This is a genomic window from Paraglaciecola hydrolytica (genome assembly GCF_001565895.1).
Classification (GTDB): Bacteria; Pseudomonadota; Gammaproteobacteria; order Enterobacterales; family Alteromonadaceae; genus Paraglaciecola; species Paraglaciecola hydrolytica.
Window position 1 is genome coordinate 788,380 of the sequence record NZ_LSNE01000003.1, and the last position, 57,671, is coordinate 846,050.

Annotated in this window: 46 protein-coding genes (1 of these 46 running past the window's edge); 20 read left to right on the plus strand and 26 right to left on the minus strand. The window is 43.1% G+C overall.

What is annotated here, in order from left to right; all coding sequences use genetic code 11:
• From AX660_RS05990 to tldD, 10 genes are all read left to right on the plus strand, one after another.
• Window positions 1-4,023 (plus strand): LamG domain-containing protein (locus tag AX660_RS05990; protein WP_068373923.1); only part of this gene is annotated, 4,023 nt, incomplete at its 5' end.
• A gap of 152 nt (window positions 4,024-4,175) precedes the next feature.
• The gene (locus tag AX660_RS05995) at window positions 4,176-6,044 is read left to right on the plus strand and encodes a formylglycine-generating enzyme family protein (RefSeq protein ID WP_068373927.1); all 1,869 of its coding nucleotides are present in this window, start codon (window positions 4,176-4,178) and stop codon (window positions 6,042-6,044) included.
• A gap of 234 nt (window positions 6,045-6,278) precedes the next feature.
• Entirely contained in the window at window positions 6,279-7,322 is a 1,044-nt protein-coding gene (locus AX660_RS06000; protein ID WP_068373934.1) for a rod shape-determining protein, read from the plus strand.
• A 59-nt stretch (window positions 7,323-7,381) separates the two neighbouring features.
• Window positions 7,382-8,236: a rod shape-determining protein MreC gene (gene mreC, locus AX660_RS06005; protein ID WP_068373937.1), complete on the plus strand. Its 855-nt coding sequence runs from the start codon at window positions 7,382-7,384 to the stop codon at window positions 8,234-8,236.
• Window positions 8,236-8,712, plus strand: coding sequence for a rod shape-determining protein MreD (gene mreD, locus AX660_RS06010; RefSeq protein ID WP_068373941.1), 477 nt, complete (start codon window positions 8,236-8,238; stop codon window positions 8,710-8,712). Before mreC ends, mreD begins: the two co-directional genes overlap by 1 nt.
• Before the next feature lie 7 nt (window positions 8,713-8,719).
• Complete coding sequence (locus AX660_RS06015; RefSeq protein WP_068373944.1) at window positions 8,720-9,283, plus strand: Maf family protein; 564 nt, start codon at window positions 8,720-8,722, stop codon at window positions 9,281-9,283.
• Window positions 9,280-10,743 carry a ribonuclease G gene (gene rng, locus AX660_RS06020; RefSeq protein ID WP_068373948.1) on the plus strand — a complete coding sequence of 488 codons (1,464 nt, stop codon included), beginning with the start codon at window positions 9,280-9,282 and terminating at the stop codon, window positions 10,741-10,743. Before AX660_RS06015 ends, rng begins: the two co-directional genes overlap by 4 nt.
• Before the next feature lie 15 nt (window positions 10,744-10,758).
• Window positions 10,759-14,649, plus strand: coding sequence for a YhdP family protein (locus AX660_RS06025; protein ID WP_068373951.1), 3,891 nt, complete (start codon window positions 10,759-10,761; stop codon window positions 14,647-14,649).
• Window positions 14,642-15,496, plus strand: coding sequence for a carbon-nitrogen hydrolase family protein (locus AX660_RS06030; protein ID WP_068373954.1), 855 nt, complete (start codon window positions 14,642-14,644; stop codon window positions 15,494-15,496). The genes AX660_RS06025 and AX660_RS06030 overlap by 8 nt, the downstream gene beginning before the upstream one ends.
• Window positions 15,489-16,931: a metalloprotease TldD gene (gene tldD, locus AX660_RS06035; protein ID WP_068373962.1), complete on the plus strand. Its 1,443-nt coding sequence runs from the start codon at window positions 15,489-15,491 to the stop codon at window positions 16,929-16,931. Before AX660_RS06030 ends, tldD begins: the two co-directional genes overlap by 8 nt.
• 78 nt (window positions 16,932-17,009) lie before the next feature.
• On the opposite strand, the gene AX660_RS06040 is transcribed toward tldD, so the two are convergent.
• Both AX660_RS06040 and yjgA read right to left on the minus strand, forming a co-directional pair.
• Window positions 17,010-19,442: an Ig-like domain-containing protein gene (locus AX660_RS06040; RefSeq protein ID WP_068373970.1), complete on the minus strand. Its 2,433-nt coding sequence runs from the start codon at window positions 19,440-19,442 to the stop codon at window positions 17,010-17,012.
• Between the two features lie 6 nt (window positions 19,443-19,448).
• A complete protein-coding gene (gene yjgA, locus AX660_RS06045; RefSeq protein WP_068373972.1) occupies window positions 19,449-19,988 on the minus strand; it encodes a ribosome biogenesis factor YjgA in 540 nt (179 codons plus the stop codon).
• 79 nt (window positions 19,989-20,067) lie between these two features.
• Between yjgA and pmbA the strand changes: the two genes are divergently transcribed.
• The gene (gene pmbA / locus AX660_RS06050) at window positions 20,068-21,393 is read left to right on the plus strand and encodes a metalloprotease PmbA (RefSeq protein WP_068373975.1); all 1,326 of its coding nucleotides are present in this window, start codon (window positions 20,068-20,070) and stop codon (window positions 21,391-21,393) included.
• Window positions 21,394-21,465: 72 nt separating this feature from the next.
• On the opposite strand, the gene AX660_RS06055 is transcribed toward pmbA, so the two are convergent.
• The 9 genes from AX660_RS06055 to AX660_RS06095 all read right to left on the minus strand — a co-directional run bounded on the left by AX660_RS06055 (window position 21,466) and on the right by AX660_RS06095 (window position 32,678).
• Window positions 21,466-22,578, minus strand: coding sequence for a hypothetical protein (locus AX660_RS06055; protein ID WP_068373978.1), 1,113 nt, complete (start codon window positions 22,576-22,578; stop codon window positions 21,466-21,468).
• 196 nt (window positions 22,579-22,774) lie between these two features.
• Window positions 22,775-23,227, minus strand: coding sequence for an NfeD family protein (locus tag AX660_RS06060; RefSeq protein WP_068373981.1), 453 nt, complete (start codon window positions 23,225-23,227; stop codon window positions 22,775-22,777).
• 3 nt (window positions 23,228-23,230) lie between these two features.
• The gene (locus AX660_RS06065) at window positions 23,231-24,169 is read right to left on the minus strand and encodes an SPFH domain-containing protein (protein WP_068373986.1); all 939 of its coding nucleotides are present in this window, start codon (window positions 24,167-24,169) and stop codon (window positions 23,231-23,233) included.
• A gap of 63 nt (window positions 24,170-24,232) precedes the next feature.
• Window positions 24,233-26,563 carry a carbohydrate binding family 9 domain-containing protein gene (locus AX660_RS06070; protein ID WP_068375261.1) on the minus strand — a complete coding sequence of 777 codons (2,331 nt, stop codon included), beginning with the start codon at window positions 26,561-26,563 and terminating at the stop codon, window positions 24,233-24,235.
• Between the two features lie 216 nt (window positions 26,564-26,779).
• The gene (locus AX660_RS06075) at window positions 26,780-27,796 is read right to left on the minus strand and encodes a GGDEF domain-containing protein (protein ID WP_201027408.1); all 1,017 of its coding nucleotides are present in this window, start codon (window positions 27,794-27,796) and stop codon (window positions 26,780-26,782) included.
• Between the two features lie 272 nt (window positions 27,797-28,068).
• On the minus strand, window positions 28,069-29,388 hold the full coding sequence (pepQ, locus tag AX660_RS06080; RefSeq protein WP_068373996.1) for a Xaa-Pro dipeptidase: 1,320 nt from the start codon (window positions 29,386-29,388) through the stop codon (window positions 28,069-28,071).
• 149 nt (window positions 29,389-29,537) lie between these two features.
• Complete coding sequence (locus AX660_RS06085) at window positions 29,538-30,299, minus strand: gluconate 2-dehydrogenase subunit 3 family protein (protein ID WP_068374001.1); 762 nt, start codon at window positions 30,297-30,299, stop codon at window positions 29,538-29,540.
• 1 nt (window position 30,300) lies between these two features.
• On the minus strand, window positions 30,301-31,980 hold the full coding sequence (locus AX660_RS06090) for a GMC family oxidoreductase (RefSeq protein ID WP_068374003.1): 1,680 nt from the start codon (window positions 31,978-31,980) through the stop codon (window positions 30,301-30,303).
• Window positions 31,980-32,678 carry a 3-keto-disaccharide hydrolase gene (locus AX660_RS06095; protein ID WP_082768755.1) on the minus strand — a complete coding sequence of 233 codons (699 nt, stop codon included), beginning with the start codon at window positions 32,676-32,678 and terminating at the stop codon, window positions 31,980-31,982. The genes AX660_RS06090 and AX660_RS06095 overlap by 1 nt, the downstream gene beginning before the upstream one ends.
• A 271-nt stretch (window positions 32,679-32,949) precedes the next feature.
• Between AX660_RS06095 and AX660_RS06100 the strand changes: the two genes are divergently transcribed.
• Window positions 32,950-33,843, plus strand: coding sequence for a type 2 periplasmic-binding domain-containing protein (locus tag AX660_RS06100; RefSeq protein WP_157884307.1), 894 nt, complete (start codon window positions 32,950-32,952; stop codon window positions 33,841-33,843).
• Window positions 33,844-33,875: 32 nt separating this feature from the next.
• On the opposite strand, the gene AX660_RS06105 is transcribed toward AX660_RS06100, so the two are convergent.
• The 6 genes from AX660_RS06105 to AX660_RS06130 all read right to left on the minus strand — a co-directional run bounded on the left by AX660_RS06105 (window position 33,876) and on the right by AX660_RS06130 (window position 42,505).
• Window positions 33,876-34,982 (minus strand): cupin domain-containing protein, encoded by a 1,107-nt coding sequence (locus AX660_RS06105; protein ID WP_235594664.1) that lies wholly within the window; start codon window positions 34,980-34,982, stop codon window positions 33,876-33,878.
• Between the two features lie 195 nt (window positions 34,983-35,177).
• Window positions 35,178-36,890, minus strand: a complete 1,713-nt coding sequence (locus AX660_RS06110) for a methyl-accepting chemotaxis protein (RefSeq protein ID WP_068374015.1) — start codon at window positions 36,888-36,890, stop codon at window positions 35,178-35,180.
• 199 nt (window positions 36,891-37,089) lie between these two features.
• Window positions 37,090-38,157: a peptidase M42 gene (locus AX660_RS06115; RefSeq protein WP_068375267.1), complete on the minus strand. Its 1,068-nt coding sequence runs from the start codon at window positions 38,155-38,157 to the stop codon at window positions 37,090-37,092.
• Window positions 38,158-38,196: 39 nt separating this feature from the next.
• Entirely contained in the window at window positions 38,197-40,086 is a 1,890-nt protein-coding gene (gss, locus tag AX660_RS06120; protein WP_068374016.1) for a bifunctional glutathionylspermidine amidase/synthase, read from the minus strand.
• 32 nt (window positions 40,087-40,118) lie between these two features.
• Entirely contained in the window at window positions 40,119-41,048 is a 930-nt protein-coding gene (locus AX660_RS06125; RefSeq protein ID WP_068374017.1) for an alpha-E domain-containing protein, read from the minus strand.
• A gap of 2 nt (window positions 41,049-41,050) precedes the next feature.
• A complete protein-coding gene (locus tag AX660_RS06130) occupies window positions 41,051-42,505 on the minus strand; it encodes a circularly permuted type 2 ATP-grasp protein (protein ID WP_068374018.1) in 1,455 nt (484 codons plus the stop codon).
• A gap of 197 nt (window positions 42,506-42,702) precedes the next feature.
• On the opposite strand from AX660_RS06130, the gene AX660_RS06135 reads away from it, so the two are divergent.
• Window positions 42,703-43,449, plus strand: coding sequence for a peptidase (locus tag AX660_RS06135; RefSeq protein WP_068374020.1), 747 nt, complete (start codon window positions 42,703-42,705; stop codon window positions 43,447-43,449).
• 30 nt (window positions 43,450-43,479) lie between these two features.
• Here AX660_RS06135 and AX660_RS06140 read toward each other — a convergent pair whose 3' ends face one another.
• Window positions 43,480-44,583: a zinc-binding metallopeptidase family protein gene (locus tag AX660_RS06140; protein WP_068374023.1), complete on the minus strand. Its 1,104-nt coding sequence runs from the start codon at window positions 44,581-44,583 to the stop codon at window positions 43,480-43,482.
• A gap of 228 nt (window positions 44,584-44,811) precedes the next feature.
• On the opposite strand from AX660_RS06140, the gene AX660_RS06145 reads away from it, so the two are divergent.
• Window positions 44,812-45,732, plus strand: coding sequence for a GGDEF domain-containing response regulator (locus tag AX660_RS06145; RefSeq protein ID WP_068374026.1), 921 nt, complete (start codon window positions 44,812-44,814; stop codon window positions 45,730-45,732).
• Between the two features lie 6 nt (window positions 45,733-45,738).
• Here the strand turns inward: AX660_RS06145 and yrfG are convergent, their stop codons facing one another.
• Window positions 45,739-46,422, minus strand: a complete 684-nt coding sequence (gene yrfG, locus AX660_RS06150; protein ID WP_068375271.1) for a GMP/IMP nucleotidase — start codon at window positions 46,420-46,422, stop codon at window positions 45,739-45,741.
• Window positions 46,423-46,531: 109 nt separating this feature from the next.
• Here yrfG and nudE point away from each other — a divergent pair, with 109 nt between their 5' ends.
• From nudE to AX660_RS06165, 3 genes are read left to right on the plus strand one after another with little or no spacing between them, the layout of a single operon-like run.
• Complete coding sequence (nudE, locus tag AX660_RS06155) at window positions 46,532-47,095, plus strand: ADP compounds hydrolase NudE (protein ID WP_068374028.1); 564 nt, start codon at window positions 46,532-46,534, stop codon at window positions 47,093-47,095.
• Window positions 47,095-47,931 carry a 3'(2'),5'-bisphosphate nucleotidase CysQ gene (cysQ, locus tag AX660_RS06160; protein WP_068374030.1) on the plus strand — a complete coding sequence of 279 codons (837 nt, stop codon included), beginning with the start codon at window positions 47,095-47,097 and terminating at the stop codon, window positions 47,929-47,931. Before nudE ends, cysQ begins: the two co-directional genes overlap by 1 nt.
• Complete coding sequence (locus AX660_RS06165) at window positions 47,928-48,515, plus strand: YceI family protein (protein WP_068374034.1); 588 nt, start codon at window positions 47,928-47,930, stop codon at window positions 48,513-48,515. The genes cysQ and AX660_RS06165 overlap by 4 nt, the downstream gene beginning before the upstream one ends.
• Here the strand turns inward: AX660_RS06165 and AX660_RS06170 are convergent.
• From AX660_RS06170 to AX660_RS06180, 3 genes are read right to left on the minus strand one after another with little or no spacing between them, the layout of a single operon-like run.
• A complete protein-coding gene (locus AX660_RS06170) occupies window positions 48,512-48,745 on the minus strand; it encodes a YheU family protein (protein ID WP_068374041.1) in 234 nt (77 codons plus the stop codon). The genes AX660_RS06165 and AX660_RS06170 overlap by 4 nt on opposite strands.
• The gene (locus AX660_RS06175; RefSeq protein ID WP_068375274.1) at window positions 48,742-49,779 is read right to left on the minus strand and encodes a hydrolase; all 1,038 of its coding nucleotides are present in this window, start codon (window positions 49,777-49,779) and stop codon (window positions 48,742-48,744) included. Before AX660_RS06175 ends, AX660_RS06170 begins: the two co-directional genes overlap by 4 nt.
• A gap of 16 nt (window positions 49,780-49,795) precedes the next feature.
• The gene (locus AX660_RS06180) at window positions 49,796-51,703 is read right to left on the minus strand and encodes an ATP-binding cassette domain-containing protein (protein WP_068374042.1); all 1,908 of its coding nucleotides are present in this window, start codon (window positions 51,701-51,703) and stop codon (window positions 49,796-49,798) included.
• Between the two features lie 79 nt (window positions 51,704-51,782).
• Between AX660_RS06180 and AX660_RS06185 the strand changes: the two genes are divergently transcribed.
• Window positions 51,783-51,989 carry a YheV family putative zinc ribbon protein gene (locus tag AX660_RS06185; protein ID WP_068374045.1) on the plus strand — a complete coding sequence of 69 codons (207 nt, stop codon included), beginning with the start codon at window positions 51,783-51,785 and terminating at the stop codon, window positions 51,987-51,989.
• A gap of 14 nt (window positions 51,990-52,003) precedes the next feature.
• Here the strand turns inward: AX660_RS06185 and AX660_RS06190 are convergent, their stop codons facing one another.
• From AX660_RS06190 to AX660_RS06200, 3 genes are all read right to left on the minus strand, one after another.
• A complete protein-coding gene (locus tag AX660_RS06190; protein WP_068374046.1) occupies window positions 52,004-52,942 on the minus strand; it encodes an AEC family transporter in 939 nt (312 codons plus the stop codon).
• Window positions 52,943-53,006: 64 nt separating this feature from the next.
• Complete coding sequence (locus tag AX660_RS06195) at window positions 53,007-53,219, minus strand: SlyX family protein (RefSeq protein ID WP_068374047.1); 213 nt, start codon at window positions 53,217-53,219, stop codon at window positions 53,007-53,009.
• 1 nt (window position 53,220) lies between these two features.
• Window positions 53,221-54,210, minus strand: coding sequence for a WD40 repeat domain-containing protein (locus AX660_RS06200; RefSeq protein WP_068374048.1), 990 nt, complete (start codon window positions 54,208-54,210; stop codon window positions 53,221-53,223).
• 104 nt (window positions 54,211-54,314) lie between these two features.
• Here AX660_RS06200 and AX660_RS06205 point away from each other — a divergent pair, with 104 nt between their 5' ends.
• Window positions 54,315-55,058 (plus strand): FKBP-type peptidyl-prolyl cis-trans isomerase, encoded by a 744-nt coding sequence (locus tag AX660_RS06205; protein WP_068374049.1) that lies wholly within the window; start codon window positions 54,315-54,317, stop codon window positions 55,056-55,058.
• 436 nt (window positions 55,059-55,494) lie between these two features.
• Here the strand turns inward: AX660_RS06205 and greB are convergent, their stop codons facing one another.
• The gene (gene greB / locus AX660_RS06210) at window positions 55,495-55,983 is read right to left on the minus strand and encodes a transcription elongation factor GreB (RefSeq protein ID WP_068374050.1); all 489 of its coding nucleotides are present in this window, start codon (window positions 55,981-55,983) and stop codon (window positions 55,495-55,497) included.
• A gap of 116 nt (window positions 55,984-56,099) precedes the next feature.
• On the opposite strand from greB, the gene AX660_RS06215 reads away from it, so the two are divergent.
• Window positions 56,100-57,671 carry the 5' portion of a Tex family protein gene (locus AX660_RS06215; protein WP_068374055.1) on the plus strand. It continues 759 nt past the right edge of the window, so only the first 1,572 of its 2,331 coding nucleotides appear in the window; the start codon lies at window positions 56,100-56,102; its stop codon lies beyond the right edge, outside the window.

Below are 57,671 nucleotides of genomic sequence, written 5' to 3' on the forward strand. Positions count from 1 at the left end.
ACCTATTTAGGCTCGGGTAATGATTGGAGTACCACGTATTCAGCTACATTAAATTTGGCAGCAGGCCAGAATTATTATTTGCATATTCGTGGACGAGATACTGGCGGCATTGCTGGTTTTATTGGTGATTTCACGCTAACCGGCATTGATCACCTCTTCCCTAATAATGGACAAACCATTTCAACTAATACGACCCATTGGAAAGTCAGTAAAACGGGTTGGAATAATTATGTCAATGCTTCAATGGTAAATGGTAATAATGGTGTAGCACCTTGGGGACGTCGTCCTAACATATCAGCGGGAGCAACGTGGATCTGGTCTGCCGATGCAGAAAACGACAATCAAGTGTATTTCTCACTAGCCATAACCAGCCAGACAAGTACCCCGCCGGATGACGGCCAGTGTAGTCTTGTTTATCCTTCGGTATTACAAAGCCATTCAACAACAGGGCGTTTGGGCGTGGACAGTGGCGCCAGAGTGATTAACTCCCCCTCGACAATTTTACCTTTTGTGACAGGTAATATTAACGCCAATCAAGGTAATAGCTGCGGCAGCGCGGATTGTAGTGTATCGGGGCAGTCTGCAGAGGCTCTTGAATTACCGACCTTCCCAACTTTTTCTAGCAACAATAATTATAACCTTAGTAATGTCACCTTAGGCCAAGGCAGTTATAGCAGCAATACCTTTGGTTATCTGACTGTTGAAAATGGTACAACCCGTTTTTCGGCTAACCATTCTACTTATTATATTAAAGGTTTAACCATTCAAAATAGTGGCAAATTGACCTTACGTCCTGGCACTTATTGGGTTGAGCAAATTAATCTTAACTCGGGTAATTTTCCGGGAGACGTGCAGATAAACGTTGAGGGCACAGGCACCGTTTATCTCTATGTAAAATCTGGTTTGAATACCGGCAGTAATTCACAAATCAATGGTTTAACTGCCACTGCCGCCCTTAATCTGAGCGTGTACCAAGACTTTAATGTGAATGCCAAATCGACGGTTTCAGGCTTGATTTATACCCAAGGAAATATGCACATCAACAGTGACTCAAAAGTGACGGGGGCAGTGTCAGCTGGAAATTTACAACTTAATGCCAACTCAACCGTAGAATATGTCAGTGGGTTGTTCACAACGTATGATTTTAGCCAGATTTGTGGTTCACCAGTCCCAGAACCAACGCCAGTTTTGGCCTTTTATCAATTTGACGAACAGAGCTGGAGCGGCAGTAACTCGGTAATTGATTCGTCGGATAACGGACATCATGGTAATCCTCGTGGCTCGATTACCCCCCTATTACCAAGCGATCAACAAAAATCTTGTAAGGTAATGGATGTGCCTTATAACTCCAGTTTTTTTTATACCAGTGCTTTAGATACCAAACTCGACGTTGATGATGATATTGGTGTGGCAGGTACCGTGTCGTTTTGGTATCGCAGTAAATTGTCATGGGCCTCATCATCTTCCCGGCAGTTACTGGATGCTTCAAATGGTTTTTTATTTCTATTTGGTAAGTCTTTTTATCTGACGCTGTATTCGGGTAAGCTGGAATTTGGTATGGAAGATTCAGCCGATAAAGATGCAGTCATCAAAGCCAGCGGCCTTAATTTTGCTGCGAATGAATGGGTGCATGTGGCGGTTACTTGGGATCTCCATGCAGATAAAATGGCTATTTTTGTCAATGGTGTAGCTGTAGCGTCAAACAATAATGTTGGCCTGAATGGTCAGATGGGAAATTTAAATACCTTGTATGTGGGTGACAGTCGCGACCTGTATTTTACTGGGAATAGCTCAGACAATTCTGCTTATGGTCAATTTGATGATCTGAGAATTTACCAAAGCGCGCAGGATGCCAATGCAATAGCCACAGACGCCAATACCCTCAATCCTTGTGTAACTAATGCTGTGGATCATTTTCGCCTAGAGCACGACACTCAGGGTTTTACTTGTGAGACAGAGTCTGTGGTGCTAAAAGCCTGTAAAGATGCAAATTGCACCCTGCTTTATGATCAACCCACTAGTGTCAGCCTAACACCGGGCCGTTGGGGCGGCGGTAATACGGTGAACTTTACCGGTTCAATTAATACTAGTTTGAACATAACCACGGCAGGTAATTATACTGTAAGCAAAACGGCTTCCTCTGAAAATGCCAGTTTACGCTGCTTTTTTGGCTCCAATGAGACCTGTGATATTGCCTTTGTTGATGCTGGTTTTGAATTTATCGGCGCTACAATCAACGATAAAACCTTACCTGATCAGTTAGCCCAAACTCAGTTCAATAATGTGCAATTGCGCTCCGTACAGGATGAAAATGGCGTATGTCAGGCCGCGATAACGGGTAATCAAGATATTACCTTTGGTTATAATTGTGATTCGCCAAACACTTGCCTTACCCCGCTAGCTGGTATCGCCATCAGTAATGCAAATGGTGAAAATACAGGCAACATTAGGCTAAATTTTGCGGCCAATGGTATCGCCTCTTTGGCGGCCTTAAACTATGCCGATGTAGGCCGATTGGCATTGAGCGCACAGGCCACAATAGATGGTGCTCAATTACTCAAAGGTATGGCTTTAGTTGATATTTACCCAGCAAGTTTACAACTAAGTGTTACTCCGGCCTCGCTTGTATATAGCGGTCCTGCAGATTCTGATAAATATACTGCCGGCAAACCCTTCGAATTTAAAATTGGCGCTTACGGTGCGACTGGAAGTTTGCTGCCTAATTACCAGCCTGGACAAATGCAACTTAGGGTGCAACGTATTTATCCCATCGCAACTGGCGCAGTTGACGGGAACTTTAGATATGCCAGTGCTGGTGAATTAGGCAGCTCTACTGATTCAGATTTATTCATCAATGTCGCTAATCTGAATTTTTCTGGCGGCCAATATCAATATACCGCGGCATATTATGACGAAGTTGGGCGTATCACTATTGACGCACAAGACTTAAACTATTTGGGCAATCAAATTAGCTCTCAGGCTGTGTTAACTCTGGGGCATTTTATCCCTGCCTATTATACGGTTGAAGCCGAACCGACAGCGCCGGCCTTGCAAAATGTGCACTCTAGTTTCAGTTATGTGGGACAAACTATCTCGTTTGGCACTTTTCCTGCGCTGAAAGTCACCGCCAAAAATGCGCTAGATCAAATTACTTATAATCATGATTCCCTTGACTGGAACTTTCGCCCCACGCTCAATGACGTCAACAATGCACTGAAACTGAGTTATCTAGATAAAAGCGGCTATCCTGGTGATGCAACGGTATTTAAAGGTAATGCTCCGCTAATAAGCGGCGATAACAACTACGATGGTTCTGTAGTAATAACGCTGCCTGACGCTACTATTGTTTATAATAAAACTGATGCGAATTATACCATGTTCGGTCCAGTCAGCCCTTTTGTTGCCCTACTTGATATTGTCTTGCATGCAGCGTTTTTAAGTGATCAAAGTGGCATTTGTTTCCGCGATAATTATCTCGATGCAAGTTGCAATGATTTTACCTTTAGTGACGTAGGTGGAGCGGATTTACGTTTTGGTCGCTTTGCCTTTAAGAGCACCTATGGACCAGAGGACGAAGCACTGCGCCCTGGTTTTGCAGTGGAATATTATGACCAGAAGCAATGGCTAGTGAATACCTTAGACAACGAGACGCTTATCGATTTTTCACAGGCCGCCAATCACCTGCTACTGGTGAAAAAAGGTGAGGGTAATGATTTAACTAATTCAATTACTGCAGTAACCAGCGATGGTCATCTATTACTCGGTGTACCCGATGATAATCAGGATTTTAATCTCAGTGCCCCTGAGGAAGTAGGTGAAGTATATTTACGCTTAAATCCGGCCGCCGACCCTAGTGGTTGGTCACAATACTTAAACTATGATTGGAGTGATGATGGCAAAATTTGTAATCAAGCAGGACTATGTGCCACTGGAAATGGCCTTGATTATCCTCAGGCAACCATTAGTTTTGGCTTGTTCAGAGGCAATGATCGGGTTATACAATGGCGTGAGGTGTTTAATTAAATCAGTATTGGGTCTGCAACACTCTTGCGCTTTTCGTTGTAACTCAATAGCATAGGCCATTAAGGTTGCTAGAATATGGGCTTAAATCCCATTGAACTGTAACTAAGCCGGAAAAATAGCTTACCTTTTGGTAATCAGTTTGGAACCACATAATGAATCGAATAGCACAACTGACCTGTATTGTTGCCCTGTCTTTTTGTAATTTTGTATTTGCTGCCGACTTAAGTGTTGCTGACATCGAACAGAAAATTACTGCAAAGCAGGCTGAGTACAACAATTATAATAAAAATTTAGAGTCAGAGATTGGCGCTGCCAGCAAACTCGAAAAAGACTTGGAAGCCGTTCGTCAGAATGTCACTTTGGCTGATGCTGATAGGCAATCTGCTTTGATCGAGATGAATCTGCAATATGAAAAAATGGTAGATAATCCTGAATTAGACATTTCATCGACAAAGGCAAATTATGCCAAAGCGGTTAGAACCCACAAAGCCATTAAAGATTCCATCACCGCTAAATACAATGAGTGGCAGACTAAATTACAAGATGTAGAAAGAATGCAAGTGTCTAAACATAGCTTGCTAAATACTATTGAAGGTTTGAAAGAACAGCTTAACGGCGCACGTATTGATCGTTTATACAAAGAATTTAACCGCCAAGAGGCGGTAGTGGTTAGCCATAATATTGCCTGTGATAAAGATGAAACTATCAGCAAGTGTACTGAGCGCGGAAAATCACTGGCCAAGCAAAAAGCATCAAAACGTTTCTTAGACAGTTTGTATGATGGTTTAAGCGAATCGATTCAAGCCAGTGCGCGTCGTGAATCTTCCGATGTATTTGTACAAGTGGTACGCAGTGAAGTGGCCGAAAGCAACTTCAGTGGTCAAGGTAATTTCAACGTTAAAATGAACCTGCAATTACAAGGCAACTTAAAACGGGCTGAAGGTTGTGCTTTGTTAGGTTTAGATCGTCGTTACTGTGTGGGTAATGACAGTAAAGTTGCGCCGGTTCTCGCTGAAAAACCCAAAGTCAGTTCACCTGATGGTTCAGTCATGTATGAACTTACCGTCAGATCTAACGTATTTGATGACGAAGTGTTTATTGATGGTGTTAGTTATGGCTCCACTAAGTTACAAATTATGGTGCCGGCCGGTGAACATGATGTTGAAGTGGTAAAACGAGGTTATGAACCAAATCGTCAGCGCATTACTATTAAAGAGCCCACGACCTTAAAATTAGATCTGCAACGTACTAAATATGCTTTCAGCAAAGGCGAAAAAATTCAGGATATCTTAGCTGGTGACATTCCAGGCCCTGAATTAGTGGTGGTGCCAGCTGGTAGCTTTCGTATGGGCGACATCACTGGTACAGGCTTAGACAATGAGCGTCCGGTGAAAACCCGTGATTTAAAACAATCTTTTGGCATGAGTGAAACAGAAATTACGGTTAAAGCTTTTGAGCAATTTGTTAAAGCCACTAGTTATGTCACTGATGCCGAAAAAGATAAAGGTTGCGCCTCGTATTCTGAAGGTCAGGCGGTATGGGAAAGTAACCGCAACTGGCGTTCCCCTGGTTTTGCCCAAAGCGACAAAAGCCCAGTAGTTTGTGTGAGTTTGGGTGATGCTCAAGCCTTTGTATCTTGGATGTCTAAAGCCAGTAATCAGGCTTACAAACTGCCTTCTGAAGCCCAGTGGGAATATGCCGCGCGTGGTGGCAAAGAAACAGATTTTTGGTGGGGTGAAGGTGTTGGCACTGACAACGCAAACTGTGGTTGGTGTGGTAGCCAATGGTCAAATGTTGGAACTTCTCCAGTAGCATCTTTTGAGCGTAATCATTTTGGTTTATATGACACAGTGGGTAATGTATGGGAATGGACCACCAGTAGCTCAGACATTAATAGTGGTACCGTTAGAGGTGGTGCGTGGAATTTTGCTCCGCGTCTGGCCAGAGTTTCAACCAGAATGGAACTAGAACCAAGTTTTCGTGCTAACTACATCGGCTTTCGAGTAGTTCGTGAGCAATAAGTTAGTTTGCTCTAAAAACCAACCCGACTTTAGGTCGGGTTTTTTGTTTCTGTGTTATTGCTGAATAAATGTTCGATATTTGGGCTTAAATAGCGGAATAATTATCACGAAAGTAATTAATCTCTCTAAACAGCGCTTTTTATGTTTTTGTTTTACCTGTTTGCTTGCCCATTACAAGGGCTATTGGTAAAGTTGCCGCATATATCTATCATCAACTAGGATGCGGCTTCTTCCATGTTCAAAAAGCTACGGGGAATGTTTTCCAACGATTTATCTATCGACCTCGGCACAGCCAATACGCTTATCTATATCAAAGACAAAGGTATAGTTTTAAATGAGCCGTCAGTTGTGGCAATTCGTCAAGAAAGAGCAGGTGGGCCTAAGAGTGTTGCTGCTGTAGGTACTGAAGCTAAGCGCATGTTAGGCAGAACGCCTGGTAACATAAAAGCAATTCGCCCGATGAAAGACGGTGTAATTGCAGATTTTTATGTGACCGAAAAAATGCTCCAGCATTTTATCAAACAAGTTCACGACAATAACTTTTTACGCCCGAGTCCTCGTGTATTGGTTTGTGTGCCCTGTGGTTCTACTCAGGTTGAGCGTCGCGCCATTCGTGAGTCTGCCTTAGGTGCTGGTGCCCGTGAAGTATTTTTGATTGATGAACCTATGGCCGCCGCAATAGGCGCAGGTTTGCCTGTTTCAGAAGCAACCGGCTCTATGGTAGTTGATATCGGTGGTGGTACCACAGAAGTGGCGATTATTTCACTTAACGGTATTGTGTATTCGTCATCAGTGCGTATCGGTGGTGATAAGTTTGATGAAGCAATTATCTCTTACATCCGCCGTAATTTTGGTTCCTTGATTGGTGAAGCCACCGCAGAGCGAATCAAACACGAAATCGGTGCGGCTTACCCTGCTGAAGAAGTCAAAGAAATTGAAGTCCGTGGCCGTAACTTGGCCGAGGGTGTGCCTCGTAGTTTTACCCTCAATAGCAATGAAATACTTGAAGCCCTACAAGAACCTCTGACCGGTATAGTCTCGGCCGTGATGGTGGCGCTGGAACAATCTCCACCAGAATTAGCGTCGGATATTTCTGAACGTGGTATGGTGTTAACCGGTGGTGGCGCTTTATTAAAAGACTTAGATCGTTTATTGATGGAAGAAACCGGTATTCCGGTGGTTATCGCTGATGATCCTTTGACCTGTGTTGCCAGAGGTGGCGGTAAAGCCTTTGAAATGATTGATTTGCACGGGGGCGATTTATTTAGCTACGAATAATTTATTGAAAGGGTGGCTTGCAAGCCCATGAGTGTAAGTCACCTAATTGGCATTACTGTATGAATCTAAATTTTTCTGTTGGTCCCTCCTTACAACACAGACTTGCTTTGGGCTTGTTATTGTCTGTTTCGCTTATTATTTTTGATCACAAATTTAATGGTTTTGGTACTACGAGGGTTTACCTCAACTCTCTGGTTAGTCCTTTACAATATTTGGCTAATTTACCCGGCGAACTACTCAGTGCCAGTGCGACCCAGTTGGCCTCTCATCAGCAGCTATTAGATGAAAACGCTCAACTTACCCTGCAAGCCACCTTGATGAGTGAAGAACTGCAACGTATGACCTTCCTCAAAGAAGAAAATAATCGCTTACGCCGCCTGCTCAATTCTCCTACTAATGTGAACATCCGCAAACTCGTGGCCGAGTTGATGGCGGTAGATAACAATCCATATAGTCATCAGATTGTGGTCAACAAGGGAACCATTAACGGCGTATTTGAAGGCCAGCCGGTATTGGATGAAAGTGGTGTAGTGGGGCAAATTATGCAGGTTAGTTCGACCAATAGTCGTGTTTTGCTGATTGCTGATATCACCCACGCGATACCGGTGCGAGTGGCACGTAATAATGTGCGTTTAGTGGCAACAGGCTCAGGTAGCCTTGATGAATTACATATTCAGCATGTACCCCATAGTGCCGATCTTCAGGTGGGTGATTTACTCTTGTCATCAGGTTTAGGTAAGGTATTTCCCGAAGGTTATCCAGTCGCCGAAATCACTTCGATAGTGCGTGACGAAAGCAGACCCTTCGCGGTGGTCAGAGCTAAACCTATAGCCCAGCTCGATAGGCTGAAATACCTGTTGCTGTTGTGGACAGATGAGCAAGAATTACCTGAACCCGAGGAAATAGAACAATAATGTCATTCCGAAGTTATGCTATTGCTCTGAGTTTAATTTGTGCTTTAGTGCTGCAAATCATGCCCTTACCGGCCTTTGTAGACCTCTACCGCCCAGATTGGGTGTTGTTGGTACTATGTTATTGGACGTTGGCCCTGCCACATCGTGTCAACGTTGGGGTTGCTTTTATTAATGGCTTAATACTTGATGTATTACTTGGCTCCAGTTTAGGGGTTCATAGTTTTGCCATGTGTGTGAGTATTTATGTGCTGGCCGCCAATTATAAACGTTTACGCAATTATTCATTGTGGCAACAAGCCTTCGTAATCGGTGTCATTTCAGCTTTTTACAATCTTATCGTATTCTGGTTACAGCACTTATTGACCGATGTGTATTTTCTTTTCACTTATATGTGGCCTGTGGTCAGCTCCATGATTTTATGGCCTTGGTTATTTTGGTTGTTACGTAAACTACGCCGCCAACTGCGTATTAGCTGAGGTTATTATGTTATATCTCGCCTCTCAATCTGCCCGTCGTGCTGAGTTATTAACTCAGATAGGGCTGGTATTTCAAACGATTAAGATTGATCTGGATGAAAGCCAACTCCCCAACGAAATAGCAACTGACTATGTATTACGTCTAGCCTGTGCAAAATCAGCACTTGGTTGGCAGCAATCTAACCAGAGTTATCCGGTACTGGGGGCTGATACCATAGTGGTTATTGATCAGCTGATCCTCGGTAAACCTTGTGATTTAGCCGATGCACAAAGAATGTTAGGTTTATTGTCTGGTCATACGCATCAAGTGTATACCGCAGTTGCTTTAACTACGGCTCAAGGGCAAGTGCATACTGTAGTGCAAACGGCTGTCAGTTTTGGCCAACTCACTCATCAGCAAATCGACGATTACTGGGCCAGTGGTGAACCACAGGATAAAGCGGGCAGTTATGGTATTCAGGGTTTAGGTGGGCAGTTTGTGCAACATATTAATGGCAGCTACAGTGCCGTCGTTGGCTTGCCACTCTTCGAAACTCGGCAACTATTAAATCAAATAGGACATCAGCAATGAGCGCGGAATTATTGATTAACGTTACTCCCTCAGAGTCACGAGTGGCGTTGATAGAAAATGGAATTTTGCAAGAAATCCACATTGAGCGACATACCAAACGTGGCCTAGTTGGCAATATTTACCGCGGTAAAGTCAGCCGAGTATTGCCGGGAATGCAAGCCGCCTTTGTGGATATTGGTTTGGATAAAGCGGCATTTTTACATGCTTCAGACATTGCCATTCATAGTGAAGTTGAAGAAGAGGTGTCCACTAGTCATCTCACCAAACGTGATATCCGTGAATTAGTTAAAGATGGTCAGAACATAGTTGTGCAGGTCGTTAAAGATCAGATTGGTACCAAGGGCGCTAGGCTTACTACCGACATCACAATTCCTTCTCGTTATTTGGTTTTTATGCCCAGCGTAACCCACGTGGGTGTATCTCAACGTATCGAAGATGAAAAAGAACGAGAACGTTTGAAATCCCTGGTGCAGTGTTTTTGCAGTGAACACGGTGGTTTTATTTTGCGCACCGCTGCCGAAGGGGTAAAAGAGCAAGAACTAGTACAAGATGCCGATTTTTTAAGGCGCTTGTGGGACAAAATACGTTCTAGAATGAAAAACAAGTCCCATATCCTATACGAAGATTTACCTTTGGCGCGCCGGGTATTGCGTGACTTTGTAGGCACCACCTTAGATAGGATCAGGATTGATTCAAAATTATCATTACAAGAATTGCAATTGTTCACAAAAGAATATGTGCCGGAGTTACATCGTTTACTGGAATATTATCCCGGTGACCGGCCTATTTTTGACCTTTACGATGTTGAAAATGAATGTCAACGTTCACTAGACAGACGAGTCGATTTAAAATCTGGTGGGTATTTGATCATTGATCAAACTGAAGCCATGACGACGATTGATATTAATACTGGTGCCTTTGTGGGCCATCGTAATCTCGAAGAAACCATTTTTAATACTAATATCGAAGCGACTCAGGCCATAGCGCGCCAGTTACGATTACGTAATTTAGGCGGTATGATTTTAATCGACTTTATTGATATGACCGACCAAGATCACCAGCGCCGAGTCATGCACAGTCTAGAAGTTGCCACCAGTAAAGATCGGGCCAAAATCAACATTCATGGTTTTACAGCCTTGGGTTTAATTGAAATGACTCGCAAAAGAACCCGCGAAAGTTTGGAACATATCCTGTGTGGTGAGTGTCCAGTATGTAAGGGGCGTGGTTCAATTAAAACCGTTGAAACCGTGTGTTTTGAGATTATGCGGGAAATTGTGCGGGTTAATCGCGCTTATGACGCCGACAAATTTGTGGTCTACGCCTCTCCTGCGGTGGCAGAAGCTTTGTTAGGTGAAGAATCACATATGCTGGCGGAACTCGAAGTCTTTGTGACTAAACAAATTAAGGTGCACACTGAATTGTTATATAACCAAGATCAATATGACGTTGTCATGATGTAAACCTCGATAGAAATAATGCGAACAGCGTCTTTTTATGTGGCTTACATCGTCAGAAAATTATGGGCACTACTTGCGGTAAGCTTAGTAGTAATCGCTGTTGCCCTCAGTTTATTGCGTTTTTCTCTACCTTATCTCAATGAACAAAAACAAGTATTAGAAGATTATTTAGGCCAGCAATTTGGCGCTGAATTACGTATTGGCAGTATTACCGCTCAGTGGAAAGGCTTGGGCCCAGCCATTGTGCTGCAAGACATTCAACTGGTGCAAAATAAGCAATCTCCTATACATTTAGAAATCGCAGAAACTATCATCGAGCTGGACTTTTGGGATTCGGTATTACAAGGCCAAATTCAATCTAATAAGTTTGCATTGCAAGATATGCGAGTCACTATTGATCTGGCGTCATTGCAACAAGAAGATAGTGATTATCCTATAGTATCGGCCCTCGAAAAGTTGTTTCTTCAACAACTACAATCTTTTTCGATCAGCGATAGTCGCATACTCTTACTTACCCCTGATGATCAACAAACCGTGTTAATTGATCAGGTTTCTTGGGTTAATAAAGGTGATAGGCATCAAGGCCGAGGGCAGTTACAAATTGCTGAAATCGCGAAAAACTCCGCCTCTTTTATTCTCGATCTCTATGGTCATGACACTGATATTTCAGGTACTTTTTTTGCTAAAGGTGAAGAACTCGACTTATCGCCTTGGGTAAGCCAGTGGCTGCAAACATCGCATAAATTAGTAGAAAGTCGTGGCAGTTTTGTGATGTGGGCGAGCATCACTCAACAATCACTTAGCTCAGTGCAATTAGATATTTCCAATAGCCGTTTTAGTTGGGACACAGGGGCAAGCAAAATCCGTGCGGCAGTATCTGGCGGGCAAATAAATGCTGCTCCAGTTAACACCAGCGACAATTCCAGTTGGGTGATTAATCTGGATAATTTTTCGCTGATGTTAAATGATCAACTATCGATTTCTACCTGGTTAGCCAAGTTAGATAGTAAGGGACATTTTACCCTCAACAATGCAGAGCCGTTAGAGCTACAGCCTTTTGTAGCATTATTGCCTTTGTTAATTGATGAGTCAGCCGTGGCCTTGCTTGATGAATTACAGCCGCAGGCCGTTTTAGATAAGCTACAACTGGCAGTGAATTTAAGTGGGGAGCTGAATCTGGCCACTAAAATTAGTCAGCTAGCTTGGCAACAAACCCCCGCAATACCAGGTTTGTCCCACGCAGACGCAGAGTTATTATGGTCAAACTCTAGAGGTAAACTCAGTCTGCAAAGCACGAATAAAAGCTTACTGGTTTCACAAATATTGCCACAAGATATTGATTTTACCGATCTGAGCGCGACCTTATTTATTACCCTAGGGCCAGATGGTTTAGAGCTTAGAGGTGAAGACATCGCCCTGCATAGCCCTCAATTAAGTGTTTATCCTGAATTTTATTATAATTCTGCGCAGCGGTTTTTAGCGGCCAGCGCCAATATCTCCACCCTGGACGTGGCCGATGTAGCCCATTTTTATCCGGCTAAGTTGATGGGAGAAGAAACTAAGGACTATTTAAGCGGATCTTTACAAACAGGCACGGTAAACGCGGCACAAGTATTATGGCACGGTAGTTTTAGTGAGTTTCCCTTCAAACAACAACAAGGCATATTTCAAGCCGCGGTAGAGATTGAAGAGGGCGTATTAGAATTTGACCCGCAGTGGCCAGCATTAACAGATTTGCATATCAATTTGTTGTTTGAAAATGAAGGGCTGTGGATGCGCAGCCAGCAAGGTAAGTTGCTTGATGTAAAACTAGCAGATTTAAGTGCAGCGATCCCATCTTTAGCTAAGGGAGCCATACTCAGCATAGACGCCAAAGGCTTGGCTAGTGGCACACAAGTACGTGAACTTATGTTGCAAAGTAGCTTGGCTGACTCTTTGGGTAAAGTATTACAACAGGTGCAGATTGACGACCAACTAAGCACGGAGCTGCATCTGCATATTCCGCTCAGTGGCAAAGATGTAGTCGCCAGCGGCAAGGTCACCTTAACCGACAGTAGTGTATTGATATCCAGTTTAGATCTACAACTTGAACATGCCAAAGGTCTGGTTAGTTTTGTGAACGACAAGGTAAGTTTTAAAAACTTGTCGGCTAATTTACTCAACCAAGCGGTTAAAGTCAGTTTTAATGGTTTACAGAAAAATCAACACTATGAAGCTGATATTAATATTAAGGGCGACTGGCAGACCACAAAGCTACTGAATAAATATCACCCCGCCTTAGCATCTTACCTATCTGGTAGCAGCCTTTGGCAGGCTGATGTCAATCTTCAGTTGCCACAAGATGGTTACGAATACACAGCAACTGTGCAGTCAGATTTAGTGAGACTACAATCCGAATTACCTTTCCCCTTTGATAAGCCTGCATCTCAAGCCCGAGCATTGCTAGTTGAAGTGAAAGGTAATAAACAGGCCTCAGTGGTTAAAGTACAGTTAGGCAATGATGTGGAATTTAATGGTAATTTGCTTCATGACAGCATGAGGTTTTCCCGCGCGCATCTGTCGGTTGGTGAATCAGATTTAGTAGGCATGGGACTGGGTTTTAGTGTTTCGGCTAATCTTAGGACACTGAATATCGATGACTGGTATCAGGCGATAAATCATCTCATTAGCAATACCGACAGCAGCAATGACAAGCCTGGGCAACAGGCTATTTTAGAGGCGCCAAAACGGGTTTTTATCAGTGCTGATAATGCCATCTTAGCGTCGCAAAAACTGAGTAACCTTGAATTAGTGGTAAAAAATACCAACGACAGTTGGCTGCTGGATGTCAACGCCAAAGAAACGCGAATGGAAGTCGCTCTGTACAAAGACTGGCTGAACCAAGGTGTGAATATTAATGCCGATTTTATCGATTTACTCAATTGGCAATCTCTCAGTAAGGAGACCACAGAGAGTGAGGAGCCTAGATTTGATCTTGATCCTAGTAGGTTTCCGCCGATTAAGTTCTCCTGCCAACGTTGCCGTATATTAAATAATGACCTAGGCAAGGTTGATCTCGCGCTGTCGCGTACATCCGGTGGCATGCGCATTGATAACTTTAGAATGAATAACAGTCATGGTTTACTTTATGCGCAGGGTGATTGGTTTGTTAATCAAGGCAAAAGTAGCACCCGTGTTACTGGTGAATTTAGCAGTTCTGACTTTGGCGCCTTATTAAAAGGCTTTCAATTTAACTCCGGTATTAAAGACTCATCGGCCAGTGCAAAGTTTGATTTAAGCTGGCAACAAGCACCCCATGAATTTAATCTGGCGAGTTTAACGGGCGATATGGAATGGCGTTTAAGTGATGGCTATTTGACAGAAATCACCGATAAAGGCTCAAGGATATTCAGTATTTTGAGTTTGGATTCCTTGGTACGTAAACTTAAACTGGATTTTAGGGATGTATTTGCCAAAGGCTTTTTCTACGACAAGATGAATGGCTCTTTTCAGATCCAAAACGGCATAGTGGATACTCGTGATACTGTGGTTGATGGTGGTGCGGGTGAAATCACTATGTTAGGTTATGCGGATTTAAATGCGCAAAAATTAAATTATCAAATCTCCTTTGCACCTAAGGTAACATCTAGCCTGCCGGTAATTGTGGCTTGGATGGTAAATCCTGCCACAGCGCTGGCGGCCTTAGCTATCGATCAGGTGCTGACCTCTGCCAAGGTCATTTCAAATATCCAATTTTCACTGACCGGCACTTTTGACGAACCAATTATTGAAGAGCTACAGCGGGACAGTAAAGAAATAAGCCTACCGGCCAAACTCCCCACTGAAAACATACCGCAAAAATTAGATGGCAGCATTATTGATCAGCCGGTTGATTTAGAACTACAGCCAGAGGGACCAATCAGTGGCTAGGTTAATTGCCTTACAAATGACATCCAGTCCAAATGTAAACGACAATCTGGACTTTGTTGAACAGCAACTCAAACAGTTACAGGTAATTGAAAGCACTCTTGTGGTATTGCCTGAGTGTTTTGCCTGTTTTGGCGGCGGTGATAAAACGGTACTGCAAATCGCCGAAAAACGCGATGAGGGCCCAGTACAACAGCGTTTAAGTGCACTGGCTAAAACTTACAATATCTGGCTGGCCGCAGGCAGTTTTCCACTCCTATGCAGCCCTGAGCCGAGAGGCCATGAAGATGGGCAGGAAAACAAATACACTGCTTCCTGTTTATTGTTTGATGATCAGGGCATTTTACAAGCTGAGTATCAAAAAATTCATTTGTTTGATGTACAGGTGGCCGACAATACCGGTAGCTATTTAGAATCCCGCAGCACACAAGCTGGCAATAAATTAGTGGTTATCGATAGCCCTTTTGGCAAGTTAGGTTTGGCGATCTGTTACGATATCCGTTTTGCTGGCCTGTTTCAGGCAATGAGCCAGTTGGCGCAGCTTGATGTACTGGTATTGCCTGCCGCTTTTACTCAACTTACCGGCAGCGCCCATTGGCAGGCCTTATTAACCGCCAGAGCTATCGAAAACCAATGTTATTTGGTGGCAGCTAATCAAACTGGCGTGCACGCGAATAACAGACAAACGTACGGCCACTCCTGTATCATATCGCCATGGGGCGAAACCCTGGCTGAGCTACCGACCGAAACCGGAATCATTGCCGCCACTATCGATTTTAATGCACTGAGTAATATTCGAACGAATATGCCAGTTGCCCAACATAATAAATTCAGGAGTTACCTTGTCTGACTTGGTAGAAGCAAATTTACTCGACGCCTCACAACTTACCCGAGACTCATTGACGTCGGCACTTGATATTATTTATCAACACGACAATGATTTTGCCGATCTGTATTTTCAGTCTAGTCAGCACGAGACGTGGGCCTTAGAAGACGGCATCATCAAAGAAGGTAGCTATAACATTGAACGAGGCGTAGGTGTACGTGCCGTCAGTGGCGAAAAAACTGGTTTTGCCTATTCCGATGATATCTCGCCCGATGCCTTGATGAAGGCTGCTACCGCCGCGCGCAGTATTTCAGGCCATGGTGGTCAGCACAAAGTCGCACCCTTGCGTGAAGCCAAATTTGATCCCCGTTATTACCAACAAAATCCTTTATTGGGCATGCAAGAGCAAGAAAAAATTGCCTTATTGCGTGCGGTAGATGAATACACGCGTAAACAAGAACCTGCCTTAAGTCAGGTGAATGTCAGTATTAGTGGAGTATATGAAGAAGTACTCATCGCAGCCACTGACGGGACCTTTTGTACCGATATCCGTCCTTTGATCCGCTTAAATTGCTCGGTATTAATGGAAAAAGACGGGCGTCGTGAAAAAGGTAGCTCTGGTATGGGCGGCCGTTATGCCTACGAATATTTTTTACAACAAGAAGATGGTCGCCCACGTTACGAAGTCTTAGCCGATGAAGCCATTCACATGGCACGTATCAACATGCAAGCGATTGCAGCTCCCGCGGGACAAATGCCAGTAGTACTTGGCAGTGGTTGGCCCGGAGTATTGCTACATGAAGCCGTAGGGCATGGCTTAGAAGGCGACTTTAACCGTAAAGGTGCCTCGACTTTTAGTGGCCGTATTGGTCAGCAGGTCGCTGCACGTGGTTGTACTATTGTGGATGATGGTACCTTGGCTAATCGCCGCGGCTCAATCAGTGTTGACGATGAAGGTACGCCTGGTCAGTACAATGTTTTGATCGAAGATGGCATTCTCAAAGGTTACATGCAGGATAAACTTAATGCCCGTTTGATGGGGGTTAAACCCACGGGTAACGGTCGTCGTGAGTCTTATGCTCATTTACCCATGCCACGTATGACCAATACCTATATGTTAGGTGGCAAACATAGCCCAGAAGAAATAATTGCCTCTATCGATAAAGGCATTTATGCACCTAACTTTGGTGGTGGGCAGGTGGATATCACTTCAGGCAAGTTTGTATTTTCCACCTCTGAAGCCTATCTCATCGAAAAAGGTAAAATTACCAAACCCATTAAAGGGGCAACCTTAATCGGCAATGGCCCTGAAGCCATGCAAAAAGTGTCGATGATTGGTAATGACTTAGCACTAGATAAAGGTGTAGGTGTTTGTGGTAAAGATGGCCAGTCATTACCTGTGGGGGTTGGCCAGCCAACCTTAAAAGTGGATGAACTCACCGTAGGTGGCACGGCTTAATAAAAGTTTGTACAAGCTCTGTAGCTAGACGATATAAAAAATAGTCTAGCGACAGAAGCAAAAATACCTTTGGCACTGCTAAGGTAAAGTCACCACAAAACTCACCGTAGATTCCACTCCACTTGGCGTTGTTACAAGTACACTAACGGTAGCGGTTGTGGCATTTCCTGTGTCATCACTGCGGCTATTGGTCAGGGTAAACTTGGCTTGTTGAGCCCCTGTTTTATTAGTTGAGCGGGCCAATATATTAATCTCTCCTCCCAATAATCCAGCGGTACTGCTTATTATAATTGTTGAACCAGATGGTATAGGTTGAGCGGCAGTGTCTGAATAAATAAGGTCGAAACTCAGGCTTTCACTGCGTGCAATACTTAAGGCTGGCTGTGTAATGTTTGGATGATTGCTCGCAATAGCCATACCGTTCGACACGACATCAAGCAGGCTTTCTGAGCTTGACATAACCAGCTCTAAAGCTTGTCTGATATGCACAGTGGCCGCACTACCTTGGCCGCAGGCACTATCACTGATACATTGGGGGCCATTGAATAATCCATCTGGCCCGTCAAATTGGCCATTGCTGTTGTAGTCCAAAAATATTTCAGATGCATCTTTTAGATTGTTTGCGTTATCGTCGCGCCAGGCTTCGCTGTAATCAACAAATCCTGTTAAACCGTAAGCACTGGATTCTAAGCCACTATCGGTATTATCGATAAGAGCCGGGCCATCTGCATTGTCATAACTGTTGTTACCATTGGCATCAAATAAGGTTTCATGACCAATCGCTGTGGCTAGAATGGTAATTCTGTGGTCAGGAGTGCGTGGGTTGGCACTTGTCCATATAACCGAGCAACTACCCGCTACAGTAGTACAACTGGGTTCGATTATGCCACCTTCGGTAGTAAAGCTTACAGCAGTGCCATCTGGAGCCGGATTATTAAAGGTATCAGCAAGACGTGCGACTATATCAACGGTTTGACCACTAATGTTATTTGTCTCAGGATTAAGATTGCTGGCTGACAAGGTAAAACTGTTTTGATCAGGCAGGCCGGTGTTTATCGACAATAAGTCAGATTGGGTGCGCAGTATTTCACCTGAGCTTGCAGTAACGTGTGCGGTTACCCTGACCGAAGTCGGCACATTACCCGAGGTTACACGAGTGCTAATCTGACCTTGGGAATTGGTAAAGCCTTTGTCAGGAGATAAGCTTAAACCTCCCGTACTGGTATTGAGAGAAAATGTCACCTCTTGTTGCGCCAATGCATTACCTAACGACCCCTTAACTTCAAACACCAAGGTTGAAATGGTGTTGCCGCCAGTACCTTGTAACACGATCTGGTTTGGGTCGGCCGACACAAAGGTGATTGAGCCAACCGAGTCAGGCAAAATGCTTATGGTTCTGGATACTGACATCAGTGAGTTATTAACTAGTACCGAAGCCGTCACCACATCCTGATTACCACCACAATTTAAATCTTCAAATGTAGATTGGGCAATGCCATTGATAGTATTGACCTGTTGGTCGATAGCTGCCAAACCATTACTAACACAGCTTGAACTAAAACTAACTGGGGTTTGACTTAAAATACGCTGGTCATTTTGATCCACCAGCGCCAAAGTAAAACCTAGGGTGGCACCTGCACTTAGCTCAACATTGGCATCTGCCGTTTCACCAATAATACCTAAAGCATTTTCAATAAATACATCACCCGCAAAATACCCTAAGCGTATAGTGTCTTGGGTATTGGAATTAGCGGATTGAATTTCGTAATTAACACTGGCAACTAGGCTGATATCCCCAAGTTGAATTTGCGCACTGGCGGTGCCCGCACCTAAATCAGCTGTACTGCCCGCTAAAGTAACTTGAGCTACCCCATTAGCATTGGTTAATGCAGAAGTAATGGCTAGGTCACCACGCTGAGCCATGAAAGTGACGATGGTATTGGCCATCGCTTGAGCTTGGGCATCTAATAGGGTGACCTGTAATATGGCGCTTTCATCTGCCCTAAAACGGTTAATATTTTGGCCGTTTTGCAATAGGGCGAGTGTAACGCTGGGCTGTGTGACAACTACAGTGCCAGCACTGAGAAATTCATAGTTAGCATTGGCACTTAGCTCAGCATATTGCGCCACTATGGTAGCGGCAGCGACATCAGCGGCACTGCTTGTAAGGGTAACTTGTGCAATACCAGCAGCATCGGTTAATTTACTGGCAGTAGATAAGCTACCTAATTCTGCAGTAAAACTCACCACCTGCCCTACGACCACACTGCCATTATTGGTTAATTTGGCTCTGACACATAAGCTGTCACCAGCAGTAAAGCTGTGGTCAGTAACGCTCTGACAACTAACATCCAATATCTGTAACGTTAAGCTGTAGTTGTTAGTGTTGCCACCGCCACCAAAAGGGTCATCGCCATTGGCTCCCGAAACGCCTTTTTTGCAAGAGTTTAAAAAAACCAACATAAAAGCTAAAAAGATAATGTGTACGAGTTTTCCCTTTCTATGTGCCATATTTTTTTATCCGTTAATGACTTCTTGTAGATACTTAAATAATTCTCTAGCAGCTTTGGGCGGTTTATTTTCTGCTTGTTGCTTTTGTGCCTGACGCGCAAATTGGCGCAACTTTTGGCGGTCGAGCAAGGGATGCTGAGATATTGCTTTTTCAATTTTTTCCTCATTGCCATTGATCACGTTGTTTCTAAGCACTTCAATTTTGTGAAACGCGGCAGAAGAGGTTTGATGAGCAGACCTAATTACACCTATGGCTTGTTCAATGGCAACAGTATCGCGCTGACGCATCATTTTACCAATCAATTGTAACTGACGACGAAAACCTTCTTTTTTGCGGGTAATACGTCTTGCAAGCATTACTGCATCAAGCAAGGCTTCATCCATAGGGATTTTAGCTAATTCAGAAGGGCTAAGTTCGATTAAGGATTCACCTAACTTTTGCAAGTCCAACATCTGGTTTTTTAACTGAGTTTTACTGAGGATTTCGCTCTCGTTTTCGATATCAAAATCACTTTCTACATCTTTGTTTTTTTTAGGGGCGGCCATGGCTTGATCTTTAGTGTTACACTAGGCCTAGATTGTAACCTTGATAACACTATTAATATAGTTCGATAACGCGGGTCGTATGCAGCAGCAATTAGCAGAAATTCAAAACATAGTCGAAGATGCCCTCAAACTAGCCAAAACAATGGGGGCTACCCAAGCTGAAGCCAGCATGTCAAAGGTGCAAGGTATTGCGGTTTCCTCCCGTTTGAAAGAAGTTGAAACCGTTGAGTTTACCAACGATGGCGGTTTGGGTATCACGGTTTATCATGGCAAGAAAAAAGGCAGTGCATCTACAGCTGATTTATCTCCCCAAGCCCTTAAACTGACAGTCGAAAAAGCCATCGAAATCGCTAAACATACCAGCGAAGATCCTTTTTCTGGTTTGGCCGACAAAGAGTTAATGGCCTTTGAGTATCCTGATCTAGACCTGTTTCACCCCCAAGAACTCGATACCGAATTTGCCATCAAACAAGTTATTGCTGCTGAAGAGGCTGCATTGAATGTTGATAAACGCATTACTAACTCTGATGGCGCCTCTTATAACGCTAATTTAGGCACTAAGGTTTATGGCAACAGTCACGGCTTAAATGCCGGTTATCACAGCAGTCGTTACAGTTTGAGTTGTGTGGTAATTGGTGAACAAAATGGTGATATGCAACGTGATTATGCCTACACGGTAAATCGTGAAGCCAATTTATTGTTATCACCAGCCCAAGTAGGTCTTGAAGCTGCACAGTTGACTTTAGCCCGTCTAGGCGCCAGAAAAGTTAAAACCTGTAAAGTGCCGGTATTATTTCATCGTGAAATAGCCTCGGGTCTGTTTGGCCATTTTGTGAGCGCCATCAGCGGTGGTAACCTCTATCGTAAATCTTCTTTTTTACTCGATAAACTGGGTCAACAAGTCCTGCCTTCGTGGTTAAATATTGTTGAAAAACCTCATGTATTACGCGGCTTAGCCAGCTCTCCTTTTGATCATGAAGGTGTGATCACCAAGGATATGGAAATCGTCACCGACGGCCATCTTAATCATTATCTGATGACCAGCTACTCAGCGCGTAAAATGAACATGACAACCACAGGTCATGCGGGGGGGATTCATAACTGGTTTATCAAACACAGTGGTCAATCTGATCAAGAGATGTTGGCTAAATTAGGTACTGGCCTTTTGGTTACCGAACTCATGGGTCAAGGTGTGAATATCGTCACCGGTGATTATTCTCGTGGAGCCGCTGGTTTTTGGGTTGAAAATGGCGTGATCCAATACCCAGTTCACGAAATCACCATAGCCGGTAACTTGGCTGATATGTTGTTGAATATCGTTGCCATAGGCGCGCAGGCTGAAACCCGTGGAGCAATTCAAACCGGCTCGATATTGATTGATAATATGCAGGTTGCTGGTGATTAAGCTGACAAGCTAGATTGCAAAACGGAGGCTTATGCCTCCGTTTTTGTTACTAGTGCGTTTAATAAATAATGCTTACGCAATCAAATCGTGAATTTCATTCAGCGAAGGTAGTATGTGTGATTCTTGATAAAACAAACGATTAAGCCGTCCCAGCAAATTAACCGAACGTGAAGGATCGTGAGCTTTACGTCGATGTGAACTGCTGGTTTGCAAAAATTCCCAGGGTTTGAGGTTCCATTCCAGAATTTCTTCCAGCGAAATATCCTGCTGACTGACGGTACTTAAGATACGTTCGGTTTTACTTTCATTGGTGGCTAAAGCCGTTTGCTCATAAAGGCTATCCACATTTTGGCCAATTATTTCAATGGTGTGGTAGATCGCCTGCCAAATCTCATCATGACTATGATGTTTACCTTTAGGTGCATAATAACCCATCACTTCCCATTCCAGTTCAGCATTACCTACTGCAATCGAACTGCCGGCTCTGGGCGAATAAGATAAGTCGGGGCGGGCACCAATATTATAGGCATCAACAGACAAACCTATATTGATGGCAATATCCCCCATCTGATTTGTATTTATATAAATGGCTTCAAAAGCGGCTCGTTTTACGCCCATCCAGCCATATACAACAGGGGGGAGCGCAGCAAAATCACGCACATCATCGGGTAAGTCTTCACCGTATTTATCGATAAACAAGGGCGAGGGATCTTGGGTGACGTTTTCGTTAGGAACCCAAATTTCATACTCCTGGCGATTGTCAGCCTTACCGCGGCTTTTGATGCCATAAGATAAGTTGATAGGCCGACATATTTTTCGGTCTTCGCCTTCCTTATGGAAAAATTCCGAACGAAAACGTTTGATAAAAGGCGCCTCTAATCCGGCAATAGCCGCAGTAGGATAACGAAAACCGATGTCACTGTGACTGACCACTTTAAAACCGTCAATATGCTTTTCGAGCAGGGATTTAACCCCGCGTAAGGTTTTGAAATTAGGCACCACTATACTGCGCTCGGGTTCAATACTAAGGCGTTTGCCCTCGGCCGTCACAAACTTAGGCGTTTTATGATAGCCATGTTTATCGAGCCCCAAACTTTGCGCGAAGTGATTTCTCGTCATGGCGAGTTCGCTAAAAAGCGCATCGTGATTACGAATATGTTTGAATAATGGTCGGTGGGTGGCCATCGTCTTTTGCTCTCCATTGCGCTTTAATTGTATTGCCTCTTTTTATATGGGGAACATAGGCAAAGTACAAGCAAATCTTCGATGTGTTTGTGCAGATAGTTGGGATATAAAAAGCACTCTAAAGAGTGCTTTTGCATACTATTTTGTTGTTATGCGGCTTTAAGTCAAAAACGTCATAGTCTTTATTTGCCCACGTTTATTGAGCTTTAATATAAAACACACCCACTGCTGCTTCACTTACTTCTACTTTAGTACCCGCAACTAGAGTTTCAGAACTGATAAGTTTCCACTCGATCCCTGAGTAACGGTATTTAGCTTGATGCTCGGGTGACACGGTTTCTGTTAGTACAAAACTGTGCCCCACCAAATCGCCTTTAGCCTTGGTTTTGTCCACTTTAGATTGGAGTTTTTTGAGCGGCTTCCACAATATAATTGCAGCCAAGGCGGTTAATATTGCCACTGACATAGCTGCATTTGTGATGGTTTCTGGAAATAGTCCAACATACAACAATACGCCTGTTATGGCCGCTGCTAGGCCCACAAAAAATAGTACAAAGGTTGAAAAACCTAACACGGCTATTTCAATGGCCAGCAGGGCTAAACCGAGTATCAATAAGCTTTCAGCCAAATTATTGCTTACCCATTCCATACATTAGGCCTTTTTGTTTAAGGTATTTATGATGGTCATTGCCTGGGCAACCATACTGGCTGCATCGGTTCCGCCATCGGGTAATAACACTACAGAAGATTCTTTGGCGATGGCACGTTTAGCTTCAATAGCTTTGGTGGCCAGATCAAGTTGAATCGCTTTTTGCCCTTGTTCGGTGGCAGCGGCTTCACCTACTTGGCGTAGTGCCTCGGCTTGTGCACTGGCTACTGCGACTATGGCCTTAGCCTCACCTTCGGCACGTAATACGGCTTCAGCCTTGTCAGCTTCAGCTGCCAATACCACAGAGGCTTTTTGTCCTTCAGCGCGGTTGATGGCAGCTTGTCTGTCGCCTTCAGATTCAAGAATTTGTGCACGTTTCACCCGCTCAGCCTTCATTTGTGCTTCCATGGCTTCCATTACGGATTGTGGGGGCACTATGTCTTTAATTTCGTAACGTAGTACCTGAATACCCCATGGGCCAGATGCTTCGTTGATCGCGGCGACTATGTTGGTATTGAGTACGTCACGCTCTTCAAAGGTTTTATCCAGTTCCATTTTACCTAGCTCAGAACGCATGGTGGTTTGCGCAAGTTGGGTTACCGCAAATACATAATCGTCAATGCCATAAGTGGCTTTGTAGGGATCTAAAACTCGAAAATACAGCACGCCATCTACTGATAGGGAAATATTGTCTTTGGTGATGGCACTTTGTTCAGGCACATCAACCGCTTTTTCTTTTAAAGAACGATCAGCTGAAATTCGATCAATAAAGGGCACAATAAAATTCAAGCCCGCTTCTTTAGTGGACTGATATTTACCAAAACGTTCAATGACATAAGCGCGGTTTTGCGGCACAAACTTGATTGAGGTTTTGAGCAGGACAATGACAAAAACCAGCACCAGAGTTTGCACGTTAAGAATATAATCGAGTAGATTTTCCATGTATTGCTTCCTTACTACAGGTGGCGAGATTTGCCACCTGTCTAATATCTGTTCTTTTGGCTACTAATTCAACCAAGCATAGCTAAATTTCATGAAAACAGAATGTTCGGTGTTAGTAAGTGAGTTGATTACATCGTTTTGTTGCGCCGCATTTGAATAACCCACAAAAAACTTAGTGAGAGGGTTCACTTTGTAAGAATAAAGTAACTGAGCACTTAGATCACGACTGCGCTTATCCACGCTAAAAGCATACAAATCAGGATTTCGTTCAATGTCTGAATAAATCGCGATAAAACGCAAAAACTGACGTTGATCAAACTGATAAGTAATACGCAAATCACTTAGGTTAGCGCTAAACAGAGGCTGCTCTTGTACCTCTAGTTTTTTGTAAACGTGAGTCAGATTAATTTGTAAATGCTGGCCTATATTCCAACCTATGCTAGGCACAAGTTGAGTTTGGCGACCTAAACGATTGTTATCAAAATCTATTTCATCGCCAAGGCGCACAAACAGTTCGAGGTAAAGTGGGCTAATAGGCCGAAATTCGCCATACAAAGTGACAAAACGTTCATTAAATAAGGTGGTATTGTTGCTGATGGCTAGTTTGCTCGGATCATGTCGTAAACCAACCCGTTTACGTTCGAGATAACCTAGTTCAAAATAAGACTGTAATTGGCCTTGCATGCCCAGGTAAATCTCACTTTCTTGCTCCAATAATTCACCAGCATCATTGTGTGAAATGTCCCAGTCACCACTGATTCGAATTTTATTCCACCAGGTTTTTTCGTTATACCAATTATAACCACCACCAATGACTTTTTGTTGGTGGTCGGCCAAGGGGCCAAAACCCAAATCGGTGCGGAAATCCGCACCGCGGGATTGCAACATGGCTCGTGCGTCCCAGTTTCGTTCATCATGGTTATAGTTAATGCGATAGCCTGTATCACTAAAATTTTGGTATTTTTGTAGACGCAGTGCCGCCTCTGAAAAGTCATTATCGTTTTCACAGTTGTTAGCACAAAATTCTTTATATAAATCTTCGGGGTAAGCGGTATCGGATTTGAGTAATTGCACTTTTAGGGTGTCTTGCGCGCTGATTTGATACTTGCTATCAAAGCCATACACATAATTGTGGTAAGGCCCGGCTTCACGTACCGTATTGGTCCAGCCTATGGCGAGGTCATCCGATACATCATAACGATAACGCAAAGCCATATTGGTGGACTTTTCGTCAATTTGCGCAATGCTCGAACCCAGATTGCCCGGCACTAAAAACGTAGCTTGTTCGTCATTTGCCACAAACAAACCAAAAGTATGCTCATCCATGCGTCCCGTCACCTTGGTTCCATAATCAGGCGCATTGATGTTACGGGTGTAAACCAAATCAAAATTGCTTGAAAAATAATCGGCGTTTTCGAGAAAAAACGGACGTTTTTCATTAAAAAATAACGCAAAGGTATTGTTGATACTAAGTTGAGCAGAGTCAGCCTCTACTTGTGAAAAATCGGGGTTCAAGGTGGCTTGTAGTGATACTTCCGGAGTAATACCCCACTTAAGATCCAAACCAACTTCAGTATTGTCTGCATCTTGCCACTTAAGATCGTCAGTTGGGTTGCGACTGCGGCTTTTACCAGTAACCAGTGAAGGTACAATCGCTAGGTTTTTGCCTTGTTTTGCCTCTTTAAATCCGTTTATCTCGCCAATCTGACACAGGTAACAGGCGTTATTACGATCCTGAGGTAAATTGGAGATACGTAATCTGTCTTGGCGTGGGTAAAAACGCAAAAATTCGGCGGCCCACGTTTTTTGCTCGGTGCTTTCTACAAAGTTCATGATGCGCAGTGGAATAGCAATTTCAACCTGATAACCTTGCTCATCGATGGTGCCAGCCGATTGCCAGATAGCATCCCAACTATCGTTTTCTTCCCCGATCATTTCATTTTGAATCGCATCAATCTGAATGCCATGAGCATTAACAAAAAACTCATAAGCCAAACGTCTGTCGTTAAATGTGTCCAGCACTATGCCGACAATGTCATCATTCCATACACTATCGCGATCACGATAATGAGCACGGATATCCTCAGGCTTAGGATCACTAGCTTTAAATGCGACATACAGGGTCTCGCCATCTTCAAAAATCAATACTTCGGTTTTGATAGGAGGAGCGGTGTTTTCTGAAGGCCGAGTGACAAAATTGAGCTCAATACGCTGTGCCTGTTGCCACTGACTTTCGCTTAATATTCCGTCAATTTCGATTTGTCCGTTGAGGTTGGGAATAGCATGTTGCTTGTCTACTAATTGCAGGTTTTGCGCAAAAAGTGGGGCACTCAATAGCAGCAACATAAGGGTAAAAAGGCGTTTGCCCGGCAGGCACAAAAAGAGGTAAGACATGAGATCGGGTTCCGGTTTTTTATTATTCACTTAACTGTGAGGCGTAAATTGACGGGCGTTACCTTAATAAAATGCACCACAAAATACAGTGTTATGCGCTTAATCATCTAGTTACTCAGATTAAAGGCTCGTATATAAGTCGAAGTAAAAGAGAATTAAGTTTAAAGCAGGGGAAATTTTTTAAAAAATAGGTATTTGTCGTGATCAATAAAAGTGTCAGGCTGCGGCCACTACCTGATTACGCCCAGCGTTTTTGGCTTGATATAGAGCTTTATCCGCTTCAGCAAAGGTTTGACTCAAGGGTTTATCAGGCTTGAATTGAGACACACCTATACTGACCGTCACTTTTCCTACGGTAGAAAAAGAATGGCTTTCGACTGCTGTGCGTAGCCGCTCTGCTAAGGTTAAGGCGCTGTCAAATTTAGCACCATTAGCAATCACTAAAAACTCTTCACCGCCCCAACGACCAAGCATATCCTGAGGACGTAAATTAGCATTCATGCATTGGGTTATTTCGCGCAGAGTATCATCCCCGACTAAATGGCCATGCACATCATTAATTGATTTAAAAAAGTCGATATCAATTAATAACAAGGAAAACGGCGTATGTTTGGCTACACGTGAATCCAACTCTGCTTCGAGTAAACGACGGTTACCTATGCCTAACAAACCATCATTATTGGCTGCTTGCTCCATTTGCAAAGCCTTTAATTGGGATTCTTTTTGCGTTTGTTTGAGCTTGATCACACCAAACATACAAAAGATATACACAGCGTGGGATAGGGTAATGTTGATGGATAAAGCCTTAAGCGCCGCCGACTCAACGTGTAACAATCCCAAGTAAGGTAAAATCAATAAACTCACCAACAAGGCATAAATCGCGATGGTACTAATGACTGCTTGTTTAACTGACAAAAACAAAAAAGCCACCAGATAAAGAATCGGCAGCCATTGTAAGGTAGAGGAAAACGTATAAATGTCACCAGAATTGGCTGAATTGATAAAACTTAAAATGGTTAAACTTATCAGATATAGCGACATATAAAAAAACAGTAAAATCTTGGCTGTATTAGCACGTCGTAAAAAGTGCGCAAGAAGCAAACAAAAAGCCGCCACAATGATGGTGATAAAATATCCATAGCGGTCATAAGGTAAGATCACATCAAAGTATTCTTCTAAGCCCCAAATCAACGCCACCACTGCAATGCCAATTAGCATCAAGGTGACAAACAATCTGTCACTTGGCGTCCTGTTGCCTAGCTTATGGTGAGTGGTCATGGCTTATTTAAATCTCTACAAATGTTAAATCCGTCATGCTGAGATGGCATGACTAAAGCTCGCAGTGTGCCTTAGTTGAAGCGAATATGGCAATAAATTTGTGTGTTTTTTAAACAGCAGGATGTTCGATAAAGATATAAAAAGCGAGGGTTTGAATTGGGTAATAGTGCCGGCAGACGGGAATAAAGCTTTAGCACTTGAAAGTGCTAAAGCTTATAAAGAGGGTTTTAGTTTAAGCCTAGTTCGCGGGTCATATTTTCGTTACGTTCGCGGTGCACAATTATGTTGTCTTCAATGCGAATGCCACCAAAAGGTTTGAGTTCTGCCACGCTATCCCAGTTAATGTATTTAGATTGCTCACTGGCTTTTAAATCGGCCAACAAACTATCGATAAAATACAGACCTGGTTCAATGGTGAATACCTGACGGGCTTCGATAATTCGTGTTGTGCGTAAAAATGGATGTTCTGCTGGTGGAGGATTAGGTGTGCCCCAATCATCTGCCACATGTCCTGCAACGTCATGCACTTGTAAACCCAAAAAGTGGCCAATACCATGAGGGAAAAAGATACTAACAATTTTTTGCGCGACTATGTCATCTGGTGCCAGATTAACGACACCAAATTGCGATAACAAACCAGCGATTTGGCGATAAGCCTCAATATGGATTTGGCTATAAACTACACCGGGCTTAAGCATATCAACCAAGTTCAATGTGACCTGATGCATAGCTTGAACTAACTCGGCAAACTGACCTGACTTTGCACTATATGTACGGGTAATATCGGCGGCATACCCCTTACAACTCGCTCCAGCATCAATCAAAAATGAACGGCTATCAGCAGGAGCTTGTTTATCAACTTGCATATTGTGCAAAATAGCCGCGTTTTCGTTGAGGGCAATAATATTGTTATAGGGCACTTCGTTTTCGCCCTGACCCACTGCACACAGATAAGCTAAATTAATTTCAAACTCACTCAAGCCTTGTTCAAACGCAATTTTTGCCGCTCGGTGACCGTCAACCGCTAGGCGATTAGCTTCACGCATGCAGTGCAATTCGTAATCGGTTTTATAGGCGCGTTGATAATGTAAATAGTGCATGACACGATCAGGATTAACCAGTTCAAAACCTAAGGCTTTTGCTACCTCAATAAATTCACCAATATAAGCATATTTGCTTTTATCAAAAGGTAAGTGTTTTTCAACGGCATCAGCTTGCGTAAGAAATACGATATCAAATTGCTCAGCCCAAAAATCGCTTGGTTCGGCTGGCACTTTGTGCCAAAAATCTTTGGGTCGATAAAATACTAATTTGGGTTTATCCGTGCCATTAACTATCAACCAGCAATTGGGGTTATCCACCACCGGCAGCCAAGCTTTAAACTGCGGATTGACATGAAAAGGATAGTTATTGTCGTCCAGAAACATTCGTTTGCCTTGGCCAGAATGAATGATCAGGCCATCAATACCTTCACGTTCTAGGGCATGACGGGTACGGTTTTGTAATTCTTGAATATGCTGAGGATAAGTTTGGGCAAATACGGACATTGACGAGTCTCTTATAAATCTAAATTACCCTTAGCCTAACATAAGCGCTAAATGGGATACATCTGTGGTGTAAATAAGGGTTTCATCCGCTGAATTGTCAAACCAAAAGGTAGCCGTTTAATGCTACCTTCCAGCCACAATGTGACTGTTTAGCTTTGCTCAGTATAGACATAATCACTTAAGCCAAGTTTATTCAATATTTCATCCAAGTGGGCTAAGGCCTCGTCACTGGGGCCGGGATAATCACCGGCGATTGGCACGTTACCTAAATAACCAATCTCTTTAGTGCCTTGCGGCGAACAGAAAAACGCGGCTAAAACCAGTTGGCGGAAAACGCTAAAAGCACCCGCTATACGGCTAAATTCACTAGGTGTTTGCTCAGTCTGATAGGCAATATCATCCATAATGGCAAACTGTTGCTCGGTTTTTAAGGCGACAAATTTTTGCCCAAAACGCAAAGCCGCTTCGTCATCTATCCAGGCTAGGGTATTGAGTATATTGGGCCTGTCGTTCTGTTGTCTTTCATACGGAGCACTGACCCACTCGTCAATAACATCAGGCACATTAACTTCACTGGCCGAGGGAATATCACCATCCCGAGGTACCAAAATATCAGAGAGCATGGCCACTAAAGTCAGTTGTTCTGCGTTTAAGGTGCGTGGCCAGGCAGAGCGGGGTGGAATGATTAAATTGGGATCTTTGCCATAACCAACACTACTAATTGGCGTAAGCTTTAAATCTGGCCAATGGCCTACAACAGATGAGGTAATAGAAGTTGAATTGGGAGTGCAAGCCACCACGCCCGGTAATACTGCGCTGGCCGCCAAAACACTTAACCACTTAAGTGAGTCGCGGCGACTCATGGTAGGCAAGTAGTGATAAGCTTTACTATTGGGTTGATTATCACTCATCTTAGAGCACTCCTTGTTGAATTTGCCCAGCTAACCAGTTGGCATTACGCATGGCTAAGGTCATGATGGTTAAGGTGCAGTTTTTGTGGGGGTTAGAGGCAAATACGCCGGCGTCCATGACAAACAAATTGGCGCAATCCCAAGTCTGGCCCCATTGATTGGTCACCGAATCTTGTGGTGATTCGCCCATACGAGTGGTACCTACTTCATGGATAATTTGCCCACCTTTGAGAATGGCTTTTTCAGGCTCTGGCAGTTCACCTACTTCAGCACCCATAGTGGTTAATATGTCTTTAGCGGTTTGTAATCCATGAGCAACCTGATTGATTTCATGTTGTGACCAACGCCAATGAAACTTAGCTACTGGAATGCCCCATTTATCGCTGACTTGGTCGTCGATTTCCATGTAACAATCATCGTTTGGTAACATTTCACCCCGTAAGGCAAAACTGACTGAAGCACCATAATTGGCTTTTGCTTCGTCTTTTAATGCTTTGCCATAACCTTGAAAATTGCCTGAAACCCAAGAGCCTGGTGCGCTAAAACCACTGCCAATTTCAAAGTGATAACCTCGGGGAAAATTCAATTCACCACGTGCTTGTGCCTCATGCCCCCACCACGGCACAAACAAATGGTTGGCGGTATGGCCATCTTCGTTATAGCGCGGTCTATTGCGTAATAATGGAATTTGCGCTCCGATACCTGCGCCGGTTGAATCCATCAAATTACGCCCAACTTGTTTGCTTGAATTGGCTAAACCTTGGGGATGTTTAGGGCTTTTTGAATTGAGCAACAAACGCGCAGACTCACAAGCACTGGCCGCAAGGATCACTACACGGGCACTGAGTTTATGTTCAGTAGCGGTAGTTTTATCGATATAACTTAGGCCTGTCACCTTGCCTTCTGCATTAGTATCTATCGCTCTCACCATGGCATTGGTGATCACTTCAAGTTTACCGGTGGCTTTAGCCATGGGCAGTAATGATGTAGTAGTTTGAAAAGCAGCACCTATGGAACAACCACGACCACAAGGGCTGGCATAAAAACATTTAGCACGATTATCTAAAGGCTGCGTTAAAACGGCACGGTGCATGGGTGCCAGAGGTATGCCGAGCTTTTTCGCCGCCGCCGCCACCAACAATTCGGGGATTCTGGGTTTGGGGGGTGGCTGTAATACTCCTGGAGCAGAGTCCGGCATATCATCTAAACCTGTATTGGTGCCACACACACCAACAAGTGCTTCGGTTTTATCATACCAAGGGGCAATATCCTTATACTCAAAGGGCCAATCTGCACCTAAACCATCGCGGCTTTTACCTTTAAAGTCATGTTCACTAAAACGCAGTGAATAACGACCCCAGTGATTAGTGCGGCCACCCAACATACGCGAGCGCCACCACATAAAATCACTTCCTTCGGCACTGGTATAGGGTTCGTCTGGCACAGTCCAGCCACCGTCAACGGTGGCATCATAAAAACCAAAGTCTTTATCAACATTACCTGAGCCCAACAGAGGCGCATCGGCATTACGATGAAACATCGGGGTTTCAGTTAAAGGGTCGTAATCACGGCCGGCCTCCAGTAAAAGAACCTGAATACCCGCTTTGGTTAGCTCATAAGCCGCCATAGCGCCACCTGCTCCGGAGCCAACAATGATGACATCGTGCTTAAGTAAGGCCATTAGTTTAGCTCCTTGATTTTGATATTTTTAAACCACACAACATCACCATGATCTTGCAAACCGATATGGCCTTGTTTGCCTGTACCAAAACCCTCCCAAGTGGCAAATTTACTGTTGGCAATCAGTTTGTCCCAAGTGCTACTGCCAATAACTATGCTGGTGGTAATGACCTCATTTTGCCAAATCTGCAAATGATTATCTTGTAAACGAATACGCACCTGATTCCACTCTCCAGCGGGTTTAAAGCTCGAAGAAGGGGAGGCGACCATGTCATATAAAGAACCAGAACTATGAGAATCAATTTTATTATCAGAGTGGCGCTCATTGTCTAAAATTTGAATTTCTGGCGCGTGAGAATAAACGTATTTACCACTTTCGTCTGCCATGATTAGAATGCCACTATTGCCACCTTCAGCGATTTTCCACTCTAATTTTAAATCAAAATTGCTGTAGCTGGTCTTAGTGAGAATATCCCCCGCACCCGGCGCACTTAACTTGAGTGTGCCACTGTCAGTTGTCCAGCCAGGGTGTAAACTTTGTTGTTTAAAATTGCGCCATTGCGAAAGATCGCTGCCATCAAATAACAACTGCCAGCCTTCGTTTTGTTCTTGTTTAGTCAGTTGGTTGTCAGCGGCTAAACCAGTACAACTGTACATTGCCATTAATAAGCCAAACGAAAAACCGGTAAGTACTTTCATATTTTTCCTTTAATTTTTGTGGCAACCCTATAGAGGAGTGCTGTTTGAGTGTATTTTCTCAGATTAACACAGCAATCAGCACAAGCAATGCTGAGCGAATATTGGTCTATTTAAAATGACTTACGTACACTGTGGCCTAGTAAAGCTCTGTGGAATGGTGTATAAAAATTTGACTCAGTTTTGTGAAACTCTTTTGAACAATAACGATACAGCTGCGATGATCCGGTCATTTAAAAATGTGAAAGTACTTATATTTTCCAGTTTACTCTGGATGTCTTGGCCTATAAAAGCAGCTGACTTATCTAATGCGGTAACTCTGGTCAATATTCCATTAATGGAAAGGCCAAGTGACCATCGGCTTTATGCTGATGAGTTATTAAACTTAGCCCTTACGCTATCGGCAGAAAAATTTGGCCCCTTTAAAATAGTGCAACATAAGTATCAAACCGTTGTTGGACGCCAATTATTAGAATTAGAAAAAGGGGAGTGGTTGTCTGTTGCAGTATCAATGCCTTTGCCAGCATGGTTAGAAAAAGCCGATGTTGTGCACTTTCCCATCATGAAAGGTTTAGCAAGCTACCGCATGTTTTTTGCTCATCAAGCCCAACAAAACAAACTAGCTGACATTAATTCATTGACTGATCTGCGGAGCCAAGTAATAGGCCAGGGGCGAGGTTGGTCAACCGCTAAAATATTAGAAGACAATGGGTTTAGCGTTATGTATGGCTCAACCTATGAGACACTTTTTCCGATGTTAGAAGCTGATCGATTCCAGTTATTAATGCGTGGAGTTTACGAAATTGAAGCCGAGCACAAGGTCTATCGTCAGACTATGCCTGAACTTAGCATTGCAGATAACATTGCGGTGTATACATATTTGCCGAGCTATTTTTTTGTAAGTAAAAAGCAACCTGCTTTAACTGAGCGTTTAATGTTTGGGTTAAAAAAAGCCAGTGACAGTGGGCAATTTGACAAACTGTTTCAGCGCTATTTTAATAGGGCTCTAAGCATGATGCAAACCAAACAACGTAAAATATTTTATCTCAATAATACTAATATTAATGCCGCAGATTTTGCCGAAGATAACCCCTACTTACTTGATTACATTCGTAAACTGGAAGCGCAAAAACCGAGGCTTGAGCTAGCTAGGCGGATAACAGGATAGTGTTACATTCAGCTTGCTGGCCTGTGTGGCATTTATTTAGCCTGCAGAAAGCCGCTGGTAATTAAACGACTTACCAGTGCAATACGCACATCATCACCCAGCTCCCCAGGGATATCCATCACCTTAAATTCAACATTGGCTGCAATAAAACGTAAGGCTTGTTCTGCCCCAGGGTGGATCAAAATTTTCTCTGCAGGTTGGCACCAGTCTAGGATATCGGCAGTGCCGATCAACTGTGAAATAGAAAGCGGATTGTGTTTAATCTTGCTATTAACATGAATGGTTGACGTTGTTTTGTCCGATTTTAATTTAGGTAAATCGTAAACCATACGTGAACGCCGTTTGGCCATTGCTTGCAAAATAAACTCGTCTGTTTGGCATTGCTCACTTAACTTTTTAAGTCCAGCCCTAATTTGCTCAAAAATGGCATTTTGGTCTTGTCCGCCTGATACATTGTCCGCGCGTAAGCCTATATTGCTTCTTATATTTCGATCCAAATCAGCCATATGATCCAATACAGCATTTAAACCATCGCGTACAGTGACAGGTACAAAACCAATCGACAGATGAATAGATTCGCTCGTGGATTGCACAGTATGGGCGGTACCTCGTGGTACATAAAGTAAATCACCAGGTTCTACGTCATAAGTTGTATAACGTCCTAGTGGCGGTGGCCCCTCACCTATACCTTTCCAGACATTGGGCAGAGTTGCTGGTTCATCGGAAATAAACCATCGTTTAGTGCCGGTTATCTGGACGACGATGACATCAATTTCATCATGGTGCACAGGGGCGGCAGCTCCCGCCTCACTCCAGAAAATCACTACACCGACGGGTTTCTCAAAAATAAACTCTAAGGCACGAGTAAATTCAGATAGCTGTGGAGCAATATCTATGACTTCTGGTAGCCTTACTGTGTAACCACGCTCGTGGTATTCCCTGATCAGCGCTTGAAAAGCCTCAGCATTGGCTACTTTGCGTGCCACAGGCGGTGGTACTTTGGGAGTATGAATATGGCAAGTCAGTGTATGGGCATATTTTTCAAACTCACCCAAGATGGCTTTTTTAGGATCGCTGCCCAGCATTGATGCACGCTCTGGAGACTGTCCACTTAACAAAGCAAAAGGCCGACGACTCACTATATCGCTGAAAAACTGTTCATAAGTGCAAGGTGTTAATATCTTGCTGAGTATTTGTTGGGCTGTGGAGAGTATCAATGTCTAGGATCAGGCAAAAAGTTTGATTTATCTTAACGTCTCACCTGCAATCTTTAAATGATTTTTTAGCAGAGTAGGGGCGTGTGAGCCCCGCCTCGTCATTCTGCTAATGTTAGTTTAAGAAAGTTTGAATTTTTTCGCCATCATACCAAGCTCTTCTGCCACACGTTTGATGCCGTCACTGTTTCTGGCGGTTTCTTTAGCGGCAGCAGAAGATTGCTGAACTTCTTGTAGTACGACGTGAATGTTACGACTGATCTCTTCCACTACCACACCTTGTTCTTCGGTAGCGGTTGCAATTTGAGTATTCATATCGGAAATAGCAGCAATGCGGCTTGAAATATTTTTTAAAGATTCACCCGCTTTACCGGTATTTTCTACACATATACTCGATTGATTACTGCTGCTGCTCATGGCATCCACAGCTTTTTTGGAGTTAAGTTGCAAACTGCTGATCATGCTTTGGATTTGGGCAGTAGAGTCTTGAGTGCGTTTAGCAAGGTTACGTACTTCATCGGCCACGACTGCAAAACCTCGCCCTTGTTCACCTGCGCGTGCCGCTTCAATTGCAGCGTTTAACGCCAATAAATTGGTTTGTTCGGCGATGGCTTTGATGACGTCCAAGATAGTCGAAATAGTATTACTGTCTTTTTCTACATGCTCAATGGCCTCTGAGGCCGAACTGATTTCACGGGCTAATTGCTCCATGCTCGCAATAGCTTGGGCAACAATAGTCAAACCCATACTGGCTTCTTGATCAGATTGACTGGCAGAGGTTGACGCTTCCGCCGCATTGCGTGTCACATCTTGCACGGTAGCGACCATTTGGTGCACAGCAGTGGCGATTTGATCCAGGCTATCTTGTTGTTTGTCTACCGAGGCATTGGTCGTGCTTGCAATACTATGGAGTGTCGATGAAGAAGAGTTAAGATCCTTGATAGATTTATTAAATTTTTCCAGCAAGTTTTTGATGCTTTTAGTCATTAAATTAAAATTTTGAGCTAGTGCAGACATCTCAGGTTGGCCATCTTCATCTAAACGTAAGGCCAGATTGATATCTCCATTGCCCATATCGACGGCCATAAAGGTATCAACTACGTTGCGTAAGGGGCTGAAAAGATACTGCAACATAAACCACGTAAGTCCAACAATCACTAAACCACATAAAATTTGTAAGGTAGAGGCGGTATTAAGCCAAAAGCTCGCAGCGCTGCGAGCTTCTTCGAGTTGCTCAGCAGTACGTTTATCCAGAGCTTGAAAAAACTGATTAACTGGTGCCAGTATTTTAGTCACTTCGTCATGGTAGTTATCATCAAACAAAATACGCAGAGCAAACTCGTTAACATTTTCACCTTGTTTAGGCTCAAAAGGCCCATTCACCAACTTGTTTTGCCGAATCGATTCCATCGCTTGCGTTTCAGTATTGACTAGCTCGCTTGAATATTTGGCGGCTTGCGCCATCAGTTCCAGCTCTTTGGAGGAAAACTCTAATGCCAGCATGATGTCTGTTTGCGATTTTCTCTGATCCGGATAAAGCTCAGCATTAACGCTTGAAGGGCGCGGAGTTTTACCACCCTGCCAGTCTACAATTGTAAAATAATCATCAAAATATTTTTTGTTGCCCGTGGCGACATAAGTACGAGCTAAACGGGTTAAATCCATCGAAGCATGGCGAAATTCGTCAGCAAGGTTAAAGGATAAATAGCGTATACGTGCGGCTTCAACTTGTTGATTATTTTTACTGACTGCAACCATTTCGGACAATATGGCTAATAAAGTAAAGCCGATGGTCACGCACAGTGAGATGAGCATTTTTGTTCTGATGTTCATATTTCGCCTCAACACTTCAAGTTAAACAAAAATAGATATATTGGTTTTATCATCTAATAAGTAAAAAACATTAGCTTAAAAAGCCAGAAAACCCTTATTAATCAATAAAAAATTTAATTGAGCCATGAGAGCTTTGAGCATATTTACTCAAACAACCTGAATCCTGCATCTTCAGGTTGTTTGGGTATATATTATGCCGCTAACTATGAGCTAATTCTTGCATCAGGGCTAAAAATGCCTGCACAGATTCCAGTGGCGCTGACTCAGACATAGTGTGATAACCACTTGATGGTATCTGCAAGGTTGTACCGTCTACCAAGCCGTTCGAAGCCGCGATAATTCGCCCCATTTCCGTTGAACCAAAAGAAGACAATGGCTCACCTTTTTGCTCTTGAATAAGATGTTGAGCAGCAACGTATTCGTCTTTAAATTGGTAAGTGATACCCAAACGTTGGCAGATTTCAACCAAGGTCTGATTGAGCTGGGGATTAAAATCAGCGTTGGCATCTTTATTACGCAATACTAACTGCTGTTGTTTAGCAGTGGGTAAGTCTGGATACGGACTGGTATCTACCACAATCAATTTATTGGTTGAGCCGCCAAAACGTCTGAACCATTCAAGCAAATAGCGCCAGCTTTTCCCTGCTTCTTCTTGGGCGGTAAAAAACGCTGTACCCTGAAATCCACCCTCAAACAAATGTACTAAGGCTGCAGTTGTTAATACGTTATCCAACTGGCCAACCAAGGCTTGATCAGTAATGGTGAGTTTATCGGTAAAGGCTACTGGGGTGCCGGCAACTAAGTGCTCTAAGCCTTCGACTTGAAAGATTAAGTTATTCCGAAACTCACAGATATAGGCTCCTTTAATTTTGCCACAACCGCGATAGGCTCCCGACCAGGGCTCAAAGGCATATACTCCTTCAGCATCAAAGCGATTGACGATTTTTTGCATCAGTGACTCACTTACCGAGTTACCTAATAAATCAGAACGTGCCCCTGCTACAAAAGCGGCATATTGAAACTCGTTTGGACCTGTGCAAACCAAACCATGGCGGTCGATATGGGCTGAAAACATGCGTGAATCGGGTTTGTTGCCTTGCGCCACCAGCAGACCTTCGTACCATGTGACCTTGGCGCCACGCTCTTCCAATTCCCGTTGCAGTACCCGAAAAAAAGAATGCTCTGCTCCCGTTACACTTGGGCTACGTATCAAGGTGCGTAATAACTCAATAAAAGACTCTGGTAAGTCGTGTGATTGATTTGTCAATTTGCCTAAAGTCTCTGTGCTACTACCCACTGCAATTCCTTACGTATCTAAAAATGATAAATCATCGTCAATTCTTAACGCCATACAATCACTGTCTTTGCCAATAATCATCGAGCTATCGACTCTTACACCACTACCGGCATAATTACCTGCGGCGGTAAAAGTGCACACTTGCACATAATATTTGCCTACTTTAGGTAGGGCAAAAAGCTGTTGATATATTTGTGTCCGATCAGCAAAAGCACCTCCTTTGTCAGCTAACACCTTGTTGTTTTTATCAATAAGTTGAATGTTAGCCCCACAGCGACCCACTATGGGTTTAACCACGTAGCCACTTGCTTCTAACTCTGGACTAAGTTCAAAGCTGGTGTTCAATAATAAAGGATGGTTTGGAAATAGTGACCAAAGAATTGGCAATATAGCCTTGTTACTTGGTATAAGGGTCCAGAGTGGTTCAAACACCATGATTTCTTTTCTGAGTAATACATCACTTAAATTTGGCACACTTCCGGGGGGGCGAATTTTATCGCTGATGGTTTGTTGTGCATCTTGCTCTGTACGCAGTTGATCTAGGGCGGTTTCCCATGCCCAGGTTTTCCATACCCACTTAACCTTGTTGCCATTAACATCGACGATGTCGCCTTGTTCATTCCAACTGAGTGAGCTTAAACCGACAACTCGCTCACACTTATGACCTGCCGCTTCTATGGCAGACAACATAAATAGGGCATGGTAGTCCTCTTCCGGATCGGTATCTTGTAATACATGAACCAAACCTTCTACTTCACTTTCGCGCCACGCTTTAACGAGCTCTGCAAATAGCGTAGAGCCCGCATCTTCACCATGTTTTAGGCCTAAATGTTTAGCCCACTTACCCTGCACCTTGCCGGTTTCCATATAACAAGAGGCGGAGTCACAGTTGTACTCGTAAACTTTCAGCCCCTTATCTGACATCGAAAAATCAAAACGGCTGGTGATCAATTGATTGAGGCGGTTATCCCAAGACTGGCGGATACGCGGTAAAATGGATGCAGGCAAACCAAAAGACTCGACTAACTCGTCATGCTGCAACACATATTCAGTGGCATGCATAAATAAACCGTGTAACTCATCGGTGGCAGACTCCAGGGCTTCCTGAGCCGTTTGTGATAACAAGTAATAATTTAAATGGTCTTCTGCAACTGAGGTAAGCCAATGGCCTTGCATCATATCCACATAGGCAGCTTCATCATCATTGGCAATATTTAACCACGGTTTTAAGGCTTGTGGCGACGAATGTGCAGTGGCAGGTTTTAAGTTAAATAACTCTTGCTGTTCTGGCTCTAAAATTTCGCCATGACTTGTATCATCGGTTTGGATCATCCAGCCTAGTATGGTTGCATCACTAAACGAACATTCGATCCAAAAATCGTTTTCACGGCCTATTTTGACTTTAATCTCACGGGAGTAATCTCGCCCCTCTGGCCAGACGACAAAATCCATATTTTGCTCAACAATACGCACGTAGTCATCGCTAACTTGGGTAATAATCGCCACATGGCCGGTATTAACAAACTCTCCACCTTCTTCCCAAATGAGTAAACTGCCTACTTCTGGGTGACGCTGGGCGCCATTTTTATAAGCTTGCAAGGGTAAAAGTTCATTGGTGGCAACCTCGCGTACCGAGCGCAAATTAAAAATCTCATAGGCCATAGATACATCATTAAAGATATAACCTTGGTTGATGTACAACCAACGACGGGCAAATTCCACACATTGCCATTTATACCCCATATAAATGCCATCATAGTAACTGCGATAAGCACTTCGATTGGGATAAATATTGGGATCGGCGGAATCATAATCACTGGAATATGAAATGACACCGCCGGGGGCGGTGCCAAGTTCAGTGCCAAAAGGCGTAACAGCTAACTCTATTTTATGTGGCATCGTTTTCCAGTATGAAAGTCACCATGACGGTATTAAGTATGGAAAAAATAGGTCTGATTGATTTTGTCAAAAATGGTATTTAAACCAAGTTGCATATCATCAATAAACTCATGCAGTTTTTCCTGAATTAAGCTCTGTGGATTGGCATCCAATAGTTGAGTTTCAACTACCCGGATTTGCATGATAATTTCTTCATGATTTGGTAAGGTTTTTAAACAATGTTCGACTTGTCGCAATGCATGTAATAAGGAACGAGGGAATCTATCTTCTAATAATAAAAATTTTAGGACGTCTGGACGACGGATACGTAAACGCACTTCACGTCGATACATTTGATACGCAGTCAGTGACTTGAGCACACTCATCCACTGAATGTTTTCAAAGGCCGACTGTGAGGTTTCAGTATCTTGCAATAATGAGGCTGAACGCACATCAATGATGCGAGTGGTCATGTCGGCTCTTTCTAAATTACGCCCAATACGCAAGAATTCATAACCCTCATCATGGGTCATAGTTCCCGCTAATATGCCGGTAATAGTTTGATTTGACTGAATTATTTCACTCAAAAAACCGTAACGTGAGCGTCTAGCCTGGGCTTTTTGACAGTTTTCTTTAGCATAGGAATAGAGCTCATTGATTCGTTCCCACGACTCTCTTGGAATAATCTCGCGAACTGTGCGAGCGTTCTCGCGCGCTGCGCTTAAAGAGCTAATGATTGAGCCATGGTTTTTTTGATCGGCAACCATAAAGTTAATCACATTACGTTCAACGGCCTCTTTATGAGTGGAATAAAACAGTTCTCGGTACGACAAAATATCGACTATGGGCTCCCATCCCAAGGAGATACTTCTCGGTAAATCTAACAATAAATTAGAATTAACATTAATCAAACGTGCGGTATTTTCAGCACGCTCCAAATATCTTCCCATCCAACATAGGTTATTGGCGACTCTTGATAACATAATTAAGATCCCTCCATATCAACGATCCAGGTATCTTTACTGCCACCACCTTGTGAAGAATTCACAACCGTGGAGCCTCTTATCATCGCGACTCTGGTTAAGCCTCCTGTGGTCACTTTGACGTCTTTACCACTGAGGATAAAAGGACGTAAATCCAAATGACGAGGTTCTACTTTGGTATCTACCATAGTCGGTGCTGTAGACAGTATTAACATCGGTTGCGCCACATAATTGCGTGGGTCTTCTTGGATTAATTTACGGAATTTTTCATGTTCTTTGGCATTAGAGTGTGGGCCAATTAACATGCCGTAACCGCCAGACTCATTGGCCGGTTTGACCACCATAGAAGCAATGTTTTCTAATACATACTCACGTTCTTTTTCATTTACACATTTATAAGTCGGCACGTTGGGTAAAATGGGCTCTTCATTTAGATAATATTTAATAATGTCAGGCACAAAGGCATACACCACTTTATCATCAGCAACTCCTGAACCTGGTGCATTGGCAAGAGCAACATTGCCCGCCTTCCAAGCCCGCATGATGCCTGGTACGCCTAGAGTTGATTCTGGATTAAATACTTCTGGATCAAGAAACCAATCATCTATGCGCCGATAAACCACATCAACCCGCGAGAGGCCATTGATGGTACGCATATAAACACAATCATCATCGCCGACCACTAAATCGTTACCTTCAACTAACTCTGCGCCCATTTGCTGGGCTAAATAAGCATGTTCAAAGTAGGCTGAGTTATAAATGCCGGGAGTGAGTACCACGATTTCTGGTTCGGCAATGTCTCTAGGTGACATGGCTGCCAACATGTCGTAAAGGTCAGAAGGATAATCATCTACTGGCAGTATGTTGAGTTTTTCAAACATTTCTGGGAAAACTCGTTTCATCACCTGACGGTTTTCCAGCATATAAGATACCCCAGAAGGTACTCTGAGGTTGTCTTCCAGTACATAAACCACGCCTTGATTATCACGCACTAAGTCAGAGCCACAGATGTGCGCCCACACCCCTAATGGCGGGCTAAAACCTTTGCATTCAAGGAGGAAGTTTTTGGATTTATCCAATAGGTCGGCGGGAAAAATGCCATCTTTGATGATGTTTTGGGCATTGTATAAATCATCAATAAACATGTTTAAGGCTTTAACACGTTGTTTTAAACCAATTTCAATATCTACCCATTCTTTTTTATCAATGAGCCTAGGAATAATATCAAAGGGCCAAGCACGATCTATCGAACCTTCTTCGTCATTGTAGACCCGAAACGTGATACCCATGACATGAATGGCGGAATCTGCAGCGGCTTTATATTCAATAATCTCTGCGTCAGATAAGTCTCGCAAATAGCTACACAAATCATCTGCATAGGCTCTTGGTTTACCACTAGCTCGCAGTAGCTCGTCATGCAGATTTGCTACTTTATAATTTCCCCATCGAATAGCCATTGGAACCCCTTGCTGGTTATTTGAACATCTAGTATACGGACAACAGAATTGTTTTAAAGCTGCTTTCATGCCAAAAATATTATTTGTAATTCTAGTGGAGCAGAGACAAAATGCTGTCTCTAGATGATCAATTTTGGGTCATTCTTTCGTTCCCCTTAAATGAATAAGCCCAACTATAGTGCAGTGAGAGAGTAGCGTTGACATACTGTTTAGCAATTAGCGTAAATAAAGGTTTAGTGTTTGCTTCTGATTCGCGCACTAATGCTGGGGTCGATTATGTGGCGACCTACAGTAAAATGACCACTTTTGTCTTTCCACAAAATCGCAGTTTAGTATTATTAACCTCTGGCAGCTTAGCTACATCTCAAGCAGTGATTAATGCGATTAAGACCGATCTTAATGATCCTGATGCAGAGTTTAATTTATGTAAGGGTAAATATTTACATGAAGTAGCCAAGTACATCGGCCAACTGAGTCAAAAAGAACAAAAGCAACATGCTGAAGCCATGGAGAAATCCAAGGCTAGTTCTGAATCGAGTTTTATCCTAGGTGGACAAATTGCCGGTCAACCCTGTGAGATCTTTTTGATTTACCCTCAGGGTAACTACATTACCGCGTCTACAGAAACGCCTTATTTGCAAATTGGCGAAAATAAATACGGTAAACCCATACTAGACCGCATTGTCAGTGCTAATACCTCATTAGAGGACGCCGCACGTTGTGCCATCGTCTCTTTAGATTCAACCATCAGAAGTAATATATCGGTGGGTCCTCCGATAGAATTGGCCATTCATAGCAACAACGTGATCGAAGCTCCTTACCGTACTTCACTGAGTAACAACAGTGTGATGTATAAATCGGTACAGAAGCATTGGAATGAAGGTTTAAAGCGCGCGTTTAATAAATTGCCGCGCTTTGATTGGGAAAAACCATCGGCAAAATAGCTAAATTAACCTGGACTATGGGCAGGTTAATTAGCTATGACGTTGCTGATAAACATCGTCATTCTGTAATACCACTTGATGTACAAAACGTAATTTATCTAGCGCGCTGATAGGGATGACAAAAGGATAGGCATCATCTAAGCCCATACTTCTATTTAAGCCATTTAATACCGCGGTTAGTCTACACCAGTCATTAAACAAATGAGTAAAGCTGGTGGCAGTGTACACTTGGTCGTGCTGACCACTGGCAACCAAGGGGTTGGCTACCTTGTTACCCGATACACTAAAATCAAAATCACTGGCCGTTTCAAGAGTATCCACCATGTGCAGATAATGGGCCCAGGTTTCAGCCCAATCTTCCCACGGATGCATACTGGCGTAGGCTGTTACCCATACATTCTGCCAGTTTTGTTTTGGTCCATTAGCATAATAATCTTGCATGGCCTGTGAATAGTCTATACGTTCATCACCAAATAAAGCACGAAAAGGCTCAAGTTGAGAACTGTTTTTAATGAACCTATCCCAATAATAATGACCAGACTCGTGACGAAAATGCCCAATTAAAGTGCGGTAATTTTCATTTAGGCTTTCACGTATTTGTAGGCGAGAACTGTGCTGGGCTTCATTCACATTGATGGTAATGATGCCTGCGTGGTGACCAGTATTAACGTAATTTTTAACCGTTAACTCATTGCCAAATTCATCTTTGACTTGATCCTCTAAAAACTCAAAACCCAGCCCAGTAAGAGGTTCGTCGCGACGATTCACTACAGGCAGTTTGAGTTTATACAAGGTATATAGTAAACGACGTTTGGCTTGTTCTAAGCGATACCAAAGCCGTTTGTTGTGTTCAATATCTAGATTGGGAATGACTTCATTAAGCTGACAGGCCTGACAATAGTCATGAGTTTCATCAAAGGGGATCATCCAGTTACAGACATTGTAATCAGTGTAGTTTTTACATTGACGATATATCCGGCCGTTACTGGAAGCTTGCAAATTGTCAAAACGATTACGAGTGAAAGCACTTAGTTGCACATCATCGGGTAAAAAGCCCAATAATAAACCACAAACTACACATTGGCTGTTGGCAAAATGTAGTTTATTGCCACATTGACAAACAAAAGTTTTCAAACAGAATTCCTCGACAAAACACGGGATACAGCGAGCTGCGCATCATGAGTCATTTAAGCCAGCATAGCAATGTTGCCAGCATATATCTGCACAAAACGGCCTTCATTATAATACGACCAAAACAAGACGCTGTTTAATAATTGAGCGAAAAAGTAAAAAACAGGTCGATTAAACGCAGTTTACTAATATAAGATGTCGGTATGGTTAAGGTTTTAAATCAGGGATGTTATGACAACAGGCTATACATTGCCCCGTTCTACTTTATTGTTGGTCGATGCTGATAAACAACAAATAGCAACTTTGCGTCGCATGTTTAGTCACGAATATAACATTGAAGTAGCGCAGGATGGCAAACACGCAGCAAATAGCGCTTTTGATATGGATATTGACTTAATACTTTGTGCCGTTAACAGCCCATTGATATCTGGCTCCGAACTTTGTGCCTTAGTAAAAAACAATCCAATAACCCGACATATCCCCATTATTTTGCTGGCTGACAATGCCACTGCCGATGAAGAGCAAATGTGCCTTGAGGCGGGAGCGATTGATTACATCAGCCGCGCAACGCTGCCACCAATACTGCTTTCACGTGTACGTAATCACATGGGCTTAGTTGAACACCAAAAAATGCTGGAACATGTTTCCAGTACTGACGGTTTAACGGGCTTGGCCAATCGTATGCAACTAGATACCACCTTAAACCGTGTCTGGCATGCAGCGATTAGAGCAGGGCATTCTATCGGTTTGTTAATGATAGATATCGATCATTTTAAGTTTTACAACGATGAATTTGGCCATATCCAAGGTGATGAATGTTTGAAATTGGTGGCGTCGACTATTGCTAAAAGCAAATACCGTGAAGAGGATTTTGCTGCCCGTTATGGTGGTGAAGAGTTTGTTTTGTTATTGCCTTATACCACACTAGACGGTGCTAAAAAGGTTGCCAAGGCACTGCTCAAAAATATCCGCCAGCTAAAAATTCCTGCACCTTCTCGAGCAGGCTCTGACAGAGTCACTGTCAGTGTTGGGGTGGCAGCCATGTCTCCCAAATTTGATCCTTTGCAAAATATCAGCCCCATGGAATTGATCAATCAGGCGGATATGCAATTGTTTAAAGCCAAACGCGCAGGTCGTGATCGTCTTTGCTGATCGTGTTTAAAGCCTCGGCGGATTTTGCAGTATGTCAGTTAGCAGCAATCCATAGTCAGAGACCGCTGCATAATCTTTAGTATCGATGTGTGGCCGTTGGCTATCTGGATTACTCACAGCAAGTAAGTGTTTAATACCAAAGTCTTGGGCGGCCTGCAGTATGCTGAGGCTGTCGTCTACAAATAGCGTGTGCTGGCAGTTAAAATGAATGTCTGCTTGTAATTTTTGCCACAATAATTGTGATTCTTTAGTGACACCAAACTGGTGAGTCGAAATTAATTTATCGATATGGCTATCTAAGTGGGTATGTCCGACTTTTAGCGACAAGCTATCTGGGTGGGCGTTGGTCAATAAAATCACTTCTCTACCAGAATATTTGAGGGCATCAATAAAAGCGATAGCGTCAGGACGAATACTGATCAAATGTTCGATTTCTCTTTTTGCCAAGACAATATCGATCTTAAGTTTTTCGCTCCAATAGTCTAAACAATACCAGTGTATAGTGCCTGCAACCTTATGATATTCAGCCAACATAAAGTCTTTTGCTGCCGCAACTGAGATACCTTGAAGCGTAGCTAATTTGTGTGGTAAGTGCTCCAACCAGAAATGGTTGTCAAAGTGTAGGTCTAGCAGTGTACCATCCATATCAAGCAGGACAGTTTCAATTTGTTTCCAATCAATATTTGACAAAGGGTATGACTCTTGTTTAAACAGTGGGTGCAAAAGCGATAACTCATTATGTTGACCAAACGACAACACTGAATTTGATGACTAAAACCAATAGTAACGTGAATTAACTATGAGCAAAATAGACAATAAAAAAGCCCTACCACAAATTCATCAACGTAAAGTGATTGCGCAAAGCGGTTTGTTTAAAATCGAACAACTGGAACTTGAGTTTTCAAATGGTGAAAAACGCCAATTTGAACGCATGGCGGGCAGTGGTCGCGGTGCAGTAATGATAGTCCCTTTTATCAACGAGCATGAGTTTTTGTTAGTCAGAGAATACGCGGCTGGCACTCATTCTTATCAACTTGGATTTCCTAAAGGCTTGATAGACCCTGGCGAGTCTGCCATGGTTGCAGCCAACCGTGAACTAAAAGAAGAAGTAGGTTATGGTGCGCAAGAGTTGATCGCTTTGCATACCGTAAGCATGGCTCCGGCATTTTTTGACGCAAAAATGGAAATTTTCATCGCTAAAAAACTTTACGCCGAAAGTTTAGTTGGTGATGAGCCCGAGCCGATGGAAGTGATCCCTTGGTCAATTAACGATATAGATACACTTCTGGCCAGAGAAGATTTTGTTGAAGCAAGGTGTATTGCCGCTTTGTTTCTTACCCTTAAATGGATAAAGGAAGGCTAATGGCCCATTACGATATTCCGGCTTTACTCGAAATCGCCAAACGCGCGGCAAAAGTGGCGGGCGCGGCTATTATGGAGATTTATGATAGCGGTAATATTACCACCTATCATAAAGAAGATGATTCTCCGGTAACCAATGCAGACTATAAAGCCAATGAAATTATTTTGGCTATTTTGCAACAAGAAACACCTGATATTCCTATCATGTCGGAAGAAACCGACAACGCCAAGTTAGCCACCCGCAAAAACTGGAAACGCTATTGGTTAATCGATCCCATTGATGGTACTCAAGAATTTGTTGCCCGTAGCGGCGACTTTGCGGTCAACATCGCCTTGGTCGAAGATAATGTACCGATTATCGGCGTCATTTATTGGCCACCTGGTGATACGTTGTACTCTGCATCAACAGGTTATGGTGCCTTTAAAGAAAGTCCGGCTGAAAACAAACAAATCCATGTGCGGGCTTTTGATGACGTAGAGCAAGGTGTGGTCATGATTGCGATCAGCCGTCGCCAAGCGCGTGAAAAAGTCATGAATAGCATGAGTAAACACCGTATTTATCAGACTTTGCCTTTAGGCAGTTGCTCATTAAAAGCCTGTTTTATTGCCGAAGGAAAAGCCGACGTATTTTTACGTATTGGCGTGACGGGTGAATGGGATACCGGCGCGTCACAATGTATTGTTGCCGAAGCGGGAGGTTCTATTTTAGCCCATGACTTCGAACCCTTAAGTTACAACCAACGTAAAGTTGTAACCAATCCCGATTTTATTGTGATGGGCGATCAAAATGTTGATTGGCCATCAATTGTTAAATATCAACTTGGAAACCAGCCATGAAAACCCTGAAAAAAAGTTTAGCGAGCGGATTACTTACCTTAAGTTTTTTAAGCACTAGTGTCTTTGCGCATTTTGTTGTTGATAACGATCAATCCAGTGTTTTTTTTATCTCTACAAAAAACCTCAATGTTAGCGAAATACATCATTTCAAAAACATTGAAGGCGCGATGGAAAAAGACGGTAAATTTTCCTTAGATATTAATTTGGGCTCAGTAGAAACCGGTATCGAAATTCGCAATACCCGCATGCAAGAACAGCTTTTTAAGGTGGATTCTTTCCCTAAAGCTCATGTATCAGCCACCTTGCCAGCTAAGGTCTTAGCCATGGATAAAGGCCAAAGTTTACGTATCCAGTTACCCGCGACCTTGAGTTTAATGGGTATAGACAAAGCCTTGAGTCTGGATTTAGTGATCAACAAAACGATTGAAGAACAGTATGTGGTGACCAGTGCCCAACCTGTGCTTATTGGCGCCGCTGACGTTGGTTTAAAAGAAGGTGTTGAAGTACTGCAAAAATTAGCAGGTTTAAGCAGTATTGGTTTAACCGTGCCTGTGTCATTCAACTTAGTTTTGAATAAACACTAGTCCTCAGCTTCACTGTGCTTAAGCTGATTTTTAGGCACAATATTGACCGTTTCATGCAGTTCTGAGTACACCACAAAAGCCTCGCCCGACTTAAGTTGGGTGAGGACCTGCAGCACCTTATCCTGCAAATTCACATCCTGTTCACCGTACTCTGTACCTTCTTGTAATACAAAACCTTCGATCAAATTGACTAAGGTTTCGTGGGCTATTTCATTGATTGGAACGATCATAATTTCTCATTTTTTACGGTATTGTTTGACGCTAAGATGGATTGAAAAAAGCGGGCACTACGTGGCTGTAGCCATATTTCTGGAGACCAAGGTGTACCTTGCATAAATCCACAATGACCACCTTGTTCGCTAACTTCTACTCGCACAAAGGCAGAAAGTTGCTCGGCTTTAGGCAGCACATTTTCATTCATAAAGGGATCGTCTTTAGCGTGAATTATCAGAGTTGGCGTTTTGATCTTGTGTAGAAAGGGTAAGGCACTACAACGTTGATAGTAGTCATTAGCATCCTTAAAACCATGCAAAGGTGCCGTGATATTTTGGTCAAAATCTCGAAAAGTTTTGATGCTAGGAATTTGCTCTTCGGTGATGTTAATCAGGCCGCGATAATCAATACTTTGCATTTTTAAACTAAGATTTTTTAACATGCTTTTAAGTAAATATTTTTGATATCGCCGCGCAAAACCATGGTTAATACTGTCTGCACATTCGTTTAACAACAAAGGTGCAGAGACAGCCATAGCTCCCTGAATAATCCTTTGTTCAGGTCTTTCACCCAGCAACTTAAGCAACATATTAGCCCCCAGTGAAAAACCGATGGCAAGTTTAGGTAAATCTGGGTATTGCTGTTGCAAGTAGTTTAATAAAGTCCACGCATCGCCGGTTTCACCCGAATGATATGCTCGAGCTAATAAGTTGGGCTTACCACCACAACCGCGAAAATGCATCACTACCACAGCAAATCCTTGGCGCTGTAAATACGCAGCGGTGTTGTGGCAATAATGAGAGTCAATTGAGCCTTCGAGGCCATGAAACATCACCACTAAAGCGTTGGCTGCGAGCGGCTCACCTACCCATACTAAGTTGACCTTATCACCGTCTGGTAGGCTGAAATCTTCGCGTCGATAGCTCAAGGCCGCACGCTTCTGAAAAAAACGTGGAAAGATGGTTTGCACATGACGATTGCGCGCCCACCATGGCGCAATAAAGTCACTAACAACGACCTTCCCTTTGTGCTGTAACAACTCTGTTGGCATATTATTAAACAATACTTTAGCTAATGAGTGCTTGGTCAAACTCGGCCTGCATGGTTTCAAGTTGCTCTTGGCTATCAAGCCATTGCAACTCGACTTCTTCCAGTTCGCCTTTGACTTTTGCTTGCTCAGTAATAATGTCTTTAAGCTGTTTTTTATTTTCAGCGCTGTAAATTTCACTATGACTTAATTCAGCTTCGAACTTTTCCAATTTGCCATGTAAGTCAGCCATGCGTTTTTCATACTGAGTCACTGATTTTCGCAAACCTTGGGTCGATTGTCTGAACTCAGCCTCAAGACGTTTAACGTTTTTTCGCTCAGGCTTAAGCACCGTCTCGCCAGTGTGATTAGCGTTTTGTTCTGGTTTTAAGATCCAGTTTTTATAGTCATCTAAATCACCATCAAAAGGCTGAACTTGACCACTGTCAACTAAGTAAAAATCGTCACACACCGAGGATAATAAAAATCGATCATGGGACACCAAAACCATAGCGCCTTCAAAACCCTGCAAGGCGATATTAAGGGCGTGACGCATATCCAAATCTAAGTGGTTGGTCGGCTCATCGAGTAATAACAAATTTGGTTTTTGATAAACGGTTAAGGCTAAAACCAAACGGGCTTTTTCACCACCCGACATGGGTGCCACTTTCGCCATGGCATCGTCACCACGAAAGCCAAAACCGCCCAGAAAGTCTCGCAAACTCTGTTCGGTCGCTTTGGGATCTAAACGTTGAATATGCACTAAGGGTGAATCATCGGCCCGTAAAAACTCTAATTGATGCTGAGCAAAATAGCCGATACGTAAACCTGCCGAGGTTTCATAATTGCCTTGTAGCGCTTGGTTTTCACCGGCCAACAACTTGATTAAAGTTGACTTACCCGCACCGTTTTTACCCAATAAACCTATGCGACTACCGGGCACTAGATTAAGTTGTAATTTTTCGAGGATGACTTTTTCACCATAACCGACTTTAACCTGCTCCATCTTAACCAAAGGATTAGGCAATTTAGGTGGAGCTAAAAAGCGAAAAGTAAAATGAGAGTCGGCCATTACTGGCAGTAGGGTTTCCATTCTGGCCAGTTGTTTTACGCGGCTTTGGGCTTGTTTGGCTTTACTGGCCTTGGCGCCAAAACGATTAATAAAAGACTCTAAATGCGCTATTTGATCTTGTTGCTTTGCATACTGCAAACTTTGTAAACGCAAGCGTTCAGCGCGCTGGGTTTCATAAGAATCGTAATTACCGCTATAACTGACTAATTTTTGCTGCTCAACACTGATGATCTCGTTAACCGTGCTATCGAGGAAAGACTTATCATGGGAAATCAGCAACAAGGTGCCGGTATAACGCTGTAACCATTTTTCTAACCAAATAACCGCATCTAAATCTAAGTGGTTGGTTGGCTCATCCAGGAGCAGTAAATCCGAGTAACATAGTAAGGCTTGAGCGAGGTTAAGACGCATGCGCCAGCCGCCCGAAAATGCATTAACTGAATTTTGCATTACATCATTAGCAAAACCTAAACCGGCCAATATTGTTGCCGCACGAGATTCAATATCATAAGCGCCAGCTTGTTCGAGCAAACCATGAATAACCGCTATTTGCTCACCATCATGTTTTTCTTCGGCAGCCGTTAGGCGAGTTTGTAAAGCCCGAAACCGAAGGTCGCCATCCATCACATAATCTAAAGCAGAGCGCTCTACCGCCGGGGTTTCTTGGGCGACCCACACAATTTGCCAATCTTTAGGAATGACAAAATCACCTTGCTCGGGATGTAATTCACCTCGGATCAGTGCAAATAAACTGGATTTACCACAACCATTGGCACCTATCAAACCCGCTTTATGACCTGGATACACAGTCGCGTTTACATCTTGCAGCAACATCTTGCTGCCGCGCATCAAAGAAAGGTCGGAAAATTGGATCATGTTTACCTATTGCTCATAACACTCAAATTCAATATTAGGTATGATACCAAGATGAAGAGCCAAATTGACCTTATTAATCATGTCTAACAAAATAAAAAAACGCTTTGTTGCAGGCGCTGTGTGCCCTAAGTGCAAAGCCATGGATTCCATCATGTTGTATTTCGAAAACAACGTTGAAAAAATTGAATGTATCCACTGTGATTATCACGAGTCACAAGTAGATAAAAAAGTAAGTGCCGCCAGTCATGGTGGTAATGGCGTAATTGGGGTTTTTAAACCCGAATAATCACTGTTTACGCCTTACACCCAACCTAAATAGCGCAACAAAAACAAACCAATCGCTGACGTAAACATCGAAAATAATGTACTGCCGGCAATAATCGCCGCAGTTAGATGATAATCACCACCAATGCTGCGTACCATGGGGTAAGCAGCTGCTGCCGTAGGCGCAGCACTCATCACATATAAGACGCCAAGTTCTTGTCCCCGTAAACCGCAGTAATAACCAATGACAGTGGCCACCAAAGGCAAGATCGCGATTTTACCTGCAATTGCTACATACAACAGGCGTGACGCTCTAAACTCGTGCCAGCGGATGGATGCACCAACACAAAGTAACGCTAGGGGTAAGGTCATGCGAGCCAGATATTGCCCCGTATCTAAAATGACGGCAGGCACTTTTATTGACAGTAGTGCAATGATTAAAGCTACAAAAATGGCAATAGCTAAAGGGTTAGTCAGCACACTTTTAGCCACAGCTTTGGCAGAAGGCGATTCGGCCTGGTGGTAATACAAAGTTAAAATCGAAAAAATATTAACTGGCACAACCAGAGCAGCCAGATACATGGCAGCGATAGGTAATACGTCATTACCAAAAGCATTGGCGGCTAGAGCCAAACCAACAATGGCCATATTGCCACGACAAGTACCTTGCACAAAAGCGCCACGAGATAATTGTGTGGGTATATAAGCTGCTAGCCAGTGCATCGCCAAAAAAGACAAAACCATAACACTGCCAGCTACTGCGATTAACAAGCCAGGGAAATGACTGCTCAGATCTGTGGTCGCGATATTGACAAACAGGAGTGCTGGTAAAGTGAGGTTAAACACCAAACGTGCACCTATATTGGCAAACTCATCGTTGATCCAGCCAATGCGTTTTAGCACTACCCCCAAAATAATGATAATGCTGATAGGCAGCGTCACTTCAACTGCAAAGATAAAAGACTGAAAAATCATAAATACAACAAGACCTATGCAGCGTAATAAGGAAGATGGTTAGCGCTAAAAACAGCTCAGTTTTCTAATAATGAGGAGGTGGGGTTTCTTCATGTTCTCCCGCCATATTACTTGGTTCGATAGCCTGCAACTTATTTAGTATGCGTTTAAAAGCAAACTGTAAATCTTCTAGTTGTTTTTGCTGCTCAATTAAAGCCTTATTGAGGCTTTCAATAGTGTCTTCTTGAAAAGCCACTTTCATTTGTAATTGTTCAATATCGTCGATGATGTGTTGCATATTAATTACTCTGAATGGGCCAAATTTCGGCTAAGCCGCTACTGCTTTCTGATATAACTTTGTTGTCTGCTAAAAACCCTACGGCAAAAACAACGGCGGTTTGAGGTTGGCTGCCTGCTCTGGGGGTCACTCGCCAGCTTTTAATTTCGTCGCCACTTTGCACATCCCACAAATTCAGTCTTCTTGCTGGAGAGCCAGTTAGTAAATACTTGCCATCTTTAGAAAAAACTGCCGTGCTGAATATTTTCTGGCGCTCGAAATAACGTAAATTACTGACTTCCCTGCCTGTAGATAAATCCCAGATCCTTGCGTCACGTTTACTGTCAGCCGTAAAGGCAAAACGCCCTTCATCATCCAAGGCAACTTTAGTCACACGGCTTGGATGATCAAATTTATAGACAACTTGCCCTGTACGAGTATCCCATAAATACGCAACATAATCGTTACCACCGCTTAAGGCATAAAAACCATTTGGAGACAAATCAACACTATTAGTTTTTTCTGTATGACCCAAAAACTCAAGGCGTCTGCCAGTACGGGGTTCGAAAAACATAACTTTGCCGTTACTGCGGCCAACTAGGATGCCATTGCCTTGGTTGGCAACGGCTATATCACGAATATTCGATTCATCAATGCGCCAAAATCCTTCGGGCTCGCCATTTGCTAAGTTCCATAAGGCAAAAGCATCTTGGTCAGACGTCACCGCATAACTATTATCAAAGGCTATATGAATATTCACTACCAAGTTATTGCCTTCACCTTGGTGGTTCCAGATATAGCGTTTTTCATTTTTGGCCAAATCCCACACGCTAATGCCATTGGATAAATTCGATATCACCGCCAAAGTGCCATCGGGTGAGATGTTTGCAGCATCAATCCCTTCATCTGCGTGATGAAAAGTCTGTTCGGCCGTATTGGTTAATTCTCCACATGCTGTTAACAACATACAAATTAATACAAAATAACAAGGGATTTTCCAAAGATTAGACATCAATAGGTTTCTCTTTGTTGTGGCTACGTTTAGACTAGGCGTTTTAATCGCATGGCATAGTTTGCTTGATTCATCTCAAGCTTGCACATTTTTGGAGAATTATAATGAAAAAGGCGTTAATCGCTATCTTAATAGGTTCAGCTTTGGGTTTAAGTGCTTGTCAGCCGGTTGCAGAGCCTGTTGATATATTAAAAGTTGAAGTGTTAAATCTTGAAACTGACGAACAAAAACAAGCTTATGCGATGGGTGCCAGTGTAGGTCAGTTTATCGAAAGTAAAATACTGGTTCAGGAAAAACTAGGTGTTGAATATGATAAAACCATTGTTGCTAAAGGTTTTATCGCTGCCATTCAAGGCCAGTTACAAATGGATATGCAAGAAATGCAAACCATTACCCAAGCTATCGAAGCAAAAGTAAGAGAACAGCAAGCAGCTATGGCGGCAGAAGCTGCCGCGGCAAACATTGCTGCAGGCCAAGCTTTCTTGGCAGAAAATGCCAAACGTGAAGGCGTAATGGTAACTGAGTCTGGTTTACAGTATGAAGTACTGACTCAAGGCGAAGGCGAAAAACCAGTAGCTGAAAATACCGTTAAAGTTCACTACCGTGGAACCTTGTTGGATGGTACCGAGTTTGATTCTTCGTATAAACGTAATGAACCAGCGGTATTCCCACTAAGTCGTGTTATTTCTGGCTGGACAGAAGGTGTACAACTGATGAATGTAGGCTCTAAATTTAAGTTCTTTATCCCATCAGAATTGGCATACGGTGAACGTGCTACCGGTTTAATTACCAGTAATTCAACACTTATATTTGAAGTGGAATTGTTGGAAATTGTTGCAGCTAATTAGTCGCAGTCACCTGTAAAGGTGAACAAAAAAGAATAAAAAAGCCGAACACTGTGTTCGGCTTTTTCATGAACATTTTCAAAATCTTTCATAACTTTTCATAACAAACAGAACCAGCTACTTTCCATGCTGAACCTTATTCCTTCATCGCTGTTACCCTTCAAAAGGGCCGATTAGCCCAGATTTAACTGGGTGGTCAATGCAAACTGTTTTATAGATTTACTAAACGATATAAAAATTTACCTCTAGTAAAGAGTTGAACAAAATTGCCAGTTATATGCGATTTAATCTCTTGAGAAATTTTAGCCACATGTAGCACGTTTTGACGGCAATATTTCAAAACGTTGACCTAGTCAAAGTACTTTCAACTACTAACGAAGAGAACCTTGATTAGTTTTAAGCTTAGTCTAATTTGAATTTTATGCGCGCAGGTAAAGCGTTATTTCTTGTAATAAATAGCACTAATAAAATAGCTTTTAATTCCACTTGGTGTAGAAACCGAAATTTCGTCGTCTACCTGTTTGCCAATTAATGCTCGAGCCATAGGAGAATCAATGCTGATCTTATTTTCACGTAACTCAAATTCGTCTGGCCCAACTAATTGATAAGTTAGTAGATTGCCTAGATCATCATCCAATTCCACCCAAGCGCCAAAAAATACTTTGCCCTCTTGTTGTACAGAAGGATAAACAACTTTGAGTTCGTCCATTCTTTTAGTTAAAAAGCGCACTCGCCTGTCTATCTCTCGCAAGCGCCTTTTACCGTAAATGTACTCAGCGTTCTCTGATCTATCACCCATAGCCGCTGCCTCTGAAACTGCTTGAGTGACTTTAGGGCGCTCATCCTTCCATAAAAATCTAAGCTCTCGTTCAAGCTTTTCCCAACCATCCCGGGTGATATAATTGGTTTTTTTAGTTGCTGGCTGCATGTCAAAACACAATAGTTAAAAAGTCAGTGTAAATTCTGCCATTTTTCTTGGCGTATTGCTGGTAATTTGTTGTTCTCATCCCTATATAGGAGGTTGGACAAAATTAAGGTAGTCACATGATAATTGAGAAAATCGCGCAGGAACTGCAAGTCAAAGTCAATCAGGTTAAATCTGCGGTAAATCTATTGGATGAAGGTGCAACGGTTCCTTTTATCGCCCGTTATCGTAAAGAGGCCACAGATGGCTTAGATGATAGCCAATTACGTACTTTAGAGCAGCGTTTAACGTATTTACGGGATCTTGAAGACCGCCGCGCGGTGATTATCAAATCGATACGTGAACAAGATAAAATGACGGATATTTTGCTAAAAAGTTTGCAGCAGGCCGACAACAAAACCGAACTCGAAGACATATATCTGCCCTATAAACCCAAACGTCGTACCAAAGGCCAAATTGCTATCGAAGCAGGCTTAGAGCCATTGGCAGATGCTTTGTTTAATGAACGGTCCCTCGATCCAGAAATTTGTGCTCAGGCTTATGTCAGCGTTGATAAAGGCGTGGCAGATACTAAAGCAGCGTTAGAAGGCGCCAAATATATTCTTATGGAGCGTTTTGCTGAAGACGCTAGTTTGCTGCAAAAAATCCGTCAGTATTTGTCTAAAAATGCTTTTATTAAAAGCCAGATAGTGACAGGAAAAGAAAGTGAAGGTGTTAAGTTCAGTGATTATTTTTCCCATACTGAACTACTGCTTAATACCCCTTCTCATCGCGCTCTAGCGATGTTTCGTGGACGTAACGAAGGTATATTACAAGTTAGTCTTGATGCGGATCCGCAAAAAGATGAATTACAAAAAAGCTCTTACTGTGAGCAAATTATCGCTGACCACCTGAACTTAAAGTTTAATGGCCAGGCCAGTGACAAGTGGTTTTCTGGCGTAGTGCAGTGGACTTGGCGCGTGAAAATCATGTTACACATGGAAAACGAATTGTTTAGCACCTTGCGTGAAAAAGCCGAACAAGATGCTATTAGTGTGTTTGCTAAAAACTTAAATGACTTATTAATGGCTGCGCCTGCGGGTGCTAAAGTGACTATGGGACTCGATCCTGGTTTAAGAACCGGTGTAAAAGTGGCGATAGTCGATGCCACAGGTAAAGCCGTTACCACCACCACGATTTTCCCTCATGTGCCACAAAACCAGTGGGATAAATCCATGCGGACCTTGGCTGTATTATGCCAGCAGCACAAAGTGAAGTTGATCAGTATCGGCAATGGTACAGGCTCAAGAGAAACCGATAAACTCGTGACCGAAATGATTAAAGCTAATCCCGAGTTGGGTGTAAGTAAGATCATGGTCAGTGAAGCCGGCGCTTCGGTTTATTCCGCCTCAGAATTAGCTTCGAACGAATTGCCGGGCATGGATGTATCTTTGCGTGGTGCAGTTTCTATCGCGCGTCGATTGCAAGACCCTCTGGCAGAGTTGGTTAAAATTGAACCTAAAGCCATTGGTGTAGGCCAATACCAACATGACGTTAGCCAAAGTAATCTGGGTAAATCACTCAGCGCAGTTATTGAAGATTGTGTAAACGCAGTTGGGGTTGATGTAAATACAGCATCTATTGCTTTACTGAGTCATGTATCTGGTTTGAACCGTACTTTGGCGAATAACATCGTGCAATTCCGTGATAAA

Bases quoted from the DNA above. Each gene is read 5' to 3' on its own strand.
- AX660_RS05995 (WP_068373927.1), top strand. From the start codon at position 4,176: ATGAATCGAATAGCACAACTGACCTGTATTGTTGCCCTGTCTTTTTGT.
- AX660_RS06000 (WP_068373934.1), top strand. From the start codon at position 6,279: ATGTTCAAAAAGCTACGGGGAATGTTTTCCAACGATTTATCTATCGAC.
- mreC (WP_068373937.1), top strand. From the start codon at position 7,382: ATGAATCTAAATTTTTCTGTTGGTCCCTCCTTACAACACAGACTTGCT.
- mreD (WP_068373941.1), top strand. From the start codon at position 8,236: ATGTCATTCCGAAGTTATGCTATTGCTCTGAGTTTAATTTGTGCTTTA.
- AX660_RS06015 (WP_068373944.1), top strand. From the start codon at position 8,720: ATGTTATATCTCGCCTCTCAATCTGCCCGTCGTGCTGAGTTATTAACT.
- rng (WP_068373948.1), top strand. From the start codon at position 9,280: ATGAGCGCGGAATTATTGATTAACGTTACTCCCTCAGAGTCACGAGTG.
- AX660_RS06025 (WP_068373951.1), top strand. From the start codon at position 10,759: ATGCGAACAGCGTCTTTTTATGTGGCTTACATCGTCAGAAAATTATGG.
- AX660_RS06040 (WP_068373970.1), bottom strand. From the start codon at position 19,442: ATGGCACATAGAAAGGGAAAACTCGTACACATTATCTTTTTAGCTTTT.
- yjgA (WP_068373972.1), bottom strand. From the start codon at position 19,988: ATGGCCGCCCCTAAAAAAAACAAAGATGTAGAAAGTGATTTTGATATC.
- pmbA (WP_068373975.1), top strand. From the start codon at position 20,068: ATGCAGCAGCAATTAGCAGAAATTCAAAACATAGTCGAAGATGCCCTC.
- AX660_RS06055 (WP_068373978.1), bottom strand. From the start codon at position 22,578: ATGGCCACCCACCGACCATTATTCAAACATATTCGTAATCACGATGCG.
- AX660_RS06060 (WP_068373981.1), bottom strand. From the start codon at position 23,227: ATGGAATGGGTAAGCAATAATTTGGCTGAAAGCTTATTGATACTCGGT.
- AX660_RS06065 (WP_068373986.1), bottom strand. From the start codon at position 24,169: ATGGAAAATCTACTCGATTATATTCTTAACGTGCAAACTCTGGTGCTG.
- AX660_RS06070 (WP_068375261.1), bottom strand. From the start codon at position 26,563: ATGTCTTACCTCTTTTTGTGCCTGCCGGGCAAACGCCTTTTTACCCTT.
- pepQ (WP_068373996.1), bottom strand. From the start codon at position 29,388: ATGTCCGTATTTGCCCAAACTTATCCTCAGCATATTCAAGAATTACAA.
- AX660_RS06085 (WP_068374001.1), bottom strand. From the start codon at position 30,299: ATGAGTGATAATCAACCCAATAGTAAAGCTTATCACTACTTGCCTACC.
- AX660_RS06090 (WP_068374003.1), bottom strand. From the start codon at position 31,980: ATGGCCTTACTTAAGCACGATGTCATCATTGTTGGCTCCGGAGCAGGT.
- AX660_RS06095 (WP_082768755.1), bottom strand. From the start codon at position 32,678: ATGAAAGTACTTACCGGTTTTTCGTTTGGCTTATTAATGGCAATGTAC.
- AX660_RS06100 (WP_157884307.1), top strand. From the start codon at position 32,950: ATGTCTTGGCCTATAAAAGCAGCTGACTTATCTAATGCGGTAACTCTG.
- AX660_RS06110 (WP_068374015.1), bottom strand. From the start codon at position 36,890: ATGAACATCAGAACAAAAATGCTCATCTCACTGTGCGTGACCATCGGC.
- gss (WP_068374016.1), bottom strand. From the start codon at position 40,086: ATGCCACATAAAATAGAGTTAGCTGTTACGCCTTTTGGCACTGAACTT.
- AX660_RS06125 (WP_068374017.1), bottom strand. From the start codon at position 41,048: ATGTTATCAAGAGTCGCCAATAACCTATGTTGGATGGGAAGATATTTG.
- AX660_RS06130 (WP_068374018.1), bottom strand. From the start codon at position 42,505: ATGGCTATTCGATGGGGAAATTATAAAGTAGCAAATCTGCATGACGAG.
- AX660_RS06145 (WP_068374026.1), top strand. From the start codon at position 44,812: ATGACAACAGGCTATACATTGCCCCGTTCTACTTTATTGTTGGTCGAT.
- nudE (WP_068374028.1), top strand. From the start codon at position 46,532: ATGAGCAAAATAGACAATAAAAAAGCCCTACCACAAATTCATCAACGT.
- cysQ (WP_068374030.1), top strand. From the start codon at position 47,095: ATGGCCCATTACGATATTCCGGCTTTACTCGAAATCGCCAAACGCGCG.
- AX660_RS06165 (WP_068374034.1), top strand. From the start codon at position 47,928: ATGAAAACCCTGAAAAAAAGTTTAGCGAGCGGATTACTTACCTTAAGT.
- AX660_RS06170 (WP_068374041.1), bottom strand. From the start codon at position 48,745: ATGATCGTTCCAATCAATGAAATAGCCCACGAAACCTTAGTCAATTTG.
- AX660_RS06175 (WP_068375274.1), bottom strand. From the start codon at position 49,779: ATGCCAACAGAGTTGTTACAGCACAAAGGGAAGGTCGTTGTTAGTGAC.
- AX660_RS06180 (WP_068374042.1), bottom strand. From the start codon at position 51,703: ATGATCCAATTTTCCGACCTTTCTTTGATGCGCGGCAGCAAGATGTTG.
- AX660_RS06185 (WP_068374045.1), top strand. From the start codon at position 51,783: ATGTCTAACAAAATAAAAAAACGCTTTGTTGCAGGCGCTGTGTGCCCT.
- AX660_RS06190 (WP_068374046.1), bottom strand. From the start codon at position 52,942: ATGATTTTTCAGTCTTTTATCTTTGCAGTTGAAGTGACGCTGCCTATC.
- AX660_RS06195 (WP_068374047.1), bottom strand. From the start codon at position 53,219: ATGCAACACATCATCGACGATATTGAACAATTACAAATGAAAGTGGCT.
- AX660_RS06200 (WP_068374048.1), bottom strand. From the start codon at position 54,210: ATGTCTAATCTTTGGAAAATCCCTTGTTATTTTGTATTAATTTGTATG.
- AX660_RS06205 (WP_068374049.1), top strand. From the start codon at position 54,315: ATGAAAAAGGCGTTAATCGCTATCTTAATAGGTTCAGCTTTGGGTTTA.
- greB (WP_068374050.1), bottom strand. From the start codon at position 55,983: ATGCAGCCAGCAACTAAAAAAACCAATTATATCACCCGGGATGGTTGG.